Origin of the sequence: Mycolicibacillus trivialis (genome assembly GCF_002102395.1) — a bacterium.
GTDB classification, from domain to species: domain Bacteria; phylum Actinomycetota; class Actinomycetes; order Mycobacteriales; family Mycobacteriaceae; genus Mycobacterium; species Mycobacterium triviale.
Genome location: NZ_LQPZ01000050.1, coordinates 1 through 56,970, shown reverse-complemented (window position 1 = coordinate 56,970; position 56,970 = coordinate 1). Strand labels below are relative to the sequence as shown.

48 protein-coding genes, 1 pseudogene and 2 riboswitches are annotated in these 56,970 nt (G+C 70.6%); of the genes and pseudogenes, 24 read left to right on the top strand and 25 right to left on the bottom strand.

The window, feature by feature from the left end; translation table 11 throughout:
• Positions 1–1,174, bottom strand: a 1,174-nt coding sequence (locus AWC30_RS16915; protein ID WP_133053714.1) for a PPE family protein, incomplete at its 3' end; no start/stop codon positions are given.
• Between the two features lie 90 nt (positions 1,175–1,264).
• Positions 1,265–1,462: riboswitch (cobalamin riboswitch) on the bottom strand.
• A 55-nt stretch (positions 1,463–1,517) separates the two neighbouring features.
• Between AWC30_RS16915 and AWC30_RS16910 the strand changes: the two genes are divergently transcribed.
• A complete protein-coding gene (locus tag AWC30_RS16910) occupies positions 1,518–2,360 on the top strand; it encodes an epoxide hydrolase EphH (protein ID WP_234808139.1) in 843 nt (280 codons plus the stop codon).
• A gap of 105 nt (positions 2,361–2,465) precedes the next feature.
• On the opposite strand, the gene AWC30_RS16905 is transcribed toward AWC30_RS16910, so the two are convergent.
• Both AWC30_RS16905 and AWC30_RS16900 read right to left on the bottom strand, forming a co-directional pair.
• Positions 2,466–3,698 carry an NADP-dependent isocitrate dehydrogenase gene (locus AWC30_RS16905; RefSeq protein ID WP_085111403.1) on the bottom strand — a complete coding sequence of 411 codons (1,233 nt, stop codon included), beginning with the start codon at positions 3,696–3,698 and terminating at the stop codon, positions 2,466–2,468.
• Positions 3,699–3,786: 88 nt separating this feature from the next.
• Positions 3,787–6,027 (bottom strand): NADP-dependent isocitrate dehydrogenase, encoded by a 2,241-nt coding sequence (locus AWC30_RS16900; protein WP_085111402.1) that lies wholly within the window; start codon positions 6,025–6,027, stop codon positions 3,787–3,789.
• A 166-nt stretch (positions 6,028–6,193) separates the two neighbouring features.
• Positions 6,194–6,313, top strand: a riboswitch (SAM riboswitch).
• Positions 6,314–6,485: 172 nt separating this feature from the next.
• Here AWC30_RS16900 and AWC30_RS16895 point away from each other — a divergent pair.
• From AWC30_RS16895 to AWC30_RS16880, 4 genes are read left to right on the top strand one after another with little or no spacing between them, the layout of a single operon-like run.
• Positions 6,486–7,811 carry a bifunctional o-acetylhomoserine/o-acetylserine sulfhydrylase gene (locus AWC30_RS16895; RefSeq protein WP_085111401.1) on the top strand — a complete coding sequence of 442 codons (1,326 nt, stop codon included), beginning with the start codon at positions 6,486–6,488 and terminating at the stop codon, positions 7,809–7,811.
• Positions 7,812–7,822: 11 nt separating this feature from the next.
• Positions 7,823–8,962, top strand: coding sequence for a homoserine O-acetyltransferase MetX (gene metX / locus AWC30_RS16890; RefSeq protein WP_085111400.1), 1,140 nt, complete (start codon positions 7,823–7,825; stop codon positions 8,960–8,962).
• Positions 8,959–9,711, top strand: coding sequence for a class I SAM-dependent methyltransferase (locus AWC30_RS16885; protein WP_085111399.1), 753 nt, complete (start codon positions 8,959–8,961; stop codon positions 9,709–9,711). The genes metX and AWC30_RS16885 overlap by 4 nt, the downstream gene beginning before the upstream one ends.
• Positions 9,712–9,757: 46 nt before the next feature.
• Positions 9,758–10,147, top strand: coding sequence for a DUF732 domain-containing protein (locus AWC30_RS16880; RefSeq protein ID WP_085111398.1), 390 nt, complete (start codon positions 9,758–9,760; stop codon positions 10,145–10,147).
• Here AWC30_RS16880 and AWC30_RS16875 read toward each other — a convergent pair.
• Together AWC30_RS16875 and AWC30_RS16870 are read right to left on the bottom strand one after the other, a co-directional pair.
• On the bottom strand, positions 10,144–10,419 hold the full coding sequence (locus AWC30_RS16875; RefSeq protein WP_085111397.1) for a DUF3017 domain-containing protein: 276 nt from the start codon (positions 10,417–10,419) through the stop codon (positions 10,144–10,146). The genes AWC30_RS16880 and AWC30_RS16875 overlap by 4 nt on opposite strands.
• Positions 10,420–10,421: 2 nt before the next feature.
• The gene (locus tag AWC30_RS16870) at positions 10,422–11,270 is read right to left on the bottom strand and encodes a bifunctional methylenetetrahydrofolate dehydrogenase/methenyltetrahydrofolate cyclohydrolase (protein WP_085111396.1); all 849 of its coding nucleotides are present in this window, start codon (positions 11,268–11,270) and stop codon (positions 10,422–10,424) included.
• Positions 11,271–11,317: 47 nt separating this feature from the next.
• Between AWC30_RS16870 and AWC30_RS16865 the strand changes: the two genes are divergently transcribed.
• From AWC30_RS16865 to AWC30_RS16855, 3 genes are read left to right on the top strand one after another with little or no spacing between them, the layout of a single operon-like run.
• A complete protein-coding gene (locus AWC30_RS16865) occupies positions 11,318–12,499 on the top strand; it encodes an NADH:flavin oxidoreductase (protein ID WP_085111395.1) in 1,182 nt (393 codons plus the stop codon).
• A 39-nt stretch (positions 12,500–12,538) separates the two neighbouring features.
• The gene (locus tag AWC30_RS16860; RefSeq protein WP_085111394.1) at positions 12,539–15,202 is read left to right on the top strand and encodes an ATP-binding cassette domain-containing protein; all 2,664 of its coding nucleotides are present in this window, start codon (positions 12,539–12,541) and stop codon (positions 15,200–15,202) included.
• On the top strand, positions 15,178–15,714 hold the full coding sequence (locus tag AWC30_RS16855; protein WP_085111393.1) for a hypothetical protein: 537 nt from the start codon (positions 15,178–15,180) through the stop codon (positions 15,712–15,714). The genes AWC30_RS16860 and AWC30_RS16855 overlap by 25 nt, the downstream gene beginning before the upstream one ends.
• Before the next feature lie 8 nt (positions 15,715–15,722).
• On the opposite strand, the gene AWC30_RS16850 is transcribed toward AWC30_RS16855, so the two are convergent.
• A complete protein-coding gene (locus AWC30_RS16850) occupies positions 15,723–16,328 on the bottom strand; it encodes a class I SAM-dependent methyltransferase (protein WP_085111392.1) in 606 nt (201 codons plus the stop codon).
• Positions 16,329–16,429: 101 nt separating this feature from the next.
• Here AWC30_RS16850 and AWC30_RS16845 point away from each other — a divergent pair, with 101 nt between their 5' ends.
• Positions 16,430–16,906 (top strand): tRNA (cytidine(34)-2'-O)-methyltransferase, encoded by a 477-nt coding sequence (locus AWC30_RS16845; protein WP_085111391.1) that lies wholly within the window; start codon positions 16,430–16,432, stop codon positions 16,904–16,906.
• A gap of 4 nt (positions 16,907–16,910) precedes the next feature.
• Here the strand turns inward: AWC30_RS16845 and AWC30_RS16840 are convergent, their stop codons facing one another.
• The 3 genes and pseudogenes from AWC30_RS16840 to AWC30_RS16830 all read right to left on the bottom strand — a co-directional run bounded on the left by AWC30_RS16840 (position 16,911) and on the right by AWC30_RS16830 (position 21,657).
• Entirely contained in the window at positions 16,911–17,558 is a 648-nt protein-coding gene (locus AWC30_RS16840; RefSeq protein WP_085111411.1) for a nitroreductase family protein, read from the bottom strand.
• A gap of 153 nt (positions 17,559–17,711) precedes the next feature.
• A pseudogene (locus AWC30_RS16835) lies at positions 17,712–18,152 on the bottom strand (Mesocentin); the annotation flags it as partial.
• A 238-nt stretch (positions 18,153–18,390) separates the two neighbouring features.
• Positions 18,391–21,657 (bottom strand): error-prone DNA polymerase, encoded by a 3,267-nt coding sequence (locus tag AWC30_RS16830; RefSeq protein WP_085111389.1) that lies wholly within the window; start codon positions 21,655–21,657, stop codon positions 18,391–18,393.
• 69 nt (positions 21,658–21,726) lie between these two features.
• Between AWC30_RS16830 and AWC30_RS16825 the strand changes: the two genes are divergently transcribed.
• Both AWC30_RS16825 and AWC30_RS16820 read left to right on the top strand, forming a co-directional pair.
• Positions 21,727–22,947 (top strand): amino acid deaminase/aldolase, encoded by a 1,221-nt coding sequence (locus AWC30_RS16825; RefSeq protein ID WP_109562112.1) that lies wholly within the window; start codon positions 21,727–21,729, stop codon positions 22,945–22,947.
• Positions 22,944–24,233: an FAD-linked oxidoreductase, L-gulonolactone oxidase family gene (locus AWC30_RS16820; protein WP_085111388.1), complete on the top strand. Its 1,290-nt coding sequence runs from the start codon at positions 22,944–22,946 to the stop codon at positions 24,231–24,233. The genes AWC30_RS16825 and AWC30_RS16820 overlap by 4 nt, the downstream gene beginning before the upstream one ends.
• Positions 24,234–24,246: 13 nt before the next feature.
• Here the strand turns inward: AWC30_RS16820 and AWC30_RS16815 are convergent, their stop codons facing one another.
• On the bottom strand, positions 24,247–25,134 hold the full coding sequence (locus AWC30_RS16815; protein WP_085111387.1) for a universal stress protein: 888 nt from the start codon (positions 25,132–25,134) through the stop codon (positions 24,247–24,249).
• 141 nt (positions 25,135–25,275) lie between these two features.
• Between AWC30_RS16815 and otsB the strand changes: the two genes are divergently transcribed.
• Positions 25,276–26,472, top strand: a complete 1,197-nt coding sequence (otsB, locus tag AWC30_RS16810; RefSeq protein ID WP_085111386.1) for a trehalose-phosphatase — start codon at positions 25,276–25,278, stop codon at positions 26,470–26,472.
• Between the two features lie 81 nt (positions 26,473–26,553).
• Positions 26,554–26,760 (top strand): hypothetical protein, encoded by a 207-nt coding sequence (locus AWC30_RS16805; RefSeq protein WP_085111385.1) that lies wholly within the window; start codon positions 26,554–26,556, stop codon positions 26,758–26,760.
• 8 nt (positions 26,761–26,768) lie between these two features.
• On the opposite strand, the gene AWC30_RS16800 is transcribed toward AWC30_RS16805, so the two are convergent.
• Complete coding sequence (locus AWC30_RS16800; RefSeq protein ID WP_165756500.1) at positions 26,769–27,677, bottom strand: alpha/beta hydrolase fold domain-containing protein; 909 nt, start codon at positions 27,675–27,677, stop codon at positions 26,769–26,771.
• Between the two features lie 79 nt (positions 27,678–27,756).
• Here AWC30_RS16800 and AWC30_RS16795 point away from each other — a divergent pair, with 79 nt between their 5' ends.
• Positions 27,757–29,061, top strand: coding sequence for an ATP-grasp domain-containing protein (locus AWC30_RS16795; RefSeq protein ID WP_085111384.1), 1,305 nt, complete (start codon positions 27,757–27,759; stop codon positions 29,059–29,061).
• Positions 29,062–29,093: 32 nt separating this feature from the next.
• Positions 29,094–31,142, top strand: a complete 2,049-nt coding sequence (locus AWC30_RS16790) for a CocE/NonD family hydrolase (RefSeq protein WP_085111383.1) — start codon at positions 29,094–29,096, stop codon at positions 31,140–31,142.
• Positions 31,143–31,152: 10 nt separating this feature from the next.
• Here the strand turns inward: AWC30_RS16790 and AWC30_RS16785 are convergent, their stop codons facing one another.
• Positions 31,153–32,022, bottom strand: coding sequence for a MaoC/PaaZ C-terminal domain-containing protein (locus AWC30_RS16785; RefSeq protein ID WP_085111382.1), 870 nt, complete (start codon positions 32,020–32,022; stop codon positions 31,153–31,155).
• A gap of 86 nt (positions 32,023–32,108) precedes the next feature.
• On the opposite strand from AWC30_RS16785, the gene AWC30_RS16780 reads away from it, so the two are divergent.
• Genes AWC30_RS16780 through AWC30_RS16765 form a run of 4 tightly spaced genes read left to right on the top strand, consistent with a single transcriptional unit; the run spans position 32,109 to position 36,630 of the window.
• Positions 32,109–32,816 carry a histidine phosphatase family protein gene (locus tag AWC30_RS16780; protein WP_085111381.1) on the top strand — a complete coding sequence of 236 codons (708 nt, stop codon included), beginning with the start codon at positions 32,109–32,111 and terminating at the stop codon, positions 32,814–32,816.
• 53 nt (positions 32,817–32,869) lie between these two features.
• Positions 32,870–34,900 carry an SDR family oxidoreductase gene (locus AWC30_RS16775; RefSeq protein ID WP_085111380.1) on the top strand — a complete coding sequence of 677 codons (2,031 nt, stop codon included), beginning with the start codon at positions 32,870–32,872 and terminating at the stop codon, positions 34,898–34,900.
• A gap of 16 nt (positions 34,901–34,916) precedes the next feature.
• On the top strand, positions 34,917–35,672 hold the full coding sequence (locus AWC30_RS16770) for a YggS family pyridoxal phosphate-dependent enzyme (protein WP_085111379.1): 756 nt from the start codon (positions 34,917–34,919) through the stop codon (positions 35,670–35,672).
• The gene (locus AWC30_RS16765) at positions 35,659–36,630 is read left to right on the top strand and encodes a nucleoside hydrolase (protein ID WP_264000466.1); all 972 of its coding nucleotides are present in this window, start codon (positions 35,659–35,661) and stop codon (positions 36,628–36,630) included. The genes AWC30_RS16770 and AWC30_RS16765 overlap by 14 nt, the downstream gene beginning before the upstream one ends.
• On the opposite strand, the gene AWC30_RS16760 is transcribed toward AWC30_RS16765, so the two are convergent.
• The 3 genes from AWC30_RS16760 to guaA form a co-directional block, all read right to left on the bottom strand.
• Positions 36,621–38,147 carry a DNA polymerase Y family protein gene (locus AWC30_RS16760; protein ID WP_085111407.1) on the bottom strand — a complete coding sequence of 509 codons (1,527 nt, stop codon included), beginning with the start codon at positions 38,145–38,147 and terminating at the stop codon, positions 36,621–36,623. The genes AWC30_RS16765 and AWC30_RS16760 overlap by 10 nt on opposite strands.
• Before the next feature lie 44 nt (positions 38,148–38,191).
• Positions 38,192–38,902: a DnaE2-dependent mutagenesis accessory factor ImuA' gene (locus AWC30_RS16755; RefSeq protein WP_109562115.1), complete on the bottom strand. Its 711-nt coding sequence runs from the start codon at positions 38,900–38,902 to the stop codon at positions 38,192–38,194.
• A gap of 303 nt (positions 38,903–39,205) precedes the next feature.
• The gene (gene guaA / locus AWC30_RS16750; protein ID WP_085111405.1) at positions 39,206–40,762 is read right to left on the bottom strand and encodes a glutamine-hydrolyzing GMP synthase; all 1,557 of its coding nucleotides are present in this window, start codon (positions 40,760–40,762) and stop codon (positions 39,206–39,208) included.
• A 27-nt stretch (positions 40,763–40,789) separates the two neighbouring features.
• Between guaA and AWC30_RS16745 the strand changes: the two genes are divergently transcribed.
• Positions 40,790–41,608 carry a beta-phosphoglucomutase family hydrolase gene (locus AWC30_RS16745; RefSeq protein WP_085111378.1) on the top strand — a complete coding sequence of 273 codons (819 nt, stop codon included), beginning with the start codon at positions 40,790–40,792 and terminating at the stop codon, positions 41,606–41,608.
• The gene (locus AWC30_RS16740; RefSeq protein WP_085111377.1) at positions 41,605–43,986 is read left to right on the top strand and encodes a glycoside hydrolase family 65 protein; all 2,382 of its coding nucleotides are present in this window, start codon (positions 41,605–41,607) and stop codon (positions 43,984–43,986) included. Before AWC30_RS16745 ends, AWC30_RS16740 begins: the two co-directional genes overlap by 4 nt.
• On the opposite strand, the gene AWC30_RS16735 is transcribed toward AWC30_RS16740, so the two are convergent.
• From AWC30_RS16735 to guaB, 3 genes are all read right to left on the bottom strand, one after another.
• The gene (locus AWC30_RS16735) at positions 43,970–45,697 is read right to left on the bottom strand and encodes a GMC family oxidoreductase (RefSeq protein ID WP_085111376.1); all 1,728 of its coding nucleotides are present in this window, start codon (positions 45,695–45,697) and stop codon (positions 43,970–43,972) included. The genes AWC30_RS16740 and AWC30_RS16735 overlap by 17 nt on opposite strands.
• Positions 45,698–45,872: 175 nt before the next feature.
• Positions 45,873–47,009, bottom strand: coding sequence for a GuaB3 family IMP dehydrogenase-related protein (locus AWC30_RS16730; protein WP_085111375.1), 1,137 nt, complete (start codon positions 47,007–47,009; stop codon positions 45,873–45,875).
• Between the two features lie 53 nt (positions 47,010–47,062).
• Positions 47,063–48,619, bottom strand: coding sequence for an IMP dehydrogenase (guaB, locus tag AWC30_RS16725; RefSeq protein ID WP_085111374.1), 1,557 nt, complete (start codon positions 48,617–48,619; stop codon positions 47,063–47,065).
• A 134-nt stretch (positions 48,620–48,753) separates the two neighbouring features.
• Here guaB and AWC30_RS16720 point away from each other — a divergent pair, with 134 nt between their 5' ends.
• Positions 48,754–49,158 (top strand): DUF5319 domain-containing protein, encoded by a 405-nt coding sequence (locus AWC30_RS16720; protein WP_085111373.1) that lies wholly within the window; start codon positions 48,754–48,756, stop codon positions 49,156–49,158.
• Here AWC30_RS16720 and AWC30_RS16715 read toward each other — a convergent pair whose 3' ends face one another.
• The 3 genes from AWC30_RS16715 to AWC30_RS16705 all read right to left on the bottom strand — a co-directional run bounded on the left by AWC30_RS16715 (position 49,159) and on the right by AWC30_RS16705 (position 51,693).
• Complete coding sequence (locus tag AWC30_RS16715; RefSeq protein WP_085111372.1) at positions 49,159–50,256, bottom strand: anti-sigma-D factor RsdA; 1,098 nt, start codon at positions 50,254–50,256, stop codon at positions 49,159–49,161.
• Positions 50,249–50,827 carry a sigma-70 family RNA polymerase sigma factor gene (locus AWC30_RS16710; RefSeq protein ID WP_085111404.1) on the bottom strand — a complete coding sequence of 193 codons (579 nt, stop codon included), beginning with the start codon at positions 50,825–50,827 and terminating at the stop codon, positions 50,249–50,251. The genes AWC30_RS16715 and AWC30_RS16710 overlap by 8 nt, the downstream gene beginning before the upstream one ends.
• Before the next feature lie 83 nt (positions 50,828–50,910).
• Positions 50,911–51,693 (bottom strand): hypothetical protein, encoded by a 783-nt coding sequence (locus tag AWC30_RS16705; RefSeq protein ID WP_085111371.1) that lies wholly within the window; start codon positions 51,691–51,693, stop codon positions 50,911–50,913.
• 293 nt (positions 51,694–51,986) lie between these two features.
• Between AWC30_RS16705 and AWC30_RS16700 the strand changes: the two genes are divergently transcribed.
• Both AWC30_RS16700 and AWC30_RS16695 read left to right on the top strand, forming a co-directional pair.
• On the top strand, positions 51,987–52,283 hold the full coding sequence (locus AWC30_RS16700; protein ID WP_085111370.1) for a WhiB family transcriptional regulator: 297 nt from the start codon (positions 51,987–51,989) through the stop codon (positions 52,281–52,283).
• Between the two features lie 59 nt (positions 52,284–52,342).
• Positions 52,343–52,699 carry a hypothetical protein gene (locus AWC30_RS16695; RefSeq protein ID WP_085111369.1) on the top strand — a complete coding sequence of 119 codons (357 nt, stop codon included), beginning with the start codon at positions 52,343–52,345 and terminating at the stop codon, positions 52,697–52,699.
• A gap of 85 nt (positions 52,700–52,784) precedes the next feature.
• On the opposite strand, the gene AWC30_RS16690 is transcribed toward AWC30_RS16695, so the two are convergent.
• The 4 genes from AWC30_RS16690 to AWC30_RS17870 form a co-directional block, all read right to left on the bottom strand.
• Complete coding sequence (locus AWC30_RS16690) at positions 52,785–53,885, bottom strand: ferritin-like domain-containing protein (protein ID WP_085111368.1); 1,101 nt, start codon at positions 53,883–53,885, stop codon at positions 52,785–52,787.
• Between the two features lie 269 nt (positions 53,886–54,154).
• Positions 54,155–55,768 carry a chaperonin GroEL gene (groL, locus tag AWC30_RS16685; protein WP_085111367.1) on the bottom strand — a complete coding sequence of 538 codons (1,614 nt, stop codon included), beginning with the start codon at positions 55,766–55,768 and terminating at the stop codon, positions 54,155–54,157.
• 78 nt (positions 55,769–55,846) lie between these two features.
• Positions 55,847–56,149 carry a co-chaperone GroES gene (groES, locus tag AWC30_RS16680; RefSeq protein ID WP_066852167.1) on the bottom strand — a complete coding sequence of 101 codons (303 nt, stop codon included), beginning with the start codon at positions 56,147–56,149 and terminating at the stop codon, positions 55,847–55,849.
• A 309-nt stretch (positions 56,150–56,458) separates the two neighbouring features.
• The coding region (locus AWC30_RS17870; RefSeq protein ID WP_234808137.1) for an HNH endonuclease signature motif containing protein at positions 56,459–56,970 on the bottom strand (512 nt) is incomplete at its 5' end.

Genomic DNA, 56,970 nt, shown 5'->3' with positions numbered 1-56,970 from the left:
CGACGACGGCCGGGGCGAGTTTCGCCACGGCCGCGCCGATCCCGAGCCCGCCGAGCACCGCCGGCGGCGCCAGCAGCATCGGGCTGGCAAGCAGCGGCACCAGCGCGGGCAGCAGCGCGGTCTGGGTGACCAGGTAGTTCAGCACCTGAACGACGTTGCCGAACGTGGAGCCGACCATCTCCACCATGGCCAGCGGCGCCACGTAGATGAGGGCGGCGGGGTTGGTCACGGCGGTGTAGAGGATCAGCAGCAGGTCGTCGATGATCACCTTGGTGGTGAACGCGATGAACGATCCCGGGTCCAGCGGCACCGACAGGATGTAGGCGAAGAAGCCCGGGTTGAGGTAGCTGAACGGGTTGCCGGTCATCCACAGCCACTCCCCGTGCAGCGGCAGCCACGGCAACAGCCCGTTGAGGCCGGCGAAGAAGTCGCCGAACGGGTCGGTGACGTTGCCCAAGCCGATGGAGTTGAAGAACTCCATGATCGAGTTGTAGAGCGGGACGTTCTGCTCCGGCGAACCGGGTTGGCCCAGAAAGCCGTACAAAAAGTTCTGCAGGTCGGTGAACCAGGACGGCGGCTGCTGCGGAGCCGGTTCGGCCGCCGCCTCGGCGGGGGCCGCCGAGGCCGTCATGATCGTCGGTGCCGGCTCCGCGGGCGGGCTCGCGCTCACCGCCGCCGCGGCGGTCGTGTCATAAACGGCCATCATCGTCGCCGCCTGCACCCACATCCGCGCGTAGTCGGCTTCGTTGAGCGCGATCGGGATGGTGTTGATCCCGAAGAAGTTGGTGCCCACCAGCACCGCATGGGTGGCGTGGTTGGCGGCCAGTTCACCCAGCGTCGGCATCCCGGCCAAAGCGGTGCTGTACGCCAGGGCGACGCCCTGCTGCTCGGCGGCCAGCGCGGCGCTGTTGAGACTCTGCTGGTTGAGCCAGGCCAGATACGGCCCGTGCGCTGCGACGTAGGACAGCGCGCTCGGCCCCTGCCAGGCACCGGACTCGACCGCGGCGAGCACCGCCGACAATTCGGCGGCGGTCTCGGCGTACTCCACGCTAAGGGACGTCCAGGCGGCCGAAGCGCTCAGCAGCGGCCCTGGGCCGGGACCGGCGGACAGTTGGGCCGAATGCACTTCGGGCGGGAACGCAAACCACATCGGGGCGGCGGTCGCGGAGATCATCGTCGATCACCTCGGCCGCCGGCCGGTGCGGACGTCCATGATGGGCGCGACATGGATGTTCGCCAGCTCTCTCGGGGTACACCGCCCCGGGTCGCAGGATGCGATGACGTGAGTATCCTGGCTCTCGGATCAACGCTTCCCTCGCCTTCCAGCTCCTGAACCAGCGAGCCGTGGCCGATGAGGGTTACTCCCCGATGACAGTGGCGGGACCGCGCCGGATTCACACCGGCTTCCTGCATCATCATCGCCTTACCGCGCGATTATGGCACGCCACCGACACCGGAACCAGCCGTGACCGCGCCCAGGCTATGCGGTACCGGCGGTATGCCCTACTCTCGACACGGTGACGACGAAACGCGATCCGATTCACCTGGGCACCGGCGAACCGGTGCTGCTGCTGCACCCGTTTCTACTGTCGCAGTCGGTGTGGGCCGACGTCGCCCCCCGGCTGGCCGACACCGGCCGCTTCGAGGTGTTCGCCCCGACCATGGCCGGCCACAACGGCGGCCCCAAGCCGCACAGCTGGCTGCTGAGCTCGTCGGTGCTGGCCGACCACGTCGAGGAGCAGCTCGACGCCCTGGGTTGGGACACCGCCCACATCGTAGGCAACTCGCTGGGCGGCTGGGTGGCCTACGAACTGGCGGCCCGTGGCCGGGCCCGGACCGTCACCGGCATCGCCCCGGCCGGCGGCTGGACGCGGTGGACGCCCGCCAAATTCGAGGTGATCGCGAAGTTCCTCGGCGGGTTTCCGCTGTGGCTGCTGACGATGGCCCTCGGCCAGCGAGTGCTGCGGCTGCCGTTCAGCCGGCAGCTGGCCAGCCTGCCGTTGAGCGCGAACGCCGACGCCGTCACCGACGAGCAGCTGCACAACTGTGTCGACGACCTGGCGCACTGCCCGGCCTACGTCCAGCTGCTGGTCAAAACCCTGCTGCAGCCGGGACTGGCGAAACTGGCCGAGACCGCCGTCCCGGCGCACCTGGTCAACTGCGCCAAGGACCGGGTGGTGCCCTCGCCGCGATTCACCAAACTGTTCACCGGCCAGGTCCCCGGCCTGCGGGTGACCACCCTCGACGGCGTCGGGCACGTGCCGATGCTCGAGGCCCCCGAGCGGGTCACCGAGGTGATCACCGGCTTCCTCTACGAGCACATCCCGCCGCTGCGGGCGGTGGACTCCCCGACCGGCTGACCGCGCCCCGCACCGCCTGCCCGGCGCGCGCCCAACGTGTAATCACAGCGAACAAATCGTCGAACCATCGCAGCCTGTGCGCGCTCGGTGCCGGCACGGCCGGGATCAGCTCTCGGCGAGCGTCTTTTCCAGGTTCTCGGCGATGGCGTCGAGGAATTCCTCGCTGGTCTGCCATTTCTGGTCCGGGCCGATCAGCAACGCCAGGTCCTTGGTCATCCGGCCGCCCTCGACCGTGCCGATGACCGCCTGTTCGAGTTTCTTCGCGAACCCGATCACCTCGGGGGTGTCGTCCAGCTTGCCGCGGTGCTCGAGCCCGCGGGTCCAGGCGAAGATCGAGGCGATCGGGTTGGTGGAGGTCGGCTTGCCGGCCTGGTGCAGCCGGAAGTGGCGGGTCACGGTGCCGTGCGCGGCTTCGGACTCCACGGTCTTGCCGTCGGCGGTCATCAGCACCGAGGTCATCAGCCCGAGTGAGCCGTAGCCCTGGGCGACGATGTCGGACTGCACGTCCCCGTCGTAGTTCTTGGCCGCCCAGACGTAGCCGCCCTCCCACTTGAGGGACTGCGCGACCATGTCGTCGATGAGTCGGTGCTCGTAGTGCAGGCCGGCGGCGTCGAAGTCGGCTTTGAATTCGTCGTCGAAGATGTTCTGGAACTCGTCTTTGAACATGCCGTCGTAGGCCTGCAGGATGGTGTTCTTCGTCGACAGGTAGACCGGATATTTGACGTCGAGCGCATAGGTGAACACCGCGCGGGCGAAGTCCCGGATCGAGTCGGTGAAGTTGTACATGCCCATGATCACCCCGCCGTGCTCGGGCATCCGGACCACTTCGTGCACGATCGGCTCGCTGCCGTCGTCGGGGGTGAAGGTCAACGTGACGGTGCCGGGCCGGTCGATCTGGGCGTCGGTGGCCCGGTACTGGTCGCCGAACGCGTGCCGGGCGATGACGATCGGCTTGCTCCAGCCGGGCACCAACCGCGGAATGTTGTTGATGACGATCGGAGCGCGGAAGATGGTGCCGCCCAGGATGTTGCGGATCGTCCCGTTCGGGGACTTCCACATCTTCTTCAGCCCGAACTCCTCCACCCGCGCCCGATCCGGGGTGATGGTGGCGCATTTGACGCCGACGCCGTGCTCCTTGATCGCCCGGGCCGCGTCGACGGTCACCTGGTCGTCGGTCGCGTCGCGGTGCTCGATGCCCAGGTCGTAGTAGTCGAGGTCGATGTCCAGGTACGGGAAGATCAGCATGTCCTTGATGAACTTCCAGATGACCCGGGTCATCTCGTCCCCGTCGAGTTCGACGACCGTGCCCTGGACTTTGGTCTTGGCTTGGCGGGACATGCGACGCGCCTCCTCCGGGGCCGGCTCCTGGTGCCCTGCCGCCGCGGCGCGGCGCAAGGCGTCACGGGCGATCACCCGTGAGCCAACCCTATAAGAGGCGCGCGGAGCCCACGATCTCGTTGAGGGTCTTGCTGGGCCGCATCACCGCGGTGGTCTTCTCCCGGTCGGAGTAGTAATAGCCGTCGATGTCGACCGGGTTGCCCTGCACGCCATTGAGTTCGGCGACGATGGTCTCCTCCTGCGCACCCAACTTCTCGGCGATCTCGGCGAAGTGCTTGCGCAGGTCCTCGTCTTCGTCCTGCTCGGCGAGCTTGCGTGCCCAATACAGGGCCAGGTAGAACTGGCTGCCCCGGTTGTCGAGTTCACCGGTCTTGCGCGACGGGCTCTTGTCGTTGTCCAGCAACTCGCCGATCGCGTCGTCGAGGGTGGTGGCCAGGATCTTGGCCCGCTGGTTGCCGGTTTTGATACCCATGTCGTCGAGGCTGGCACCGAGTGCGAGGAACTCCCCGAGGGAATCCCAGCGCAGGTGGTTCTCTTCCACCAGCTGCTTGACGTGCTTGGGCGCCGAACCGCCTGCACCGGTTTCGTACAACCCGCCCCCGGCCATCAGTGGAACGATCGAGAGCATCTTGGCGCTGGTGCCCAACTCCAGGATCGGGAACAGGTCGGTGAGGTAGTCGCGCAGGATGTTTCCGGTCGCCGCGATGGTGTCGAGCCCACGGATCAGCCGCTCCAGCGTGTAACGCATGGAGCGCACCTGAGACATGATCTGGATGTCCAGGCCCTCGGTGTCGTGGTCCTTCAGGTAGGTGGTGACCTTCTTGATCAGCTCGTTCTCGTGCGGTCGGTAGGGGTCGAGCCAGAACAGCACCGGCATCCCCGACAGCCGGGCACGGGTGACCGCCAACTTGACCCAGTCGCGGATCGGGGCGTCGTGGACGATGCACATCCGCCAGATGTCCCCGGCCTCGACGTTCTGGGTCAGTAGCACCTCTCCGGTGTCGAGGTCGACGATGTTGGCGACACCGCCCTGCGGGATCTCGAAAGTCTTGTCGTGCGAGCCGTATTCCTCGGCTTGCTGAGCCATCAGCCCCACGTTGGGGACGGTGCCCATCGTGGCCGGGTCGAACTGCCCGTTGGTCTTACAGAAGTTGATGATCTCCTGGTAGATCCGGGCGAACGTTGACTCCGGGTTGACCGCCTTGGTGTCCTTCTGCCGCCCGTCGGCGCCGTACATCTTGCCGCCGGCGCGGATCATCGCCGGCATCGACGCGTCGACGATGACGTCGCTCGGGGAGTGGAAGTTGGTGATGCCCTGCGCGGAGTCAACCATCGCCAGCTCGGGCCGGTGCTCATGGCAGGCGTGCAGGTCCTCGATGATCTCGTCGCGCTGGGATCCGGGCAGCGACTCGATCTTGTCGTAGAGGTCGACCATGCCGTTGTTGACGTTGATGCCGAGTTCGTCGAAAAGCTTGCCGTGCTTGGCGAACGCGTCCTTGTAGAACACCCGCACCGCGTGACCGAACACGATCGGATGCGACACCTTCATCATGGTCGCCTTGACGTGCAGCGAGAACATCACGCCGGTCTTGCGAGCGTCCTCCATCTGCTCTTCGTAGAAGTCACGCAGCGCGTGGATGCTCATGAACATCGAGTCGATGACGTCACCTTCGAGCAGGGACACCTTCGGCTTGAGCACGATCGTCTCACCGCTCGCGGTCTGCAGCTCCATCTTCACGTCGCGGTCGCGATCCAGCGTCATCGACTTCTCGCTGTCGTAGAAATCACCGTGACGCATGTGTGCGACGTGGGTGCGCGACGCCATCGACCACTCACCCATGCTGTGCGGGTGCTTACGGGCGTATTCCTTGACCGCCTTGGGCGCCCGCCGGTCAGAGTTGCCCTGCCGCAGCACCGGGTTGACCGCGCTGCCCAGAACGTTGGCGTAGCGGTCGCGGATCTTGCGGTCCTCGTCGGTCTGCGGGTTGTCCGGGAAATCCGGGATCCGGTAGCCCTTGCCCTGCAGTTCGCGGATCGCGGCGTGCAGCTGCGGCATCGAGGCGCTGATGTTGGGCAGCTTGATGATGTTGGTGTCCGGCTCGTGGGTGAGCCGGCCGAGTTCGCTGAGGGTGTCGGGGACCTGCTGGTCTTTGGTCAGGTAGTCGGGGAACTGGGCCAGGATGCGCGCCGCCAGCGAGATGTCGGCGGTCTCGACCTTGATGCCGGCCGGGTCGGCGAACGCACGCACGATCGGCAGGAACGCGTGGGTCGCCAGCAGCGGCGCCTCGTCGGTCAGCGTGTAGATGATGGTTGGCTGCTCGGCGCTCATCGTCGTCTCCCAGCGTCGCGATCGGTCAATTCTGCGGGGGCCCGCATGTCACTGTGTGGTTGGCACTGCCCGTCAGTATCCCGCAACCGCACCGTGCCCTTCCGGCGGGTTCGCCTCCGCACGCGGCAGGTGGCGGAGCATTCGGGGGTGCGATAGGCTGGCGTCTGGTCATGAGCGCCAGCGTCAAGCCCCGGCTTGCTGGCCGGCAACCCTCCAACCGCGGTGGGGTGCCCCGGGTGATGACCAGGTTGAGTGGCCGAAACCGGCTACGCGGCAAGCGCGGGTCCGCAAACGACGGGCCCCCAGAGCAGACAGGGGAGCCTGATGCATGCCAATCGGGGCTGGTCCGCGATGTGTTGTAGCCACTGAACCGTGACCGCCGGTCTCCGCACCGTCAGTCGGTCGCAACCATCGGCCTACCGCACCCATCGCCACCCGAACAGAAAGCAGCCAGCGAGATGAGTTCCGAGACCCCCAACGATCCGGACCCCACCGCGCACTGGTCGTTCGAGACCAAGCAGGTCCACGCCGGACAGAGCCCCGACCCGGTCACCAACGCCCGCGCCCTGCCGATCTATCAGACCACCTCCTACACCTTCGACGACACCACCCACGCCGCGGCGCTGTTCGGCCTGGAGGTGCCCGGCAACATCTACACCCGGATCATGAACCCGACCACCGACGTGGTCGAGAAGCGCGTCGCCGCCCTCGAGGGCGGGGTGGCCGGGCTGATGCTGTCCGCCGGGCAGGCGGCCAGTAACTTCGCGATCCTCAACCTCGCCGGCGCCGGCGACCACATCGTGTCCAGCCCGCGCCTCTACGGCGGCACCCACAACCTGTTCCACCACACGCTGCAGAAGGTGGGCATCGAGTTCACCTTCGTCGAGGACCCCGACGACCTGGAGTCCTGGCGCGCCGCGATCCGGCCCAACACCAAGGCACTGTTCGCCGAGACGATCTCCAACCCGAAGATCGACGTGCTCGACATCCCGGGTGTCTCAGCGGTGGCCCACGACAACGGCGTGCCGCTGATCGTCGACAACACCATCGCCACCCCGTACCTGCTGCGCCCGATCGAGCACGGCGCCGACATCGTGGTGCACTCGGCCACCAAGTACCTCGGCGGGCACGGCACCACCATCGCCGGGATCCTCGTCGACGGCGGCAACTTCGACTGGACGCAGGGCCGCCACCCCGGGTTCACCACCCCCGACCCCAGCTACAACGGCGTGGTCTACGCCGACCTGGGTGCCCCGGCGTTCGCGTTGAAGGCCCGCGTGCAACTGCTGCGCGACTACGGCTCGGCGCCGTCGCCGTTCAACGCCTTCCTCATCGCGCAGGGCGTCGAGACGCTGAGCCTGCGGATGGAACGTCACGTCAGCAACGCCCAGCAGGTCGCGGAGTTCCTGTCCGCCCGCGAGGACGTGCTGGCGGTCAACTACGCCGGGCTTCCCGACTCCCCATGGTACGACCTGGGCCGCAAACTGGCGCCCAAGGGCACCGGCGCGGTGCTCTCCTTCGAGCTGGCCGGCGGGGTCGAGGCCGGCAGCGCCTTCGTCAACGCGCTCACCCTGCACAGCCACGTCGCCAACATCGGTGACGTGCGCTCGCTGGTGATCCACCCCGCGTCGACCACCCACGCCCAGCTCACCCCCGAGGAGCGGCTGGCCAGCGGGGTCAGCCCCGGCCTGGTGCGGTTGGCCGTGGGCATCGAGGGCATCGACGACATCCTGGCCGACCTGGAGCGCGGATTCGCCGCGGCCGCCGCGGTGGCCGCCCGTTGAGGAGACCGCGGGTGACGATCTCCGAAGTACCCACCCAGACCCTGCCGCCGCAGGGCGAGCTGGGCGTGGTCGACATCGGCTCGCTGCGGCTGGAGAGCGGTGCCGTGCTCGACGACGTCAGCATCGCCGTGCAGCGGTGGGGCGAGCTCTCCCCCGCCCGCGACAACGTGGTGATGGTGCTGCACGCCCTCACCGGGGACTCCCACGTCACCGGCCCGGCCGGCCCGGGCCACCCCACCGCCGGCTGGTGGGACGACGTGGTCGGCAGCGGCGCACCGATCGACACCGACCGCTGGTGTGTGGTGGCGACCAACGCGTTGGGCGGCTGCCGCGGCTCCACCGGCCCGGCCTCACTGGCCCGCGACGGCGAACCGTGGGGCGCCCGGTTCCCGGCCACCACCATCCGCGACCAGGTGGCCGCCGACCTCGCGGCGCTGGCCGCACTGGGCATCACCGAGGTCGCCGCGGTCATCGGCGGGTCGATGGGTGGTGCGCGCGCACTGGAGTGGATGGTCGGGCATCCGGACACGGTGTCGGCCGGGCTGCTGCTGGCGGTCGGCGCCCGCGCCACCGCCGACCAGATCGGCACCCAGAGCACCCAGGTCGCGGCGATCAAGGCCGACCCGAACTGGCAGGGCGGCGACTATCACGGCACCGGCCGCACCCCCGACGCCGGGCTGGACATCGCCCGGCGCATCGCGCACCTGACCTACCGCGGCGAAGCCGAACTCGACGAGCGGTTCGGCAACGACCGGCAGGGCAACGAGGATCCCGCCCACGGCGGCCGCTACGCGGTGCAAAGCTACCTGGAACACCAGGGCGGCAAGCTGGTGGCCCGCTTCGACGCCGGCAGCTATGTCGCGTTGACCGACGCGCTGTCCAGCCACGACATCGGCCGCGGCCGGGGCGGGGTGGCCGCGGCGCTGCGCGGCTGTCCGGTGCCCGCGGTGGTCGGCGGCATCACCTCCGACCGGCTCTACCCGCTGCGGCTGCAGCAGGAGTTGGCCGATCTGCTGCCCGGCTGTGACGGGCTGGACGTGCTGGACTCCGACCGCGGTCATGACAGCTTCCTGCTGGAGACCGAGGCGGTCGGCGGCCTGATCCGCCGGACCCTGGCGTTGGCCGAGCGGCGGGGTGTGCGGCAGCGGTGACCGGGACCCGCCACGATCGTTCGCTGTCGTTCGGCGCGCAGGCCGCCGCCTACGAGCGGGGCCGGCCGTCGTACCCGCCGGAGGCGATCGACTGGCTACTGCCCGCCGGGGCCCGCACCGTGCTCGACCTGGGCGCCGGAACCGGAAAACTCACCACCCGGCTCGTCGAACGCGGACTGGACGTGGTGGCCGTTGACCCGATCGCCGAGATGCTGGAGGTGCTCAGCGGCGCCCTGCCCGACACCCCGGCGCTGCTCGGTACCGCCGAGCAGATCCCGTTGCCGGACAACAGCGTCGACGCGGTGCTGGTGGCGCAGGCCTGGCATTGGTTCGATGCGCAGCGGGCGACCGCGGAGGTCGTTCGGGTGCTGCGGCCGGGTGGCCGGCTCGGCCTGGTGTGGAATACCCGCGACGAACGACTGGGCTGGGTCAAGGAACTCGGCGCCATCATCGGCCGGGAGGACGCCCGCGACGTCGTCGACGCCGGGGTGGCGCTGCCCGCGCCGTTCGGTGCGATCGAGCGCCACGAGGTGGAGTGGACCAACTACCTCACCCCACAGGCGCTGATCGACCTGGTGGCCTCCCGCAGTTACTGCATCACCTCGCCCAGCGAGGTGCGCACCCGCACCCTCGACCGGGTGCGCGAACTCCTGGCGAGCCATCCCGCACTGGCCAACGCGGCCGGGCTGGCCTTGCCCTACATCACCGTCGCAGTGCGAGCGACACTCCGACCCGAGTCAGGATCGTGACCGGACCGTTGTGCGACCGTCACCGCGGTAAGTCACTGTGGCACCCATGACTCTTCGCGCGCCGGTGTCGGCTGCCGCCCTGATCGCCGCGGCGGCGCTGTCGTCGACCGTGTTGGCCGCCCCCGCGCAGGCCGACCCGCTCGACGACACCTTCCTCAACGCCCTGGACAACGCCGGGCTCGGCTACGACGACCCGGCCGAGGCCGTGCGGCTGGGCCAGTCCGTCTGCCCGATGATGCAGAAACCCGGCGCCACCGCCGCGTCCACCGCGGCCACCATCGCCGGGCGCGGCGGCATCCAGGCGGCGCTGGCCGGGATGTTCACCGGCATCGCGATCTCGATGTACTGCCCGTCGACGATGGCGTCGCTGGCCGACGGCTCGATGCCCGATCTGCCGTTCCTGCCGCTGATCCCGGGGATGCCGCCACCCCGCTAGCTGGTGCCCAGCGGGTCGATCGTGAAGGCGATGTAGACCATCGCGGTGGCGACCAGCGCGGTCGTGGCGAAATCGCGGCCCTTGTCGCGCACCACCAGCAGCCCCGCCCGTTCGTCGGAGAGCAGCAGGCGCAGCGCCGCCGCGACCGCCACCCCGATACCGATGAGCAGCGCGCCGCGGCGCCAGTAGTTCGCCCCGGCCAGCACCAGACCGGCGACGAACACCAGCCCGACCGACAGGATCGGCCACTGCGCCGCGAGCACCCGGCGCATCGTCACGGCGCGGCCTCGGCCAGTTCCACCACGTTGGTGAGCAGGAACGCCCGGGTCAGCGGGCCCACCCCGCCGGGGTTGGGTGAGACGTGCCCGGCCACCTCCCACACGTCGGGGTGGACGTCGCCGACCAGGCCGTCGTCGGTGCGACTGACCCCGACGTCGACGACCGCCGCGCCCGGACGCACCATGTCCGCGGTGAGCATGTGCGGCACCCCGACCCCGGCCACCACGATGTCGGCCTGGCGGGTCAGCGCGGCCAGGTCACGGGTTCCGGTGTGGCACAACGTAACCGTGGCGTTCTCCGAGCGACGGGTCAGCAGCAGGCCCAGCGGCCGGCCCACCGTCACACCGCGGCCGATGACCACCACGTGGGCGCCGGCGATCTCGATGTCGTAGCGGCGCAGCAGGTGCACGATGCCGCGCGGCGTGCACGGCAGCGGCGCCGGGGTGCCCAACACCAGCCGGCCCAGGTTGGTCGGGTGCAGCCCGTCGGCGTCCTTGGCCGGGTCGACGCGCTCCAGGGCGGCGTTCTCGTCGAGGTGCTTGGGCAGCGGCAGCTGGACGATGTAGCCGGTGCACTCCGGGTTGGCGTTGAGTTCGTCGATGGTGTCGTTGAGTTCGGCGGCGCTGACGTCGGCGGGCAGGTCGCGGCGGATCGAGGTGATTCCGACCTTGGCGCAGTCGTTGTGCTTGCCGCGGACGTAGGCGTGCGAGCCGGGATCGTCGCCGACCAGCACCGTGCCCAGGCCCGGGGTGCGGCCCGCCGCGGTCAGCGCCGCGACCCGCTTCTCCAGGTCGGTGAAGATCTCCGCGCGTGTCGCCTTACCGTCCAGCGTGATCGCACCCATGGACACATTCTGGCATCGCACCTCGGGGGCTGTGGCAGGCTAGCCCCATGACTGCGGCCCCGGAGGTTTTCAGTCCCGCTCGGCTGGGTCCGGTGACGCTGCGCAACCGCACCATCAAGGCGGCCACCTTCGAAGGCCGCACCCCCGACGCGCTGGTCACCGACGACCTGATCGAGTTCCATCGCGTGCACGCCGCCGGCGGGGTCGGCATGACCACGGTGGCCTATTGCGCGGTCTCCCCCGGCGGACGCACCGAGGGCCGCCAGTTGTGGATGCGCCCGGAGGCCCTGCCCGGCCTGCGCCGGCTGACCGACGCCGTCCACGCCGAGGGCGCCGCGGTCAGCGCCCAGATCGGGCATGCAGGCCCGGTCGCCGACTCCCGGTCCAACAAGGCGCCCGCGCTCGCCCCGATCCGGTTCTTCAACCCGATCGCGATGAAATTCGCCCGCCGCGCCACCCGCGACGACATCGACGCCGTCCTGGCCGCCCACGCCGACGCCGCCCGGCTGGCCGTCGACGCCGGATTCGACGCCGTGGAGATCCACCTGGGCCACAATTACCTGGCCAGCGCGTTTCTGAGCCCGCTGATCAACCGGCGTACCGACGAGTTCGGCGGTTCACTGGAGAACCGCGCCAAGGTCGCCCGCGGGGTGGTGCTGGCGGTGCGCCGCGCGGTCGGCGACGCCATCGCGGTGACCGCGAAACTCAACATGTCCGACGGGGTCCGCGGCGGCATCAACACCGACGAGGCACTGACCACGGCCCGGTGGCTGCAGGACGACGGCGGACTGGACGCCATCGAACTCACCGCGGGCAGCTCGCTGGTCAACCCGATGTACCTGTTCCGCGGGGACGCCCCGGTCAAGGAGTTCGCGAAGGTGTTCAAACCGCCGATGCGCTGGGGCATGCGGATGATGGGCGGCAGATTCCTGCGCTCCTATCCCTACCGGGACGCCTACCTGCTGCGCGAGGCGCGGCTGTTCCGGGCCGAGTTGTCGCTGCCACTGATCCTGCTCGGCGGGATCACCGGCAAGGCGACCATGGACCGGGCGATGGCGGAGGGGTTCGACTTCGTGGCGATGGGCCGGGCCCTGCTGGCGGAACCGGATCTGGTCAACCGGATCGCCGCCGAGGGAACCGCCGTGCACTCCGCGTGTACGCACTGCAATCTGTGCATGCCCAGCATCTATACCCGGACCTACTGCGTGGTGACCGGCGCGCCCGACTGATGCGTCGGACGGGCCCGCCGACCCGATACAGTTGGTCCGATGAACCAACCAGGCGCGCCGGCCCTGACCGTCCGGCACGAGGGAACCCAGCGCACGTTCTCGCCCGGCCACGACGTGGTCGTCGGCCGCGACCTGCGCGCCGATGTACGCATCGCCCACCCGCTGGTCTCCCGCACCCACCTGCTGTTGCGGTTCGACGGTGGCCGCTGGCTGGCCGTCGACAACGACTCGCTCAACGGGATCTTCGTCAACGGACACCGCGTTCCGGTCGCCACCCTCGGTGACGGCCAGAGCATCAACCTGGGCAACCCGGACGGTCCGCGGCTCTCCTTCGAGGTGGGCCGCCACCAGGGCGCGGCCGGCCGCCCGCCGGCGACCGCGATGATGCGCGCCGCCGCGCAACCCGGCCCGCCCGCGGCGCCGCCGCAGTCGTGGCCGCCGCACCAGGGCGCCCCGCACCCAGGCCCGCCGTACCCCGGCCCTCCGCCGAGTGCGCCGCGCCCGCAGATCTACCCTCAGCACGGAGCCCCGCACCCGCCGCCCCCGCCGGTGGCAGCGCCGCGACCGGCCGCCCCGGCACCGGATCTTGCACCGCAGACCCACCGCGCCCCGGTCGCGGCGACTCCCCCGGAGGAGTCGAACGTCGCCACCCGGATGGTCGACATCCTGGGGTTGCGGCACACGCCGGAGACGCCGTCGAACGCGCTGACGATCGGGCGGGCCACCGACAACGACGTCGTCATCCCCGACGTGCTGGCCTCCCGCCACCACGCGATGCTGGTCCCGACGCCGATCGGCACCGAGATCCGGGACAACCGCAGCATCAACGGCACCTTCGTCAACCGGGTCCGCATCGGGTCGGCGGTGCTCACCGAGGGCGACGTGGTCACCATCGGCAACGTCGACCTGGTGTTCACCAACGGCACCCTGGTGCGCAGCTCGGAGGCGGCCACCAAGACCGGCGGGCTGGAGGTCAACAGCGTCAACTTCACCGTCGAGGGCGGCAAGCAGCTGATCTCCAATGTGTCGATGACCTGCCGGCCGGGCACGCTGACCGCGATCATCGGCGGCTCCGGGGCGGGCAAGACGACGCTGTCGCGGCTGATCGCCGGCTACACCACCCCCAGCAGCGGCTCGGTGACGTTCGAGGGCCACAACATCCACACCGACTACGCGGTGCTGCGCTCCCGGATCGGGATGGTGCCCCAGGACGACGTGGTGCACCGCCAGCTCACCGTCAACCAGGCGCTGGGTTACGCCGCCGAGCTGCGGCTGCCGCCGGACAGCACCAAAGCCGACCGGGACCAGGCGGTCGCGCAGGTGCTCGAGGAGCTGGAGCTGACCAAACACGCCGACACCCGGGTGGACAAGCTCTCCGGCGGGCAGCGCAAACGCGCCTCGGTGGCCCTCGAACTGCTCACCGGACCGTCCCTGCTGATCCTCGACGAACCCACTTCGGGTCTGGACCCGGCGCTGGACCGGCAGGTCATGTTGATGCTGCGCCAGCTGGCCGACGCCGGCCGTGTGGTGCTGGTGGTCACCCACTCGGTGTCGTTCCTGGACGTCTGCGACCAGATCATGCTGCTGGCCCCGGGCGGGAAGACCGCCTACTGCGGTCCGCCGTCGCAGATCGGTGCGGCGATGGGCTCGACCAACTACGCCGACATCTTCGCCAAGGTCGGTGCGGACCCGGATGCGGCCAACCAGCGCTTCATGGAGAGCAGCCACCGGCCCAACCCCACGCCGGACGCCCAGAGCCCGGCGGACCTGGGCGACCCGCCGCGCACCGACGTGTTGCGCCAGCTGTCGACGATCGCGCGAAGACAGATCCGCCTGGTGATCTCCGACCGCGGATACACGGTGTTCCTGGCGTTGCTGCCGTTTTTGATCGGCGCATTGTCGCTGACCGTGAAGGGTAAGGGCGGGCTCGGGATGCCGGGAATGGACGCCCCGACCGAGCCGCAGTACGTGATGGTCCTGCTCAACATCGGTGCGGTGTTCATGGGCACCGCGCTGACGATCCGCGACCTCATCGGTGAGCGTCCCATCTTCAAACGCGAACAGGCCGTGGGTCTTTCGACCACCGCCTACCTGATGGCCAAGGTCGCGGTGTTCTGCGTGTTCGCCACCGTGCAAGCCGCGATCGCGACCACGATCGTCATCCTCGGCAAGGGCGGGCCCACCCAGGGCGCGCTGCTGTTCGGGCACTCCAACGCCGCCGCCAACGTCGAGTTGTTCCTCGCGGTGGCGGGCACCTGTGTCGCCTCGGCGATTCTGGGGCTGGCGCTGTCGTCGTTCGCCCAGTCCAGCGAGCAGATCATGCCGATGCTGGTGGTGGCGATCATGGGTCAGCTGGTGCTCTCCGGCGGGATGATCCCGGTGACCGGCCGGCTCGGGCTCGACCAGGTGTCCTGGCTGACCCCGGCGCGCTGGGGCTATGCCGCCAGCGCCTCGACGATCGACTTCAACCATCTGCTGCACCACGACGCGTCCCCGCCGAACTGCATGCCACTGCCGACCGCGGAGGTGCCCGAACCGGCGGTGCCGGAGGGGTGCACCCCGGCACTGGACGTCAAGCAGATCCCGCAGGACTCGCTGTGGAAGCACTCCACCGGAACGTGGCTGTTCGACATGGCGATGTTGGTGGCGCTGTCGGTGCTCTACAGCGGCGTGGTGCGGTGGAAGATCCGCCTGCATCGCTGAGCGGCTTCGGCCGGGTACTCATCGTGTTGGCGCCGCTGGTCGCCGGCGGGTCCGCCGCGTTCGCCGCCGTCTTCGGGGTGAGCGTCGCGGGTTTCGGCGTGCCGCGTGCCGCCGTCCCGGCGGTCGCGGTGGCCGGCCTGTCGGCTGTCGCGTTGGCATTGTTCGCCGGGGCGGTCACCGTCGGCGACCGCTGGTCGCGGGCGTACCTCTGCGCGCAGCGGTCCGGGCACCGGCCCGGTCTGGGTCGCGGCTACCTGAGTCGGCACCGCAACCTCGCCGACGTGGTGGAGATGGTCGCCGGCTCCGGACCGCCCTGGGTGGCCCTGGCGGTGTTGCTGGGTTCGGCCGCCTGGGGTGCCACCGCGGCCGGCTTGAACCTGGCCGCGGTGGGCTGGTTCGGCGGGACGTCGGTCGCCTTGCAGGCGCCGATCGGCCTCCTCGGCTTCACGGCGTTCTTCACCGTCGCGAGCTTCGTGATCAGCCGCCCTGCCCGAGCCGAAGCCGAGGATTAGGCGGGGTTTCAGGCCGGCTTCAGCACCGCGACCAGAAAGTCGTCGTCCTCGCCGAACGGTCGCAGATCCCACGTCGACAGCAGCAGATCGGTGGCGAAACCGGCCGCTGCGGCGTGTTCGAAGAACTCCGCGAACGGGTAGTCGCGGCCGGCGCCGAACCCGATCACCGCCCGGCCGTCGGCGGCGAGATGGGCCCGCAGCCGGTCCAGCACCCGAGCGCGGGTGCTGGGGGCCAGGAACGTCACGACGTTGCCGGCCGAGACGATCAGGTCGAACGGCTCGGAGACGCCGCGGGCGGGCAGGTCGAGTTCGGCGAGATCGCCGACCAGCCACTGCGGTCCGGGGTGGTCGGCTTCGGCGGCCTCGATGAGCGCGGGGTCGACGTCGACGCCGACGACCCGGTGGCCGAGTTCAGCGAGTCGGCCTCCCACCCGGCCGGGTCCGCACCCGGCGTCAAGGATACGGGCGCCGCGCGGCGCCATCGCGTCGATCATGCGGGCCTCGCCGTCGAGGTCGTCGCCGGCGCGTGCCATGGCACGGAACCGTTCGATGTACCACTCGGAGTGGCCCGGGTCTTCCTCGACCTTCTGCATCCAGATGCTCGGTTCGACCATGAGGCGATTATCGCAGGCCGGGTTCGGCGGCCCGGGTGGCCGTCCGCCCGGGTGGTGCGGCGTACTCTTCCAGACGCCCCACCACCGCAGGAGAGCGTGCCGTGTTCACCGTGATGTTCCACTCCCCGCGCATCGCCCCCAACACCGGCAACGCGATCCGGATGGTGGCGGGCACCGGCGCCGAACTGCACCTGGTGCAGCCGCTGGGTTTCGACCTCTCCGAGCCGAAGCTGCGCCGCGCCGGGCTGGACTACCACGATCTGGCCTCGGTCGTCGTGCACGAGTCGCTGCCCGCCGCATGGCGGGCGCTGACGGTCGGCGGGGTGCCGCCGCGGGTGTTCGCGTTCACCGCCGGCGCGCGAACGGTCTTCACCGACGTGGCCTACCGCCCCGGCGACGTCCTGCTGTTCGGGCCGGAGCCGACCGGGCTGGACGCCGCGACCCTGGCCGACCCGCACATCACCGAGCGGCTGCGGATCCCGATGCTGCCCGGACGCCGCTCGATGAACCTGTCGAACGCGGCGGCGGTGGCCGCCTACGAGGCGTGGCGCCAGCACCGGTTCGCCGGCGCGGTGTGAGCCGTCACCAGCGGTCCCAGTGGGTGACCTGGTCGGCCGGAAGGCGTTTGGCCGGCTTGAAGTCGGTGCCTTTGGTGTAGGCGATCGGGAACAATCCGCCCTGGCTGTATTCGGCGTGCGGGATGCCCAGCACGTCGGCGGCGCGCTTCTCACCGTCCCCGAGCAGGTGCAGGGTGGTCCAGCACGACCCCAGCCCACGCGAACGCAACGCCAGGCAGAAGCTCCACACCGCGGGGAACAGCGACGCCCAGAACGAGGCGCTCAACCCCAGCGGCGCATCCTCGACCCGGCCCTTCAGGCACGGGATCAGCAGCACCGGCGCCTCGTGCATCCGGTCGACCAGGTAGCGCGCCGAGTCGGTGACCAGGGCCTGGCGTTCGCCGCGCACGTCGCCGCTCTCGTACTGCGGCTTGGGCTGATCGAGGTAGGGGATCGCGTTGTCGCGGTAGATGTCGGCGATCGCCTTCTTCTTGTCCGGGTCGGTGACGAACACCCACTGCCAGCCCTGGGCGTTGGACCCGGTCGGCGCCTGCAACGCCAGCTCGAGGCATTCGGTGAGCACCTCACGCGGCACCGGCTTGTCGAAATCCAGCCGCTTGCGGACCGCGCGGGTGGTGGTCAGGACGTCGTCGACGGACAGGTTGAGGGTCATGATCGGCACCCTACCGCCGCCGCGAACCCGCGCGATCGGTGTCAGACCTGTCTCAGGTTCTCGTCACGCCCGCCGACGTGTAATCCCGGCGAGAATTCGGCGATTTTTTCGCAGGGAAGGCACGTTCGGCGCCGGTCTTGAGCCTTTCGGGGCTCAGGCGGCGTCGGAATCGTCGTCAGTGGAATCCCAGGTGCCCGAGTCGTCCTCATCGCCGGCACCGTGGTTGGGGTTGGTGCAGATCGTCCCCTCACACTCCGGATCCTCCCCCGCACCGTGATTGGGGTTGGTGCAGATCGTCCCCTCACACTCCGGATCCTCGCCCGCACCGTGGTTGGGGTTGGTGCAGATCGTCCCCTCACACTCCGGGTCCTCACCCGCACCGTGGTTGGGGTTGGTGCAGATTGTGCCCTCACACGGGACGTAGTCGTTGCCGCCCGCCGGGTCCAGGATCGCGTCCGGGCCGACGTAGCTGCCGACCGGGCAGCCGGGGTCCTCGTTCTGGGCGCAGTACTCCTTGGTCAGGTCGTTGCCGAAAGAGCCATTCGCGCCGCGCGGGCCACCGTCGACGGGGTTGCCCTGCTCGTCCCAGTAGCCGTCACCGGGGTTGGCCGGGGTGTGCCAGTTCTCGTAGCCGGGTGCGGTCTGCTGGGAGTGGTGCTTGCCCTGCTTATGCGATGGGGAGCCCGGGTGCTCGGCGTCCGAACCACAGGCGGTGATCAGCAGCGGCGCGATGCCCAGACCGATGACCGCTGTCATCAGCCGTCGCATGCTTCCCATCAAGTCTTCCTCTCCTCGGTGCGCGGTTAGCCGGCGATGTTACCCGACTCCGCCGTCAGCGGAAGTCCCGGGATTTGCTGGTGATCGCCAGCGGGACGTGGCCCATCCGGTCGGCGAGGACCGTGACCGCCCCGCTGGCGTTCTGCACCCGCCCGCGGATCAGCAGCGCGGTGGCGGTGGCCGCCAGTTTGCGGTGTCGCGCCCACACGCCGGGGGTGCACAGCACGTTGACCATCCCGGTCTCGTCCTCCAGGTTGAGAAACGTCACCCCCTGCGCGGTGGCCGGACGCTGCCGGTGGGTGACCGCGCCGGCGACCAGGATCCGGGTGCCGTCGGGCACGCTCAGCAGCCGCTCGGCGGGCACCACCCCCAGCTCGTCGAGGTCGGCGCGCAGGAACTGGGTGGGGAAACTGTCCGGGGAGACGCCGGTGGCCCAGACGTCGGCGGCGGCCAGCTCGGATTCGCTCATCCCGGGCAGCACCGGGGTGTGGGTCGGGGCGCCCACCCCGGGCAGCCGGTCGGGTCGCTGCGCGGCCGCCGCCCCGGCCGACCACAGCGCCTCCCGGCGGGAGATCCCGAAGCAGTCGAGGGCACCGGCGGTGGCCAGGGCCTCGACCTGCGGGGTGGACAGCTGCACCCGGAAGGTCAGGTCGGTCAGCGAGGTGAACGGTCCGCCGGCGGTGCGCTCGGCGACCAGGGTCTCGGCCTGATCGGCGCCGAGGTGGCGGATGGCGCCCAGGCCCAGCCGCACCGCGGTGCCGGCGTCCTGGCAGGTGGCGTGCACTTCGCTGACGTTGACGCAGGCGCGGTGCACCGCCACGCCGTGCCTGCGGGCGTCGGCCACCAGCGACTGCGGGGAGTAGAAGCCCATCGGCTGGGCCCGCAGCAGGGCGGCGCAGAACGCCGCCGGGTGGTGCAGTTTGAACCACGCCGAGTAGAACACCAGCGAGGCGAAGGACAGCGCGTGGCTCTCCGGGAAGCCGTAGTTGGCGAAGGCCTCCATCTTCTCGTAGACCCGTTCGGCCACCTCGCCGGTGATGCCGTGCAGTTCCCGCATGCCGTCGTAGAAGCGGGTGCGCAACCGGCGCATCTTCTCGGTGGAGCGTTTGGAGCCCATCGCCCGGCGCAGCTGATCGGCTTCGGCGGCGGAGAACCCGGCGCAGTCGACGGCGAGTTGCATCAGCTGTTCCTGGAACAGCGGCACCCCCAGTGTCTTTCGCAGTGCCGGGATCATCGACGGGTGGTCGTAGACCACCGGGTCCAGGCCGTTGCGGCGTCGGATATAGGGGTGCACCGAGCCGCCCTGGATGGGGCCGGGCCGGATCAGCGCGACCTGCACCACCAGGTCGTAGAAGACCCGCGGCTTCAGCCGGGGCAAGGTCGCCATCTGGGCGCGGGACTCCACCTGGAACACCCCAACACTGTCGGCGCGGGCCAACATCTCATAGACCGCGGGATCGGAGAGGTCGATACGGGCGAGGTCGACGTCGATGCCCTCGTGTTCGGCGACCAGGTCGCGGGCGTAGTGCAGCGCGGAGAGCATGCCCAGCCCGAGCAGGTCGAATTTGACCAATCCGATTGCCGCGCAGTCGTCTTTGTCCCACTGCAACACGCTGCGGTTCGCCATCCGCGCCCACTCCACCGGGCAGACGTCGGCGATCGGGCGGTCGCAGATCACCATGCCGCCGGAGTGGATGCCCAGATGGCGTGGCAGCCCGACGATCTGGCCGGCGAGCTCGGCGACCTGCCGGGGAAGGCCGTCGATGTCGGCGAAGTCGGAGTCCGACCAGCGGACGATCTGCTTGCTCCAGGCGTCCTGCTGGCCCGGTGAGAACCCCAGCGCCCGGGCCATGTCACGCACCGCACTGCGCCGCCGGTAGGTGATGACGTTGGCGACCTGTGCGGCGTGGTCGCGTCCGTAGCGGTCGTAGACGTACTGGATGACCTCTTCGCGCCGGTCGGATTCGATGTCGATGTCGATGTCGGGCGGGCCGTCGCGGGCCGGGGAGAGGAACCGCTCGAACAGCAGCTCGTTGGCGATCGGGTCGACCGCGGTGATGCCCAGCGCGTAGCAGACCGCCGAGTTCGCCGCCGAGCCCCGGCCCTGGCACAAGATGTCGTGTCGACGGCAGAACCGGACGATGTCGTGCACCACCAGGAAGTAGCCCGGGAAGCCGAGTCCGGCGATGATGTCCAGCTCGTGGTCGATCTGTTCGTGGGCCCGGGCCGCCGTCGCCGGGGACGCCGGCCCGTACCGGTCGGCGGCGCCGGCCAGGGTCAGCTCACGCAGCCAGCTGTCCTCGGTGTGCCCGGGCGGGACGTCGAACGGCGGGAGCTGCGGGGCGATCAGCCGCAGCGGGAAGGCGCACTGCTCGCCGAGGTCGGCCGCACCGGTCACCGCCTGCGGGCACCAGGAGAACAGCCGCGCCATCTCCGCCCCGGAGCGCAGGTGGGCCCCGCCCAACGGGGCCAGCCAGCCGGCGGCGGCGTCCAGCGACCGGCGGGCCCGGATCGCGCCCATCGCCATCGCCAGCCGGCCCCGCTCCGGGGCGGCGAAGTGCGCCCCGGTGGTGGCCACCACCGGCACCCCGAAGTGCGGCGCCAGCGCGGCCAGCGCCCGGTTGCGCTCGTCGTCGCACGGCTGCCCGTGGTGGGTCAGCTCGACGCTGACCCGGTCGGCGCCGAACCGGTCCACCAGGTCGGCCAGCGCCGGCCCCGCCGCCTCGGGTCCGCCGTCGGCCAGCGCCCGGCGCACCTGCCCCTTGCGGCAGCCGGTCAGGATGTGCCAGTGCCCGCCGGCGGCCTCGGTGAGCGCATCCAGGTCGAAGCGCGGCTCGCCCTTCTGCCCGCCGGCCAGGTGCCCGGCCGCCAGTTGCCGCGACAGGCGCCGGTAGCCCTCGGGGCTGCGGGCCAGCACCAGCAGGTGCGGCCCGGGCGGGTCGGGGTCGTCGGTGCGCGGCACCGGGCCCAGGGTCAGCTCGGCGCCGAAGACGGTGGCCAGGCCGGTGTCGGCGGCCGCCTCGGCGAAGCGCACCACGCCGTAGAGGCCGTTGTGGTCGGTGAGCGCGAGGGCGCGCAACCCCAGCCGGTCGGCCTCGTCGACCAACTCCTCGGGGGTGTCGGCCCCGTCGAGGAAACTGAACGCCGAATGGGCGTGCAGTTCCGCGTAGGGGACCGAGCCGGGGCGCCCGGGCGGGTGGGCGCCGGCCCGGTTCGCCCGCGGCGGCTGTGGCCCCGGTCGGGCCGCGGCGGCAGGACGCGGCCTGCCGTCCAGGACCCGCTCCATCTCCGCCCAGCTCGGCGGCCCGGTGCCCCACCCCATCGCCCCATCATATCGAACAAACATTCGATTACGCTCGTCGCGGCCGGTCCGATTCAGTAGGGTGGCGACGTGCCCGACGTCACCGGTCCCCCACCGGGTCTGGATCCGGACCGCCGCCTGCAGCGCTACCGGGCCGCCTTCGCCGACCGGGACACGCCGTTCGCGTTCGTCGATCTCGACGCCCTGTGGAGCAACGCCGCGCAGCTGCTCGCCCTGGCCGGGACGAAACCGATCCGGGTGGCCTCCAAGTCGCTGCGATGCCGGGACCTGCAACGCCGGATCCTCGACGCCGACGACCGTTTCGACGGGCTGTTGACCTTCACCCTGGCCGAGACCCTCTGGCTGGCCGGCCGCGGCTTCACCAACCTCATGCTGGCCTACCCGACCACCGACCAGGCCGGGTTGCGCGAGTTGGGCGAGCGCACCGCCGACGATCCCGACGGTGCGCCGATCGTCATGGTCGACAGCGTCGAACACCTGGACCTGATCCAGGCCGCCACCGACCGGCCGGTGCGGTTGGGTCTGGACCTCGACGCCGGCTACCGGCGCGCCGGGCTGAAGATCGGCCCCAAACGCTCCCCGCTGCGCACCCCCGAGCAGGCCCGCGCCCTCGCCGAGGAGATCGCCCGGCGCCCGAACCTGACCCTGGCCGCGCTGATGTGCTACGAGGGTCACATCGCCGGGGTCGGCGACGACGTCGCCGGAAAACCCTTGCAGAACCGGGTGATCCGCTGGTTGCAGCGAGCCTCGTTCGCCGAACTCCGCGAGCGCCGCGCCCGCGCGGTGGAACTGGTGCGCGAGGTCGCCGATCTGCGCATCGTCAACGCCGGCGGCACCGGCGATCTGCAACTGGTCGCCGACGAGCCGGCCGTCACCGAGGCCACCGCGGGATCCGGGTTCTACGCTCCGGCACTGTTCGACTCCTACTCGGCGTTCACGCTGGAGCCGGCGGCGATGTTCGCCCTGCCGGTGGCGCGCCGGTTCGGCCCCACCTGCGTGACCGCACTCGGCGGCGGGTACCTGGCCAGCGGGGTCGGTGGCAAGGACCGGATGCCGGTCCCCTACCTGCCGCCCGGGTTGCGGCTCGACGCGATGGAGGGCGCCGGGGAGGTGCAGACCCCGTTGCACGGGGAGCCGGCGCGGCGACTACGGGTCGGCGACACCGTCTATCTCCGGCACGCCAAGGCCGGCGAGCTGTGCGAACGGTTCGACCGGCTCTACCTGGTCAGCGGCTCGGAGATCGTCGACTGCGTGCCGACCTACCGCGGTGAGGGACAGACGTTCCTGTGACACCCACGAGCTGGCGGAACTGGACCGGTGAGCAGCGCTGCACACCGGCCGCGCTGGTGCGCCCGTCCGCCGAGGACGAGTTGGTCGACGTCATCGCCCGCGCCGCGCAGGCCGGCCGCACCGTCCGTGCGGTGGGCAGCGGGCATTCGTTCACCGACTGCGCCTGCACCGACGGCGTGATGATCGACATGACCGGACTGCAACGGGTGCTCGACGCCGATCCGGCCAGCGGGCTGGTGACCATCCAGGGCGGTGCGACGCTGCACGCGCTGGGGGCACAACTGGCCGCCTGCGGTCTCGGCCTGGCCAACCAGGGCGACATCGATGCCCAGTCGATCACCGGGGCGACCGCGACCGCCACCCACGGCACCGGGATCGGGTTCCCCAACCTGTCCGCGCAGATCGTCTCGCTGCGGCTGATCACCGCCACCGGACAGGTCGTCGATGTCGCCGACGGCGACGATTATCTGGCGGCGCGGGTGTCCCTCGGGGCGCTCGGGGTGATCTCCCAGGTCACCGTGCAGACGGTGCCGCTGTACACCCTGCACCGTCGTGACGAACCGCGCGCCCTGGCCGACACCCTCGAACGACTCGACGAATACGTCGACGGCAACGACCATTTCGAGTTCTTCGTCTTCCCCTACAGCAAGACCGCGCTGACCCGCACCACCCGGCGCAGCACCGAACCGCCCACCCCCACGCCGCATTGGCGACGCAGGCTCAACGAGATGGTCGAGAACGGCGGGTTGGCGGCGATCTGTCGGGCCGGTCGCCGGTTCCCCGTCGCCGCACCGCAGTTGAACCGGCTGATCACCGCGATGATGTCGTCGGCGAACACCTGCGATCACGCGTACAAGGTCTACGCCACCGAGCGGCGGGTGAAGTTCACCGAGATGGAGTACGCCATCGGCCGCGAACACGCCACCGCGGCGATCCGTGACGTCATCGATTTGGTGCACCGGCAGCGGCTGCCGATCATGTTCCCGATCGAGGTGCGGTTCGCCGCGGGCGACGAGGCCTTACTATCCACCGCGCACGGCCGCGACACCTGCTACATCGCGGTGCATCAGTATCGCGGAATGGAATTCGAGCGGTTCTTCCGCGGCGTGGAGGAGATCATGGCCGGCTATGCCGGCCGCCCGCACTGGGGCAAACGCCACTACCTGACCGCCGAAACCCTTCGTGAGCGCTACCCGCAGTGGGAGCGCTTCGCCGCGGTGCGCGACCGACTCGACCCCGACCGGGTCTTCGCCAACGAGCACACCCGCCGGGTGCTGGGACCATGAAGCGCCGAAATCGTCAGCGACGCACCACGACAACCGGTGTCTGTGCCGACTGGACCACCGCCGCGCTCACCGAACCCAGCAGCATCCCGGTGAACCCGCCGCGGCCGTGGCTGCCCAACACCAGCAGCTGCGCCGACTCAGCCTGCTCGAGCAGCCGGTCGGCAGGCCGGCCGGGCACCACCACGCGGCGCACCTCGACGTCGGGGTAACTCTCCTGCCAACCGGCGAGCTGCTCGGCCAACACCCGCTCGGCCTCCGCGGCCATCGCCGGAAAGTCCAGGCCCGGAACCAGATCCGGGGTCATCTCGGTCCACGCATTGACCGCCACCAGCGGTACCCGCCGGAACGATGCTTCCTCGAACGCCAGCGCGACGGCCGCATCCGAGACCGGGGAGCCGTCGACCCCGACCACCACCGGGGCGGTCGCCGGATTGGGCGCCGGCATGTCCTCGTCGTGGATGACCGCCACCGGGCACTGCGCGTGGTGCAGCAACCCGGAGCTGACCGACCCGAGCAGCCGCCTGCGCAACCACCCGTGCCCGCGCGACCCGGCCACCAGCATGGTGGCCTTCTTACTCATCTCGACCAGCGTGGGGATGACCGAGCCGGTCACGATCTCACCGCGCACCCGGGTGGGCCGGGCGTCGGCCTCGATTTCGTCGACCAGGTCCACCCCGGACTGCACGAACTCGCGGCCCTGCTCCTCCTGCCACTGGGCGTAGCCGGGCGGCATCGGGGTCTCCGGGAACGTCATCGCCACCGGCGAGGCGAGCACGTGCACCAGCGTGAGGTCCACCCCGCGCAGCCCGGCGGTGCGGGCGGCCCAGTCGACCGCCACCCGCGCCGACGGCGACCCGTCGACCGCGACGACGATCCCTCGGTGTTCGTCCGGTGCGGCCATGACGGTCTCCTCTCGCCGGGCCACCGTGGCCCGGCCTGCTGTCACCCCAAGACATACCACGCCGTGGCGGGCCGGACGCGGCTACCGACGGGTTGTGGCATCGTCGGAGGCGCGCGTCGCACGCGCCGAGGAGGTGGACAGGTGCCGGTGATCATCGACCCGCGTCGCCACGACGCGGTGGTGTTCGACTCCACGGCCACGGCGACGGACCCGTCCGCCCTCGCCACGCTGCTCGAGGCCAGCGGGGTGGGCACCGCCGCCCTCGCGTCGCTTGCCGGCGGCGGGTTCGACGTCCACGCCGCCGGCGGTGCCGAAGACGCCGCCCGGCGACTACGGGTGCGCCCGGATCGCGCGGTGGTGATCGCCGGCACCGAAGACGGCGTCACCGCCGCCCGCCGCGCCGGGTTCGCGCTGGTGATCGGGTTCGGCGACGACAAAGACGGGTTGCGCCGCGGCGGCGCCGACGCGGTGGTCGCCGACCTCGCCGAGATCACCGTCCGCGGCGGCGACCGGCGGATGTCCGCCCTGCCCGACGCGATGACCGCCCTGGACCTCGGGCAGCTGCTCGCCGACCGGTCGGCGGCGGTGTTCTTCGATTTCGACGGCACCCTCTCCGACATCGTCGACGACCCCGACGCCGCCGCGCTCACACCGGGCGCCGATGCAGCGTTGCGCGCGCTCGCCCGGGTCTGCCCGGTGGCGATCCTCAGCGGCCGCGACCTCGCCGACGTCACCGACCGGGTGGGTGTTCCCGGGCTGTGGTACGCCGGCAGCCACGGTTTCGAGCTGACCGCACCCGACGGGTCCCGGCACCGCAACGACACCGCCGCACAGGCGATCCCGGTGCTGCAGCGCGTCGCCGACGCGTTGCGCGAGCGGCTCGCCGACGTCGCAGGCGCCGCAGTCGAACACAAGACGTTCGCGGTGGCGGTGCACTACCGCAACGCCGCCCGGGACCGGGTCGCGGAGGTGACCTCGGCGGTGCGCGCCGCCGGACGGGACAGCGGACTGCGGGTGACCACCGGACGCGAGGTGATCGAGCTGCGTCCCGACATCGACTGGGACAAGGGCCGCACCCTGCGCTGGGTGACCGACCGGATGACCGCCGGCGGCGCCGCCGAGCGGCTGCTGCCCATTTTTCTCGGTGACGACATCACCGACGAGGACGCGTTCGACGCGGTCGACGCCGACGGTGTGGGAATCATCGTGCGGCACAGCGACGACGGGGACCGCGCCACCGCGGCGCGGTTCGCGCTCGACAGTCCGCAGCAGGCTCGCGCGTTCACCGAGCGGCTCGCCGAGGCGATCACCGCGGCCGGCTCGTCCGGGCGGAGCTGACCAGCCCGGAGCGGCCGCGGAAACAACTTCGTCGCTGCCGGGGTTGCACGCGGCACGGGCGCGAGGAAGGAAGGGTCGGCGATGAGTGTCGAGAACGCGGCGGTCGGCAGCGAGTACGACGAATTCCCCGAGTTGGAGGACCCCGACTTCCAGAAACTGGCTCGCGCACGGGTCCACAAGCTGATGAAGACGTTCATGCCGGCCGATCACCCGCCGGCGACCGAATACATGCTCGAGGTCTGGATCGACGGCATGGCGACCGCTCTGCGCATGGCCCGCGACGACTGAGCTTCCGGCTAACCGTCGCGGGCTCGGTCCAGGAAGCGGGCCACCTCGGTGCGGGCCCGAGCGCCTTCGGGGATCTTCTGCATCACCCAGTTGTGGAACATCCCGTCGTACTCGTGCAGGTCGACCCGGACACCGCGGCGGGTGCCGGCTTCGGCGACGCGATGGGCGTCGGGGTTGAGGATGTCGCTGGTACCGGTGAATACCGCGATCGGCGGGAACCCGGCGAGATCCTGGTAGATCGGGCTGATGCCCGGGTCGTCGAGCGGTTCTGGCCCGGCGTACCAGTGTCCGGCCTGCCGCAGCCCGGCGACGCCCAGTTCGGGATCGGCCGCGTCGATCTCCTCGGAGCGCGGGTCGCTGACGCCCAGGTCCAGCCACGGCGAGAACAGCCCCAGCCCGGTCGGCAGCCGCTGGCGATCGGTGCGCAGCGTGTCGACCAGGTCGAGGGTCAGCGCCCCGCCGGCGGAATCCCCGAACACGAAGTGCGGGCCGTCGAAGTCGGCGAGGAACCGGTCGTAGACGGCGTGCACACACGCCCGGATGCGCTGGTGCCCGGCGGTGGGGCACAGCGGGTAGATCGGGAAGATGACCGTGGCGCCGGTGTGGCGCACCAGCCACCGCATGAACCGCCAGTGGTGGGCTTCGGGCTCCTCGACGAAGCCGCCGCCGTGGAAGTGCAGGATGCGGTGGGTTTCCAGGCCGGCTTGCGGGCGCGGCGCGAAGATGTAGCAGCGCACCCCGCCGACCAGTTCGGCGGCAAACCGCACCCCGCGCCGCGCCCACCGCGGCGGACGGGTCTTGCTGGGGTGCTGGTGCTTCGCCAGCTTGGCCCGCATCGTGGACGGATCGGCGTAGAACCGTTTGCTGTGGCTGGCGCGTAGCGACGCCATCTCCCGACGGGCGGCAAAAGACACCATGAAACGGCGGGTACCCGGTTTCCCAGGCGCTTCAACATCGGCCCGTTTGTCGGGATCCAAACCGGGCACCCCTGCCGGCATGCCCCGAAACATTTTCGTCCTCGGTCTCAGTGACCGGCAGCGAGGCGAACTCGACACCGTGGCCGGTGCCCGCGACCTGTGCTTCCACGGCCTGCTCGACCATGACCGGCTCGTCGACACCGAGTTCTACGAACTGGCCCCGCTGCTGGATGACGCCCGCGCCGAACTCGCCGATTTCGACGGCAGTGTCGACGCGATCATCGCGCACTGGGATTTCCCCACCAGCGTGCTCGGTCCCCTGCTCGCCGCGGAACACGACATCCCCTCACCGAGCCTGCGCAGCGTGTTGGCCTGCGAACACAAGTACTGGTCCCGGCTGATGCAGCGGGAGGCGGCACCGGAATGCGTTCCCGGCTTCGCCGCCTTCGATCCGTTCGACGACGACGCGTTGGACGCCGTCTTGGACTCCGGCGATCTGGCCTTCCCGTTCTGGATCAAACCGATCAAATCGCATTCCTCTCAGCTCGGTTTCGAGATCCACAACGCCGACGAGTTCGCCCGGGCGCTCGGTGAGATCAGGGAGGACATCGGCCGGTACGGTGAGGCCTTCGACGAGGCGCTGGCGATGATCGACCTGCCCGAGGAAGTCGGCGAGGTGACCGGAACGTGGTGTCTGGCCGAGGAGATCATCGACGGCATCCAGGCCGCGCCGGAAGGTTCGATGTACCACGGCGAATTCATCGTCCACGGCCTGGTCGACATGCACAAAACCGACGACGGGCACAGCTTCGACCGCCTCGACTATCCGGCCGCTTCGGTGAGTGAGCCGGTGCAGCAGCGGATGATCGACGCCACCGAACGGCTCATGCGCCACACCGGGTTCGACAACGGTTGCTTCAACGTCGAGTTCATGTGGGATGCCGAAACCGACAAGCTGTGGCTGATCGAGATCAATACCCGCATCTCCCAATCCCACAGCAACCTGTTCGCCAAGGTCGACGGGATGTCCAACCACGAGTACGCGATCGACATCGCGCTGGGCAACCGGCCCCGCCCCGGCGCGCGCGCAGGCCGGTTCGGCGCCGCCGCCAAATGCACGATGGGGCACCGAGGCGACGGCGTGGTCGACGCCGTGCCCTCCCAGGCCGACATCGCCAAGGTGGCCGAGCACTATCCCGACACCATCGTTGAACTGTCGGTGGCGCCCGGTGACCGGCTCTCCGAACTGCCCAACCAGGATCCCTACCGATACGCGCTGGCCACCCTGTATCTGGGCGCGGAGAACTCCGACGCATTGGCCGAGAATTTCGCGACCGCACAGGAGATGTTGCCGTTCGCCATCACCGAACCGGAGGACATCTGAGCGGCCCACCCGCGTACCGAGAAGGAGGCCCGATGCCGAACGTGGTGTCATCGTTTCCGCACGAGGTACACACGATCGAGAACGTCTTCATCACCGTCTCCGACGGCTGTCGGCTGGCGGCGCGCATCTGGCTGCCGGCCGACGCCGAAAAGCGCCCGGTGCCAGCCGTGCTGGAGTATCTGCCGTACCGCAAACGTGACGGTACCCGCGAGCGCGACACCCTCAACCACCCCTACCTGGCCGGGCACGGCTACGCCTGCGTTCGGGTGGACATGCGCGGCAGCGGCGACTCCGACGGACTGCTGACCGACGAATATCTTCCCGCCGAACAAGACGATGGCTGCGACGTCATCGCCTGGATCGCCGAACAGCCCTGGTGTGACGGCAACGTCGGAATGATGGGCATCTCCTGGGGCGGATTCAACAGCCTGCATGTTGCGGCCCGCCGGCCACCCGCGCTCAAGGCGATCATCAGCGCCTCGGCCACCGACGACCTCTACGTCGACAACATGCACTACATGGGCGGCTGCCTGCTCTCGGACAACCTGTCGGAGGCGACGGTGATGTTCGCCAACAACAGTCTGCCGCCGGACCCCGAGATCGTCGGTGACCGCTGGCGCGACATGTGGCTGGAGCGGTTGGACGGCAGCGGGTTATGGGTCGAGAAGTGGCTGGAGCACCAACATCGCGACGAGTACTGGAAACGCGCATCGGTCGATGAGGACTACTCGTCGTTGCAGTGCCCGGTGCTGGCGGTCGGCGGCTGGGCCGACGGCTACACCAACGCGATCTTCCGACTGTTGCAGCATCTCGACGTGCCGAGAAAGGGGCTGATCGGCCCGTGGGGCCACAAGTATCCGCACCTGGGTGTGCCGGGGCCGGCGATCGGCTTCCTACAGGAGGCGGTGCGCTGGTGGGATCACTGGCTCAAGGGTGTCGACAACGGGGTCATGGACGAGCCGATGCTGCGGGCCTGGATGCAGGACAGTGTCCCGCCTAACCCCGCTTACGACGAGCGCCCGGGCCGATGGGTCGGGGTCCCCGGTTGGCCGAGCCCGCGCACCGTCGATACCCGTTACACGTTGACCCCCCGCGGACTTGAGGACCAGCCGGGCGCCGAAGAGTGCCCGGAGCGCCCGCTGACCATCAATTCGCCGCTGAGCGTGGGCCTTTCCGGCGGCAAGTGGGCGTCATACGCAGCCACCCCGGACCTGCCGACCGATCAACGCGACAGTGACGGCGGCGCGCTGGTCTTCGACACCGAACCGCTCACCGAGCCGTTGGAGGTGCTGGGTCTGCCGAAACTTGACCTGGAGGTCACCGCCGACAAGCCGGTCGCCATGGTCGCCGCGCGGCTCTCCGACGTCGCGCCCGACGGGGAGGCCACCCGGCTCACCTACGGCCTGCTCAACCTGACCCACCGGGACGGCAGCGCCCACCCGCAGCCGTTGAGCCCCGGGCAGCGATACCGGGTGCAGGTCCCGCTGAACGGGATGGCGCAGGTGTTTCCGGCCGGTCACCGGTTGCGGCTGTCGGTGTCGAGCTCGTACTTTCCGCTGGTGTGGCCCGCCCCGCAGGCCCCGACCCTGACGTTGTTCACCGGCCGCTGCAGCATCAACGTGCCGGTGCGGCCACGGCGCGACGACGCCGACGCGGCGTTGCCCGCATTCGGCCCGCCCGAGACGGCACCGCCGCTGGCGACGACACCACTGGAGACCGGCAAGCATCACTGGCGGATCACCCGGGATCTGGCAAGCAGCATGACGACCCTGGAGATCGCCGACGACCACGGCGAATTCGTCATCGACGAGACCGACACGGCGGTGCGATCCAACACCACCGAGTGGTTCAGCTTCTGCGGAAACGACCCGACCTCGGTACGCGGCGAGACCCGGACGCTGCGCGGCCTGCGGCGCGACGGCTGGGATGTGGAGGTCGCCACCGCGACGGCATTGACATGTACCGAAACCGATTTCGTGGTCACCGCACAGCTCGACGCCTACCAGAGCGACGCCCGGCACGGCCGGCGTCGGGTGTACGCACAGAGTTGGACACGCGAGATCCCGCGCGATCTGGTCTGAGGAGGCGGCGCTACCCCGTGTACTCCGTGGCCCCGTCGTCGAGGACCACGCGTGCTTCGCCGCCGTCGGCGCCGGAGGCTTCGGTGCGGAACACCGCCCGGCCGGCCTCGGTGCGCCAGATCGACGTGGTCAGCGTCTCACCCGGGAACACCGGTGAGCTGAACCGCGCGTCGATCGCGGTGACCTTCGTCGCGTCGCCGCCGCCGAGTTCGGCGATCAGGGCGCGACCGGCGAAACCGTAGGTGCACAGCCCGTGCAGGATCGGTTTGGGGAATCCCGCCAGCGTCTGGGCGAACCACGGGTCGCTGTGCAACGGGTTGCGGTCCCCGGAGAGCCGGTAGAGCAGCGCCTGGTCCTCCCGGGTGGGGTAGGCGATCCGGGCGTCGGGCTCGCGGTCGGGGAACTCCGGCGCGGCCGGGCGCTGGCCGGGCTGGCCGCCGAACCCGCCGGCGCCGCGGATGACCGCGGTGGACAGCGTCTCCACCAGCACCTCGCCGGTGTCGGGATCGCTGCCGCGGGCCCGCATCACCACGATCGCGTTCTTGCCCTCCCCCTTGTCCTGGATGTCGGCGACCTCGGAGACCACGCTGAGCCGGCCGGACGGCGGCAACGGCGCGAACAGCCGGATCTGCTGTGAGCCGTGCAGCAACTTGCTGAAATCGAACTCCCCGATCTTGCCGACCGCGCCGAACCCGATGCAGCAGATGACCGCGTAGGTCGGCAGCACCTGCTGGGGGATGCCGTGGCTGTTCTCGGTGGTGAACGCCAGATCCTCGGTGCCCGCGCCGACCCCGAGCGCGTACAGCATCGTGTCGCGTTCGGACCAGGTCGTCTGCATCGGTTCGGCGGTGGCACCGATGGCGTCGGGATTGATCGGCATGGGGAAACCTCCCGGTCAAAAGCTGTTCATAGCGGTGTCGCGCTGGGTAGCGTGTCAACCGAACGCTACCCGGGAGGTCGAATCAGATGCGTCAACCCAGCCGTCGGAGCCTCCGCGGGATCGCCGCGCTGCTCGTCGCGGTGGGGTTGCTCAGTGGCTGCTCGTCGGGCAACCACCCCCGCAACATCACCTTGACCTTCATCCGGCACGCCGAGTCGGAGGCCAACGCCGCCCAGATCATCGACACCACCGTGCCGGGACCGCCGCTGTCGGAGAAGGGCATGACGGAGGCGCTGGAGGGGGCTCGCCGGCTGGCCGGCAACCAGTACGACGGCATCTACGCCTCGGCGATGCTGCGCTCCCAGCAGACCGCCGATCCGCTCTCGGCGGCACTGGGCCGCCAGGTCGAGATCCTGCCCGGGCTCAACGAGATCAACGCCGGATGGTTCGAAGGCCGGTCGGACACGGTCTCGCAGGCGACGTATCTGCTGGCGCCGCTGGCCTGGCTCGACAGCGACCGTGACGCCACGATCCCGGGCTCGGTGAACGGCAACGAATTCGACGACGCGTTCCGCGCCGCGGTGCGCAAGATCTACGTGCGCGGCGACGCCAAACCGGTCGCGTTCTCGCACGGAATCGCGATCGCGGTCTGGACGGCGATGAACGTCAGCAATCCGGCCGGCGACCTGGTGGCCCGCCATCCGCTGCCCAACATGGGCCGGGTGGTGATCACCGGTAACCCGATCACCGGTTGGAAGCTGGTGGACTGGGACGGTATCCGCGACTTCAGCTGAGCTGATCGCGGCTGGGTGTTGACCTTCGCCGCGACGGGGACCACTATGTCCCCATGCACTATGTCGTTACCGGCGGTACCGGGTTTATTGGCCGGCGGATCGTGTCCCGGTTGCTCGAGGCCGACCCGCAGGCGCGGGTCTCGGTGTTGGTGCGCCGCGCGTCGCTGAGCCGCTTCGAACGACTCGCCCGGGAGGACTGGGACGACCGGGTCGGCGCGCTGGTCGGCGACCTCACCGGCGATGCCCTCGACCTGACCGACGCCGCCGTCGGCGAACTGGGCGCCGTCGACCACGTCGTGCACTGCGCGGCGATCTACGACATCACCGCAGCCGCCGCCGATCAGCAGCGCGCCAACGTCGCGGGCACCGAAGCGGTGATCGCCCTGGCCCGCCGCCTGGACGCCACCTTGCATCACGTCTCCTCGATCGCGGTGGCGGGCACGTTCCGCGGCGAGTTCACCGAGGACGACCTCGACGTCGGCCAGGAGTTGCCGACGCCGTATCACCAGACCAAGTTCCAGGCCGAGTTGGCGGTGCGCTCGGCCACCGGACTGCGTTATCGGATCTATCGGCCGGCGGTCGTGGTGGGCGACTCGCGCACCGGCGCGATCGACAAAGTCGACGGGCCCTACTACTTCTTCCCGATGCTGGCCCGGCTGGCGGCACTGCCCACGTTCACCCCGGTGATGCTGCCCGATGTCGGGCGCACCAACATCGTGCCGGTCGACTATGTCGTCGACGCGCTGGTGGCGCTGCTGCTCGACGGCCCGGACTCCTGGGACGGCCGGACCTTCCACCTGACCTCGCCGGAGACGGTCGGCCTGCGCGACATCTACCGCGGGGTGGCGCGGGCGGCGGGGCTGCCGCCGCTGCGCGGCCGGCTGCCAGCGGTGGCGGCCGCGCCGGTGCTGCAGGTGCGCGGTCGGGCCAAGGTGTGGCGCAACATGATCGCCACCCAGCTGGGGATCCCGGCCGAGGTGCTCGACGTGGTCAGTCTGCGGCCCACGTTCGTCGCCGACGCCACCCGGGCGGCGCTGCGCGAGGCCGGGCACGCCGATCTGACCGTCCCGGCGTTCGGCGACTACGCCCCCGCGCTGTGGCGGTACTGGGCCGCCCACCTCAACCCCGACCGGGCCCGCCGCGACGACCCCCGCGGGCCGCTGGTCGGCCGCCACGTGATCATCACCGGCGCCTCCAGCGGCATCGGCAGGGCCTCGGCGATCGCGGTCGCCGACCGGGGCGCCACCGTCTTCGCGCTGGCCCGCGACGGTGCCGCCCTCGACGAGCTCGTCGCCGAGATCCGCGCGGCCGGCGGCCGGGCGTACGCGTTCAGCTGCGACGTCACCGATTCGGCGTCGGTGGAGACCACGATCAAGGACATCCTGGGCCGCTTCGACCACGTGGACTACCTGGTCAACAACGCCGGGCGGTCGATCCGCCGGTCGGTGGTCAACGCCACCGACCGCATGCACGACTACGAGCGGGTGATGGCGGTCAACTACTTCGGCGCGGTGCGCATGACGTTGGCGCTGCTGCCGCACTGGCGGGAGCGCCGATTCGGCCACGTGGTCAACATCTCCAGCGCCGGGGTGCAGGCGCGCAGCCCCAAATACAGTGCCTACCTGCCGAGCAAGGCGGCGCTGGACGCCTTCGCCGAGGTGGTGTCCACCGAGACCCTCTCCGACCACATCACGTTCACCAACGTCCACATGCCGCTGGTGGCCACCCCGATGATCGCGCCGTCGCGGCGGCTCAACCCGGTGCCCCCGATCAGCGCCGAGCATGCGGCGGCGATGGTGGTGCGCGCCCTGGTCGAGAAGCCGGCCCGGATCGACACCCCGTCGGGCACGCTCGCCGAGATCGGCCACTACTTCACCCCACGCCTCACCCGGCGGGTCCTCCATCAGCTCTACCTGGGGTACCCCGATTCGCCGGCGGCCCTCGGCGAGGAGACGCCCCCCGCCGAGGCGCCCCACCCGCCGGTGCGCCGCCGCCCGAAACGGCCGGTGCGGGCGGTCTCCCGGATGCGCGCACCCCGACCGGTCAAGCGCGCAGTGCGGATGGTGCCCGGCGTACATTGGTGAGCCGGGAGGCGATCGAATGGCGCGGTCGGCGGCTGACGGCACCGACGAGACACTGGAACACCGCTGGAACCGGGTACGCGAGCGGGTCGCACAGGTCTGCCACGCTGCGGGCCGGGACCCGGCCGAGGTGCGGATCCTGCCGGTGACCAAGACCTTCGGGCCGCCGGTGGTCCGCGAGGCGGTGGCCCTGGGGCTGCACCGCTTCGGCGAGAACAAGGTTCAGGAGATCCGCGAGAAGGCCGAGCCGCTGGCCGACTGCGGGATCGACTGGGTGATGATCGGGCATCTGCAGACCAACAAGGCCAACCTGGTGGCCCGGCTCGCCGCCGAGGTGCAATCCCTGGACCGGCCGAAACTGGCTGCGGCGCTGGACCGTCGGCTGCTGCGGGAGGGGCGGGTCATCGACGTCCTGGTGCAGGTGAAGACCTCCGACGAGCCCAGCAAGTACGGGCTGCCGCCCGAACAGTTGCCCGGGTTCCTCGAGCAGCTCAGCGAGTACTCCAGCATGCGGGTGCGCGGGCTGATGACGCTGGCCGTGCACACCACCGACCCCGACACCGTGCGGGGCTGCTTCCGGCGGCTGCGCGAACTGCGTGACCGCTCCGCCGCCGACGGTCACGACCTGCCCGAGTTGTCGATGGGCATGAGCGGGGACTTCCCGCTCGCGATCGCCGAGGGCGCGACCCAGGTGCGCATCGGCACCGCGATCTTCGGGCCGCGGCCCTACCCGGACTCCTATTACTGGCCGGAACGCGGCGGTGCCCGCGGGTAGCCGGCCGGTCCTCCTCGACGCCGACACCGGTGTGGACGACGCGATGGCGCTGGTGTACCTGCTGGCCGGCGCGGACGCCGACCTGGTCGGTGTGGCCTGCACCGCGGGCAACGTCGCGGTGGATCAGGTGTGCCGCAACAACCTCGACCTGCTGGCGTTCTGCGGCGCGGGCGTTCCGGTGTCGCGGGGCGCCGACGGGCCGCTGGCCGGCCCGTCGCCGACCGGGTCCGCCCACGGCGCCGGCGGCCTGGGCTATGCGCGGTTGCCGACGGCCACGACGGCGCCCACCGGCTATGACGCCGCCACCGCCTGGATTCGTGCCGCGCACGCCCATCCGGGCCGGCTGGTCGGGGTGGTCACCGGTCCGCTGACCAATCTCGCGCTGGCGGTGCGCACCGACCCCGAACTGCCGACGCTGCTTGACCGCCTGGTCGTCATGGGCGGGGCCTACGGCCGGCCCGGCGAGCCTGCCACCGCCGCGGAATGGAACATCAGCGTGGACCCCGAGGCCGCCGCCGAGGTGCTCGCCGCGTGGCCGCCCGCCGCCCCGCCGATTCTGTGCGGACTGGAGTTGACCACCCAGATCGTCATGACGCCAGGACATTTCGACGAACTGGCGCGGGTGGCCGGCTCGGAGTCGAATCCGTTGTTGGCGGTGCTCGAGGACGCGATGCGGTACTACTTCCAAGCCCACCATGACCGCGGCTACGGCTACCTGGCCCACCTGCACGACCCGCTGGCGGCGGCGGTGGCACTGGATCCGGCACTGGTCGCCACCCGGTCGGCGACGGTGACCGTGGAACGGTCCGACCTCGAGTACCGCGGGCTGACGCGCACCGATTGGACCGGGCGGCGGGATGCCAACGCGCAGATCGGGGTGCAGGTCGACCCGGCGGCGTTCCTCGACCGGTTCGTGCAACGGGTCGGCGGGTTCGCCGCCCGGCTGGCCTACTCATAGATCCCCTCCAGGTACCAGCGGCGCTGCCGGTAGCAGAGCAGCATCGCCGGGCCCGGCTCCGAGCGGCGCTCCAGCAGCACCTGGGCGCGGGCGGTGCGCCCGGCGCTTCGGTCCGGGTCCCACCACCGCTCGTCCACCGGCCACGGCCCGGCCCACCAGCGCAGCGGGTCGTCGCGGCCGCGGGCGATCAGCCGGGCCGGATCGGCCGAGAACATCCCCCGGCCGGTCACCCGCACCGGGTTACCGTCACCGTCGACGAGGTCCACCGGGTCGTCGAGCAGCACGGTCGGTGACGGCTCGGGCAGCCGGCCGGGCCAGGGCTGGCGCGGATCGGCCTGCGGCACCGGCTCGTCGCCCAGCGGGGTGAGCGTGATGCGTTCGCCCGGTCCACGGCCGCCGGAGAGCACCGGCACCTGTACCGCCTCGGGGCCGAGCAGGCCCTGGACCCGCACCAGCGCCCGGCAGGCGCGCAGCCGGTCCTCCTCCCCGGCCCCGCCCCACAGCGGCAATTGCAGCGCCTCGGCGGAGATCACCTCGACCGGCTGCAGGCGCAGTTGGGTCACCGGGGCCACCCGGCGCCTGGTCAGCCAGCCGTCGAGCTGCCAGCGCACCCGGTCGGCGGTGGCGTCCTCGGTCAGCGGGTCGGCGCACCGCCAGACCCGGCTCAGTTCGTCGCCGTCGGCGGTGCGGGCGTGGATCGCCAGCCTGGTGCAGCCCACCCCGGCCCCGGCCAGCGTCCGGTGCAGCGTGACGGCCAGCGACCGCCCGGCGAAGGCGGCGGCGTCCACCCGGTCCACCGGTGGGTCACAGTCCAGTACGGCGTCGAGTTCCGGTGGCGGCTCCCGGCCCGCCGGGCCGCGCTGGGGCTCACCGCGGGCGAACCGGTGCGCGGTGATCGCATCGGTGCCGAACCGGGAGGCCACGTCGGTGCGCGACACCGCGGCGAACCGGCCGATGGTGCGAATCCCCATCCGCCACAGCAGATCCACCAGCTGGTCGCGCCCCGGCCCGGCCAGGCTGGGCTCGGCGCTCAGCTGCCGGATCGACAGGTCGGCCAGGAACTCGGCGTCGCCGCCCGGTTCCACCACGGCGCCGGCCCGGGCGGCGAAGACGGCGGTCGCCAACCGGTCGGCGATGCCGGCCTGACACTCCACCCCGGCGGCGGCCACCGCGTCGACCAGCCGCTCCGCGGCGCGCTGCTCGGAGCCGAAGAACCGGGCCGCACCGCGCACCGGCAGCACCAGCAGACCCGGCCGAAGCAGCTCGGCGCGGGGCACCAGCTCGTCGACCGCCGCGATCACCGCCTCGAAGTGGCGGGCGTCGCGGTCGGTATCGGCGGCCACCACGTGCAGTGCCGGGCATCGGGCCGAGGCCTCCCGGCGACGCAGGCCGCGGCGGACTCCGGCAGCGCGCGCCGCCGCCGAACAGACGATCACCCGGTTGGCCAGGGTGACCGCCACCGGAGCGGTCGCCGCCAGCCCCGCCGCGGTGGCCGCCGCCACCGCAGGCCAATCCATGCACCACAACGCCAGTACCCGCGAGTCCACGTCGCCCCCGGGCCTCAGACCGCTGCGGCGGTGGCCGCACCGATCCCGGCGCCGGCCCGGCCCCGACCGGCACCGCGCACGGCCAGCCGCACCGCGCCGATCCGGCCGCAACCGGGCCCGGCCCGCTCCCCCGCCCCCGCGGTGTCGTAGCCGCAGACCCGGGCGGCCAGCCGCAGCGTCGCCTCCGGCCAGTCCCCACCGGTGACCAGCAGGGTGCAGCCCCGACTCCGGGCCCGGGCGGCCACCACCCGCGCCCGGGCGGGCGGCACGGTGACACCGGCCAGCCCCAGCACCACCAGGTCCATGCCGTCGATGAGCACCGCGGCGATCTCCACCCGATCGGGGCCCGGGTCGGGGATCACCGCCAGCCGGCTCAGGTCGGCGCCCATCTCCGCGGCCGCCAGCAGCCCGATGTCCGGCTGGCCGACGATGGCCGCGTGCGCCCCGGCGGCCGTCGCCGCGGCCACCATGGCCACCGGCAGTGACCGCGCCCCGGACAGCACCGCCACCACCCCGCGCGGCAGCCCGGCGGGCAACGTCTCCGTCAGCAGATCCGGCACCGCCAGCACGCCCCCCGAGGCCGGCTCGGTCGGCAGCACCGCTGCCTGCGGTGCGGCGCCGACCCGGCCGCCCGCCCCCTTCCCGGTGATCGCGGCCATCCGTTGCCGCAGCTGTGCGAGCTGGTCGGCCCTGGTCGGCGGGGGGTCGGCGGCAGCCGCCGTCATCGCCGTCATCACCGTCACCGCCACCTCCGGAAGCCACTCGGGAACACCCGGGGAAACCCCGTTCGGGAACCCACCAAGCATTCGAATACCTGTTCGATACAGGCGAGTAAACACCCGGGCTCCGACACGGTCAACCCGATGTCTGCGCTACCGCATCACCCGACTCAACGGCCTCATCCGCCTCGGAAAAAGACGGAAAAATACGGGTTCGTCGCCACCCGAGTGCGGCCGGCCCGCACTCCCCACGCGCGCCACATCGCGGTGGTCAGGCTCCCGGCGCAGCCCCCGCCGGCGAGCCGGCGCTCATTCCCATTCGATGGTGCCGGGCGGCTTGCTGGTGACGTCCAGCACCACCCGGTTGACCTCGGGCACCTCGTTGGTGATCCGGGTGGAGATCCGCTCGAGCACCTCGAAGGGCACCCGCGCCCAGTCGGCGGTCATCGCGTCCTCGCTGGAGACCGGCCGCAACACGATCGGGTGCCCGTAGGTGCGGCTGTCGCCCTGCACCCCCACCGAGCGCACGTCGGCCAGCAGCACCACCGGGCACTGCCAGATCTGGTGGTCCAACCCGGCCGCGGTCAGCTCCTCCCGGGCGATCGCATCGGCCCGCCGCAGGGTGTCCAGCCGCTCCGCGGTGACCTCCCCGACGATCCGGATGCCCAGGCCCGGCCCCGGGAACGGCTGGCGGGCGACGATCTCCTCGGGCAGGCCCAACTCCCGCCCGACCGCGCGCACCTCGTCTTTGAACAGCAGCCGCAGCGGCTCGACGAGGGTGAACTTCAGGTCGTCGGGCAGCCCACCGACGTTGTGGTGGCTCTTGATGTTGGCGGCGCCCGCGCCGCCACCGGACTCCACCACGTCGGGGTACAGCGTGCCCTGCACCAGGAACTCGATCTCGGCGTCACCGGCGAGCGCCTCGCGCACCGCCCGCTCGAACGCCCGGATGAACTGGCGGCCGATGATCTTGCGCTTGCCCTCCGGATCGGTCACCCCGGTCAGCGCGGTCAGGAACGTCTCCGCCGCGTCGAGGGTGACCAGCCGCGCGCCGGTGGCGGCGACGAAGTCGCGCTGCACCTGGTCGCGCTCCCCGGACCGCAACAGCCCGTGGTCGATGAACACGCAGGTCAGCCGGTCGCCGATGGCCCGCTGCACCAGCGCGGCCGCCACCGCGGAGTCCACCCCGCCGGAGAGCCCGCAGATCGCGTGGCCGTCCCCGATCTGAGCGCGCACCTGCTCGACCAGCCCGTCGACGATGTTGGCGGTCGTCCACTCCGCGCCGAGCCCGGCGAAATCGTGCAGGAACCGGCTGAGCACCTGCTGGCCGTGCGGGGTGTGCAGCACCTCCGGGTGGTACTGCACCCCGGCCAGTCGGCGGGTGCGATCCTCGAAGGCCGCCACCGGGGCACCCGCGGTGCGGGCCACCACCTCGAATCCGGCCGGGGCGGCGGTGACCGCGTCGCCGTGGCTCATCCACACCTGCTGGATGTCGCTGAGCCCGGAGTGCAGTTCGCCGCCGAGCACCGTCATCTCGGTGCGCCCGTACTCACTGCTGCCGGTGCGTTCGACGGTGCCGCCCAGGGCGCGCGCCATCGCCTGGAACCCGTAGCAGATGCCGAACACCGGCACCCCGAGGTCGAACAGGGCCGGGTCCAGTTGCGGCGCGCCGTCGGAGTAGACGCTGGCGGGCCCGCCGGAGAGCACGATCGCCAGCGGGTCGCGGGCCTTGATCTCCTCGACCGTGGTGGTGTGGGCGACCACCTCGGAGAACACCCGTGCCTCGCGGATCCGCCGGGCGATCAACTGGGCGTATTGGGCACCGAAGTCGACAACCAGAACCGGGCGCGGCGAGGATGCTGTCACGGACACGAAGTCTAACGGCGCGCGTCGATGTGGTTCGAGCGCCGTCCGGATGGCTACCCGGTGAAGACGAGCCGAAACCCGAGGAGGTCTCCTGTGCTCGGTCTACCCGATGCGGTGCGTGCCGCATTGTTCGATCTCGACGGCGTGCTGACCGACACCGCCAGCGTGCACACCAAGGCCTGGGCCGCGATGTTCGACGCCTACCTGCGGCAACGCGCCGCCGAGCGCGGTGAGAAGTTCGTGCCGTTCGACCCGGTCGAGGACTACCTGCGCTACGTCGACGGCAAGCGCCGCCACGACGGGGTGGCGTCCTTTCTGGCCAGCCGCGGCATCACCCTGCCCGACGGCGACCCCGACGACCCGCCGGGTGCCGAGACCGTCTACGGGCTGGGCAACCGCAAGAACGAGGCGTTCCAGCAGACCCTGCACGCCGAGGGCGTGACGGTGTTCGAGGGCTCGCGACGGTACCTGCAGGCCGTCGCCGACGCCGGGCTCGCCGTGGCGGTGGTCTCCTCCAGCGCCAACACCCGCGAGGTGCTCGCGCTCACCGGCCTGGACCGGTTCGTCGCGGCCCGCGTCGACGGGGTGACCCTGCGCGAGGAGCACCTGGCCGGCAAGCCCGCCCCGGACTCGTTCCTGCGGGCGGCCGAACTGCTCGACGTCGCCCCGGCCGCCGCCGCGGTGTTCGAGGATGCGCTCTCCGGGGTGGCGGCCGGCCGCGCCGGGCGCTTCGGCTATGTGGTCGGGGTCAACCGGGGCGGTGCCGCCCACGCCGAGGACCTGCTGCACAACGGCGCCGACACCGTCGTCAGCGACCTCGCGCAACTCTGCGAGGACCGCCGATGATCACCGAGAAGACGTTCCCGATCGAGCCGTGGCAGGTGCGCGAGACCTCCCTGGACCTGAACCTGCTGGCCCAATCCGAGTCGTTGTTCGCACTGTCCAACGGCCATATCGGGTTGCGCGGCAACCTCGATGAGGGTGAGCCGCACGGCCTGCCCGGCACCTATCTGAACTCCTTCTACGAGGTGCGTCCACTGCCCTACGCCGAGGCCGGCTACGGCTACCCCGAGGCCGGCCAGACCGTCGTGGACGTCACCAACGGAAAACTGATGCGGCTGACCGTCGACGACGAACCGTTCGACGTCCGCTACGGCACCCTGCTCGAACACGAGCGGGTGCTGGACCTGCACGCCGGGACGCTGACCCGTCACGCGCACTGGCGGTCCCCGGCGGGCAGGCAGATCAAGCTCACCTCCACCCGGCTGGTGTCGCTGGTGCAGCGCAGCATCGCCGCGATCGAGTACGTGGTCGAGGCCGTCGATGAATTCGCCCGGGTCACCGTGCAATCCGAACTCGTCGCCAACGAGGACCAGCCGCAGACCTCCGACGATCCGCGGGTCTCGGCGATCCTGGACAAGCCGCTGGAGGCGGTCGAATGGGAGGCCGAAGACCACCGGGCGCTGCTGATGCACCGCACCCGTGCCAGCGGATTGATGATGGCCGCCGAAATGGACCACGACGTGGAGGTGCCCGGCCGGGTCGAGGTCGAGACCGTCGCCCGCGAGGACCTGGCCCGCACCAGCATCGTCTGCGGTCTGCGCCCCGGCCAGCGGTTGCGCATCGTCAAATACATCGCCTACGGCTGGTCGAGTCTGCGGTCCCGGCCCGCCCTGCGCGACCAGGTCGCCGCCGCACTGACCGGTGCCCGCTACTGCGGGTGGGGTGGACTGCTGTCCTCCCAGCGCGACTTCCTCGACGACTACTGGGATTGCGCGGACGTCGAGGTCGACGGCGACTCGGCCATCCAGCAGGCGGTGCGGTTCGGGCTGTTCCATGTGCTGCAGGCCAGCGCCCGCGCCGAGCGTCGCGCGATCCCCAGCAAGGGGCTGACCGGAACCGGCTATGACGGTCACACCTTCTGGGACACCGAGGGTTTCGTGCTTCCGGTGTTGACCTACACCGCCCCGCACGCGGCCGCCGACGCCTTGCGCTGGCGGGCCGCCACGCTGGAGCCGGCGCGCCAACGTGCCCGCGAGTTGGGGTTGCGGGGTGCGGCGTTCCCGTGGCGCACCATCCGCGGCCAGGAATGTTCGGCCTACTGGCCGGCCGGCACCGCCGCCTGGCACATCAACGCCGACATCGCCGCCGCCTTCGAGCGCTACCGGGTGGTCACCGGCGACGAGTCCCTGGAGGCCGAATGCGGCCTGACGGTGCTGGTGGAGACCGCCCGGCTGTGGCTGTCGCTGGGCCACCACGACCGGCACGGGGTGTGGCATCTCAACGGGGTGACCGGACCCGACGAATACACCGCGGTGGTGCGCGACAACATCTTCACCAACCTGATGGCGGCCCACGGGCTGCGGACCGCCGCCGAGGCGTGCAACCGCCACCCGCAGGCCGCCCGCGAAATGGGGGTCGGCACCGAGGAACTGGCCGCCTGGCGCAACGCCGCCGACGCCGTCCACCTGCCCTACGACGAGGAACTCGGTGTCCACCAGCAATCCGAGGGCTTCACCACCCTGGCGGAGTGGGATTTCGAGACCTACCACCGTTATCCGCTGCTGTTGCATGCGCCCTACGTCCGGCTGTATCCGGCGCAGGTGGTCAAGCAGGCCGATCTGGTGCTGGCGATGCAGTGGCAGAGCCACGCGTTCACCGACGAGCAGATCGCCCGCAACGTCGACTACTACGAGCGGCGCACGGTGCGCGACTCGTCGTTGTCGGCGGCGACCCAGGCGGTGATGTGCGCCCACGTCGGGCATCTGGAGTTGGCGCACGACTACGCCTTCGAAGCCGCGCTGATCGACTTGCGGGACCTGCACGCCAACACCCGCGACGGGTTGCACATGGCGTCGCTGGCCGGGGCGTGGACGGCGCTGGTGGCCGGCTTCGGCGGCCTACGCGACGACGAGGGTGTGCTGGCGCTCAACCCGCACCTGCCCGACGGTATCGCCGGCCTACGGTTCGGTCTGCGCTGGCGCAATTTTCGGCTCGCGGTGGCGATCACCCACGACGAGGTGACCTACACGCTGCGCGACGGCTCCGACGGTCCGCTGACGATCCGGCATGCCGGCACCGACATCGAACTGTCGACCGCCGAGCCGACGACGTTGCCGATCGAGGCCTGCGAGCCGCTCCTGCCCCCACCGACGCAACCGCCCGGCCGTCAACCGCTGCACCGCCACATCCGGTCGGGCAGGCAGGTCAGCCCGTCGGAGTGATCGGCAGCCAGCGCAGCGCGCCGGGCGCCGACGTCGGCACCACCGGGTGGTTCGGCGCGACCGGGTTCAGCCGCCGGTAGCCCTCGCCCTGCGCGGGCCGCAGATCGGCCTCGCCCTTGTTCGGCCATAGCGACGCGGCCCGCTCGGCCTGGGCGGTGATCGACAGCGACGGGTTCACCCCGAGGTTCGCCGAGATCGACGTGCCGTCCACGACATGCATCGTCGGGTAGTTGTACACCCGGTGATAGGGGTCGATCACACCGTGGTCGGCGTCCTTCCCGATCACCGCCCCGCCCAGGAAGTGCGCGGTCAGCGGGATGTTGAACAGCTCGCCCCAGGTGCCGCCGGCCACCCCGTCGATCTTGGCGGCGATCCGACGGGTGACCTCGTTGCCCACCGGGATCCAGCTGGGGTTCGGTTCGCCGTGGCCCTGCTTGCTGGAGTAGCGGCGCCCGCCGAGCCGACCGCGCCTGGTGAAGGTGGTGATCGAGTTGTCCAGGTGCTGCATGACCAACGCGATCACGGTCCGCTCGCTCCACTGTTTCGGGTTGAGCAGTCGCAGGATGTGGCGCGGGTCCTCGCGGGCCTGGTCGATCAGCTGACGCCAGCGCGGCACGTCGGTGCCCTGCGGGCCGGCGCCGTCGGTCATCAACGTCTGCAACAGGCCCATCGCGTTGGACCCCTTGCCGTAGCGGACCGGCTCGACGTGGGTGTCGCCGGTGGGGTGGATCGACGAGGTGATCGCCACCCCGTGGGTCAGGTCCAGCTCCGGGTTGACGTTCAACGTCGCCGCCCCAACGATGGATTCGGAGTTGGTGCGGGTCAGCACGCCGAGTTTGTCGGACAGCTTGGCCAACTTCCCGGTGTCGCGCATCTTGAACAGCAGCCGCTGGGTGTTGTAGGTGCCGGCCGCCAGGATCAGGTGGGTGGCGGTGAAGGTGCGCCGGCGCCGCCGCAGCCACGACCCGGTGCGCACCGTGGTGACCTCCCACAGCCCGTCGGGGCGCTGCTCGAACCCGGTCACCGTGGTCATCGGGTGGACCTGCGCACCGGCCGATTCGGCCAGCCCCAGGTAGTTCTTCACCAGGGTGTTCTTGGCGCCGTGGCGGCATCCGGTCATGCATTCGCCGCATTCGATGCAGCCGGTGCGGGCCGGGCCTGCGCCGCCGAAGTAGGGGTCGGGCACCGTCTTGCCCGGTGTCTTCTCGCCGTCCGGGCCGAAGAAGACCCCGACCGGGGTGGGCACGAAGGTGTCGCCGACACCCATGTCGTCGGCGACCTCCTTCACGATGCGGTCGGCGTCGGTGAAGGTCGGGTTCTTGACCACCCCGAGCATCCGCTGCGCCTGCTCGTAGTGCGGGGTCAACTCCGCGCGCCAGTCGGTGATGTCGCGCCACTGCGGGTCGGCGAAGAACGGCTCCGGCGGGACGTAGAGCGTGTTGGCGTAGTTCAGCGACCCGCCACCGACCCCGGCTCCGGCGAGCACCATGACGTTGTCGAGCAGATGGATGCGCTGGATGCCGTAACAGCCGAGTTTGGGTGCCCAGAGGAATTCGCGCAGGTGCCAGGAGTTCTTGGCGAACTCGTGGTCGGCGAAGCGGCGGCCGGCCTCCAGAACCCCGACCCGGTAACCCTTCTCGGTGAGCCGCAGTGCGCTGACACTGCCACCGAAACCCGAGCCGATGATGAGCACGTCGTAATCAGGCTGCATCGCCTCAGCTTACTGACCGGTAGCGCGAATCTCTGCCGGTTGGCCGGGCGGGACGGCCGGCCACCGGGGGTGGTCCCTGAAATCGACGTCCAAACGGCCGAACAGCCCGATTTTTCGCCCTATAGAGCCGCCAGGACGTCGATTTCAGGGAAGCGTGCCGCGGGCGGCGCCGAAATCAGGCCCCGACGGTCAAACCGACCTTCTGGAATTCCTTCAGATCGCAGTAGCCGGCCTTGGCCATCGCCCGGCGCAGCCCGCCGACCAGGTTCAGCGAGCCGAACGGGTCGTCGGACGGCCCGGAGAGCACCTGGTCGAGGGTGGGGCGCTCACCGAGCGCGATCTGCAGCAGCGCCCCACGCGGCAGTGACGGGTGGGCGGCCGCGGACGGCCAGTACCAGCCGCCGCCGAGGGCCTCCTGGGAGGCCGCCAGCGGGGTGCCGAGCATCACCGCGTCGGCGCCGCAGGCGATCGCCTTGGCCAGGTCACCGGAGGTGTGGATGTCGCCGTCGGCGATCACGTGCACGTACCGGCCGCCGGTCTCGTCGAGGTATTCGCGGCGCGCGGCAGCGGCGTCGGCGATCGCGGTGGCCATCGGCACGCTGATCCCCAGCACCTCATCGGAGGTTGTCGCCCCGGCGGTAGAGCCGTAGCCGACGATGACCCCGGCCGCGCCGGTGCGCATCAGGTGCAGCGCGGTGCGGTGGTCGAGCACGCCGCCGGCCACCACCGGGATGTCCAACTCGGAGATGAAGGTCTTGAGGTTGAGCGGCTCGCCGTTGTTGGCCACCCGCTCCGCGGAGATGAGCGTGCCCTGGATGACCAGCAGTTCCACCCCGGCCGCCACCAGCGCCGGGGTGAGCGCGGCCGCGCTCTGCGGGCTGACCCGCACCGCGGTGGTCACCCCGGCCTCCCGGATCCGGGCGACAGCGGCGCCGAGCAGGTCGGGGTTCAGCGGGGCGGCGTGCAACTGCTGCAGCAGCCCGACCGCGGCGGTCGGCTCGGGTTCTTTGGCAGCGACCTCCAGCAGTTGTGCGACCCTGGCCTCGACGTCGGCGTGCCTGCCGATCAGCCCCTCCCCGTTGAGGACCCCCAGCCCGCCCCGCCGGCCCAGTTCGATGGCGAACTCCGGGGAGACCAGCGCGTCGGTGGGGTGGGTGAGCACCGGGATCTCGAAGCGGTAGGCGTCGAGCTGCCAGGCGGTCGACACGTCCTGGGAGGAGCGGGTGCGCCGCGAGGGCACGATGTTGACGTCGGCGAGTTCGTAGGTGCGCCGCGCGGTGCGGCCCAGGCCGATTTCAACAAGGTCACGCATGCGAGGTCCCCTTTATACGGATCGGCTGGACGGATCGGACGGTGCCGCACCCATCAGCGGGCGTAGTAGTTCGGCGCTTCGACGGTCATGGTGATGTCGTGCGGGTGGCTCTCCTTGAGCCCGGCCGCGGTGATCTGGACGAACTGCGCGCGCTGCAGTTGCTCGATCGTCGACGCCCCGGTGTAGCCCATCGCGGCCCGCAGACCGCCGGTGAGCTGGTGGACGACGGTGGACAGCGGCCCACGGTAGGGCACCCGGCCCTCGATGCCCTCCGGGACCAGCTTGTCCTCGGAGAGCACGTCGTCCTGGAAGTAGCGGTCCTTGGAGTAGGACTTGGCTGCCGCGCCGCCGGAGCCGCGGCCCTGCATGGCACCGAGCGAGCCCATGCCGCGGTAGCTCTTGAACTGCTTGCCGTTGACCAGGATCAGCTCGCCGGGCGATTCGGAGGTCCCGGCCAGCAGCGAGCCGAGCATCGCGGTGGAGGCGCCCGCGGCCAGCGCCTTGGCGACGTCGCCGGAGTACTGCAGCCCGCCGTCGGCGATTACCGGCACCCCGGCCGGGCCGCACGCGGCGACGGCTTCCAGGATCGCGGTGATCTGCGGGGCGCCCACCCCGGCGACCACCCGGGTGGTGCAGATCGAGCCCGGGCCCACCCCGACCTTCACCGCGTCGGCGCCGGCCTCGACCAGGGCGGCCGCCGCGGCGCGGGTGGCGATGTTGCCGCCGACCACCTCGACACGGTCGCCGACCTCGGCCTTGAGCTTGCCGACCATGTCCAGCACCCGGCGGTTGTGCGCGTGGGCGGTGTCGACCACCAGCACGTCGACGCCCGCGTCGACCAGGGTCATCGCCCGCACCCAGGCGTCGTCGCCGACGCCGATGGCCGCACCGACCAGCAGCCGACCGTCACTGTCCTTGGTGGCATCCGGGTGCTGCTCGGTCTTGACGAAGTCCTTCACCGTGATCAGCCCGGTGAGCTTGCCGTGGCCGTCGACGATCGGCAGCTTCTCGATCTTGTGGCGGCGCAGCAGCCCCAGCGCCGCGTCGGCGGTGACGCCTTCCTGCGCGGTGATCAGCGGCGCCTTGGTCATCACCTCGGCGACCGGCTTGTTCTGGTCGACCTCGAAGCGCATGTCGCGGTTGGTGATGATGCCGACCAGCGCGCCCTGATCGTCGACCACCGGCAGCCCGGAGATGTGGAAGCGGGCGCACATCGCGTCGACCTCGGCCAGCGTGTTGTGCGGGCGGCAGGTCACCGGGTCGGTGACCATGCCGGCCTCCGACCGTTTCACGGTCTCGACCTGGCCCGCCTGGGCGTCGACCGGCAGGTTGCGGTGCAGCACGCCCATGCCGCCGGCGCGCGCCATCGCGATCGCCATGCGGGACTCGGTGACGGTGTCCATCGCCGAGCTGACCAGCGGGACCTTCAGCCGGATCTTGCGGGTGACCTGGCTGGAGGTGTCGGCGGTCGCCGGGATGACGTCGGATGCCGCGGGTAGCAGCAGCACGTCGTCGAAGGTGAGCCCGAGGGTCGCGACCTTGTTCGGATCGTCGCCGCCGGTGGGCACCGGTGTGCCGGCATCGGTGCGTGGGGACGAGCCACTGGTCATCGACGGGCCTCCATAACCGTGCGGGGTGAGACCGCCATCCTAATGCGCCCCGGCGGCGTTTTCCGCAGGCCCGTCGCCGGGCCGCGATTCGGTGGCCGCTGGCTTCCGGTGTGCGCCCTGCGTAGGGTGTAGGCGTGCGTGACCATCTGCCTCCGGGTCTGCCGCCGGACCCGTTTGCTGACGACCCGTACGACCCGTCGGCCGCATTGGACGACATCGAGCCGGGCCAGCCGCTGGACCCGCATGAGCGGACCGCGGTGGAGGCCGACCTCGCCGATCTGGCGGTGTACGAGGCGTTGCTGGCCCCCCGGGGGATCCGTGGTCTGGTGGTCTGCTGCGACGACTGCCACGAGGACCACTACCACGACTGGGACATGCTGCGCGCCAACCTGCTGCAGCTGCTGGTCGACGGCACGGTGCGCCCGCACGAGCCGGCGTACGACCCGGAGCCGGACTCCTATGTCACCTGGGACTACTGCCGCGGTTACGCCGACGCCTCGCTCAACGAGGCCGCCTCGGAGACCGAGGGCTACCGCTAACTAGTTTTCCGCGCCGGAATCGGCCGGCTCGGCCGGGTTCGGGGCGTGCTCGGCAGGGTTCGTGGCGTGCTCGCCCGGCTCCGCCGGCGCCTTCCGCTCCTCGTTCTCTGCCGCCGGCACGGTCGTCGCCGGGCTTTCCGCGCGGGGCGCCTCGGCCGGCGTGGTCTCGCCGGTGTGCTTGGCGGGCGGCTGCGCGGGCGTCGTGGTGGCCGGCGGCGCCGTGGTCTTCCCGGTCTCCGTCGGCGCGGTCGTCTTCCCGGGCTCCGGCGGCGCGGTCGTCGTCTCGGTCTCCGTCTCCTCGTCAGTCGACTGCTCGGTTTCCGACGGCGCTGCGCCCTCCGAGGTCTTGCCCGGCTCGGACGGCTCCGACGTCGCCGACGTGTCCGAGGGACCCGTCGTCTCCGCCGGCGAGGTGGACTCCGCGTCGGGATCGGTCGACAGCGTCACCGACGTGCTGCCCTCCACCGGCGGCACGGCCGGATCCGATTCCGGGGCCGGCGGCACGGTCGCCTCGGGGTCGCGGTGCTCGACCTTGACGTTGAGTTCGTTCCACTGCTCAAGCAGTTCCTGCTTGCGGTCGGCGTTGTTGACGTTCTGGACGGTGTCACTGACCTCGGCGAGTTTGTCCTTGGCCTGGTCCCACTGGCCGTCGTGGATCATCTGCTGGACCTTGGCGAACTCGGTCTGCGCGACCAGCGCCACCCGGTCGTCGCGCACCTCCGGCGGCTCACCGAACAGCGTGCTGCGCAACCCGTAGAGCGCGTCACCCGGCTGGGCGGTCGCCAGCACGGCGCCGAAGCCACCCAACCCGAGCACGGTCGCGGCCACCGTTCCGACCAGCGCGAGTCCGCGCCGGGAGTGCGGGACGTGCGGGGTGCGCCTGCGGCCGCGTTCCAGCGCGGCCACGGCCTGGTTCTCGGCGACCAGCCCGGTCGCCGGTGGCCAGCGGGTCTCGTCGCGCCAACCCGCCAGCAGGTCGACGAGGGCCCGGTCGGCGGGGTCGCCGGGCGGCGGCGGCTGGCCGGCGGCGAGGGCGTCGAGCAGCCGGTCGCTGCGGGCCACCGCATCCAGGTCGGGGGTGCGGCCGTTGTCAGCCATGGGCACCTCCGGTGGCCACGATCTCCGAGCGCAGCCGGGTCAGCGCCCGATGCTGAGCCACCCGGACCGCGCCCGGCGTGCTGCCGACCGCGGCGGCGGTCTCCTCGGCGCTCAACCCGACGACGACCCGCAGGATCAGGATCTCGCGTTGCTTGTCCGGCAGCACCTGCAGCAGCCGGTTCATCCGGGCGGACGCGTCGGCGTCGATGGCCCGCTGTTCGGGGCCGGTGTCCGGCGCCGCCCTCTCCGGCACCGATTCGGTGGCGTACGCGCGGTTGCGCGCTCCGGCGCGATGCGCGTCGGCGACCTTGTGCGCCGCGATCCCGTAGACGAAGGCCAGGAAGGGCCGTCCCTGGTCCCGGTATCGGGGCAGCGCGGTTATGGTGGCCAAGCAGACCTCCTGTGCCACGTCGTCAGCCGACTGACCGCTCCGCTCCCCGGCCCCGACCCGGGCCCGGCAGTACCGCACCACCAGGGGGCGGATGGTCTCCAATACCTCACGGAGCGCATCGCGATCGCCGGCCACGGCCGCAGCCACGGCAGCGTCGAGATGGTCTCCATGAAGAGTCATCGACCGCGGCATCTCCAACGTTACGGACCGGGCGGATCCCGGGCGTGTGGCAACTGTCCACGATAACGAGCGAGTGCCAGCGGTCAGGGGTTGCGCCACACCCCGCCGCGTTGCCGTATCCGCTCGGCGGCGTCGTCGCGCAGGTCAACGACCTGCCGGGCGGCGCGTGACCCGCTGCCGATCCCGTCCAGCAGGCAGCCCGCCGCCCACCGCAGCGGCATCAGCCCGAGCTCCTCGGCGGCGGCCAGCGCGGTGTCGGCGGCCCGGCGGGCCGCGTCGACTCGCCCGGCGGTGCACAGCGCGGCCGCGGCCACCAGATCGCTTTTGACCCGGTGGCGGGCCAGATCGGTGTTCGCGACGAGTTCCTGGGCGCGGCGGGCCAGGCGGATCGCCTCGGCGCCGTCGCCGGTGGCCATCGCGAGTTCGGCGCCCACCCAGGCTCGGCGTACCGGCTGGCGCGCCGCCGACGGGGTGGGCAGTCGGTCGGCGCGGGCCAGCAGCGCCGCCGAGGCGGCGAAGCGCCCGACGCCGAGGGCGTCGGCGGCCAGCCCGACCAACGCGTCGGCGGCCGCTTCGGTGTCTTCACCGGCGAGCAGCAGGGCGCGGCCGTCGTAGCCGCGGGCGCGGGTGTGCCAACCGAGTTGGCGCCACAAGGAGGCCGTGGTGCTGAGAGCGAGCGACGCCAGCGGCCCGGCCGGGACGGTGCGGCGCAGCATCGCCAGTTCGGCGTGCGCACTGGCGTACCGGCCCTGCCCGCCGGCGGCGACCGCGCGCAGCCACCGCTGCCGGTGCGTCGTGGCGGCTGGCAGCGGCCAGCATCCCGGGTCCGGCCCGAATGCGACGGCACTCAATGTGTCCAAAGTCATTGCCGACCTATTTTAGTAAATTATTTGTGGTTGCTACGTTACGGGCACGTTACGCACCCGTGGAGGCATTTCTTCCCGCGTTTCCCGCGCCGACACATGGCGAGAAACATCCTGGGAGAACACCGATCTGGATCGCGGTCGCGTCCGCGCCGAGGTTGTTCGAAATGAACAGACGGTAAATACTTTCGCTCTCGCAATTTTCGCCGCGCGGTCGACGGAAATTGACTCGATTCCGACGCGCTGTCTACGTTGAATTCGACGATCGTTGAATTCAACGAGCGAAAGGGGTTTTCATGGCTGTGCCGGAATCGCATCTCAACCCCTACACCGATCTGTGGGACTGGCAACTCCACGGCGCGTGCCGTGGCGCCGACTCGTCGGTGTTCTTCCATCCCGACGGCGAGCGGGGTACCGAGCGTCTGCTGCGCGAGCAGCGTGCCAAGGCGCTGTGCCGGACCTGCCCGGTGCTGGCCGAATGCCGCGCGCACGCGTTGCGCGTCGCCGAGCCCTACGGCATCTGGGGCGGGCTCTCCGAATCCGAACGTGCCCGGCTACTGCGGCGCGGGGACCGTCGGCGCCGCAGCGCCTGAGCGATCGGAACCGGCGAACCACGCCGGTAGCCGAGACAACCGCCCTGCACCGGGGCAAGATGAGCGCCGTGGCAACCACGGTGGTCGCATCTCATGCGACGGTGGCCAGCGCCGGCGTCGCCGGGTCGGTGGCCACATCGGCCAGCGCGGGGGTGGCCGGCTCGATCGTCACCGCGGGCAGCGCAGGAGTCGCCGGCTCGATCGCCACCGCCGGCAGCGCAGGTGTCGCCGGCAGCATCCTCACCGCGGCCTCGGCGGTGATCGCCGGAGGCATCGGGTGCGTCGGCTGTGCGCTCTGCCGACGCTGTGTGGCCTGCCTGGGCTGTTTCGGCTGCACCGGATGCCTGGGCTGTGTGGGCTGCTACAACTGCTCGGGCCTGCGGTTCGCGGTCGGTCTGCGCGACGTGCACGTCTGAGTCGGCGGGATGCTGCGGGCGCCTCCCCGTGGTGATCCCACGTCCACCCGTAGACGCGGTCCATGAGCGAGGCTCGACCCGCGGCTCAGTTCGCGCCCGCCGCGATCACCTGATCGACCTCTGCCGCGCGAGCGGCCATCTCCGACTGGTCGTTGTCCAGCGCCTCGGCCTGATCCTCATCGTCTTTCATCAGCGCCTCGATGTCGGCACCGGCCAGGTCGAGCACGCCCATGTCGGTGAAGGCCCGCCGGACCTTGTCGCCCCACAACCCGATGTCCTTGACGATCGGCACGATGCGGCTGAACAGGTGGGACCGGAACTGAGCCATCACCGGTGAGTTGTCGACCCACTCCGAGCACGTTTTCACGTCGAGGCCGAGGGTTTCGAATACCTCCTCGCCGCGGAACCGGTCGCGCATCAGATAGCAGGCGTCCACGACGAACTCTTCCCGCTCGTCGCGCTCGGTGTCGGTCAGCGCGGCGTAGTAATCCTTCAGCGAGATCCGACCGAACGCGACGTGGCGGGCCTCATCCTGCATGACGTAGGCCAGCACCTGCTTGGCCAGCGAACCCGGCGGCACCAGGTCACGCAACACTCCGAAGGCGGCCAACGCGAGGCCTTCGATGAGGACCTGCATGCCCAGATACGGCATGTCCCAGCGTGAGTCGCGCAGGGTGTCATCGAGCAGTGCGGTCAGGTTGGTGTTGATCGGGTAGACCAGCCCGACCTTCTCCTGCAGGAACCGCGAGAACGTTTCGACGTGCCGCGCCTCGTCCATCGTCTGGGTGGCCGCGTAGAACTTCGCATCGAGATCCGGCACCACCTCGACGATCTTGGCGGCGCAGACCATCGCCCCCTGTTCGCCGTGCAGGAACTGGGAGAACTGCCAGGCCTGGGAGTGCTGTCGCATCTCGGCGCGGCGGGCATCGTCGGCGGCCTCCCACATCGGGCTGCCGAACAGCGGATGGAACTCGTCGGGCAACCCGACCGGGTTCATCGGGTCGACGTCTTGGGCCCAGTCGATCCGCGACTGCGCATCCCACTGCTTGTCCTTGCCCTTTTGATACAGGCCGAGGAGTCGGGCGCGTCCCTCGTCGTACTCCCACGTGAAGCGAGCCTCGCCGGTGCAGGGAACCTGCCACGAGTACGGCGCGGGTACCTCGGTGTACCTATCCCTCGTGGTCATGGTGGCCGCCTCTCTGCCCCGCTGTGACCAGGTGGTCTGGTGTCAATCTGCGCTGTGTCAGCGGCACTGTCAACCCCGTGTTCGGGCGCGTCCGGTACCGGCCGCCGCAGACACCCGGCAGCCGCCAACGGGCACCGCCGCCCGCCGAGCGTGCGGCGTGTCGGCGTCGTTTGGACGTCAGCGCAACAACACGCCGCACACTCGACGGCGGGAGCGGACAAGAAGACACCCCCCGGCCGGAGGGCCGAGGGGTGTCTTCGACGAAACCGCTAGTGCATGTGACCGTGCCCGGCGTGCTCGTCCTCCTCGGCGGGCTTGTCCACCACCGCGGTCTCGGTGGTCAACACCATCCGAGCCACCGAGGCGGCGTTCTCCAGCGCCGACCGGGTCACCTTGACCGGGTCGATGATGCCGGCGCCGGCAAGGTCGCCGTACTCCAGCGTCGCGGCGTTGAAGCCCTGTCCGACCGGCAGTTCCACCACCTTGGCGGTCACCACCTGGCCGTCAAGACCGGCGTTGGTGGCGATCCAGTGCAGTGGGGCGGCCAACGCGGCGGAGACGATGTCGACACCGAGGGCCTCGTCGCCGGAGAGCTCGGACCGCAGCTTCTCCAGCGCCGACCGGGTCTGCAGCAGGGCCGCACCGCCACCGGCGATGATGCCCTCCTCGACCGCGGCCTTGGCAGCGGCGACCGCGTCGTCGACCGCCGCCTTCTTCGCCTTCAGCTCGGTCTCGGTCGCAGCACCGACCTTGATGACCGCGACGCCGCCGGCCAGCTTGGCCAGCCGCTCCTCGAGCTTCTCGCGGTCCCAGTCGGAGTCGCTGGCCTCGATCTCCGCGCGCAGCTGCTTGGCCCGGTCGGCGACCGCCTCATCGCTGCCGCCGCCGTCGACGATGACGGTGTCGTCCTTGCCGACCACGACGCGGCGGGCACTGCCGAGCACCTCCAGGCCGACTTCACGCAGCAGCAGCCCGACGTCCGGGTTGACCACCTGCGCGCCGGTGACCACCGCGAGGTCCTCCAGGAACGCCTTGCGCCGGTCCCCGAAGTACGGGGCCTTGACCGCAACCGCCTTGAGGGTCTTGCGGATGGAGTTGACGACCAGCGTCGAGAGCGCCTCCCCTTCGACGTCCTCAGCGATGATCAGCAGCGGCTTACCGGCTTCGGCGACCTTCTCCAGCAGCGGCAGCAGGTCGGGCAGCGAGCTGATCTTGTCGCGGTGCAGCAGGATCAGCGCGTCCTCCAGCACGGCTTCCTGCAGGTCGAAGTCGGTGACGAAGTAGGCCGACAGGTAGCCCTTGTCGAACCCGACCCCGTCGGTGATCTCCAACTCGGTCTGCAGCGTGGAGGACTCCTCCACGCTGACCACACCGTCGCCGCCGACCTTGCTCATCGCCTCGCCGACCAACCGGCCGACCTGCGCGTCCCGCGAGGAGACCGTGGCGACCTCGGCGATCCCGGCCTTCTCCGACACCGGGGTGGCCGCGGCCAGCAGCGCCTGGGAGACCGCTTCGGCGGCTTTGGCGATGCCGGTACCGAGCGCGATCGGGTTGGCGCCGGCTGCGACGTTGCGCAGCCCGGCCTTGACCAGCGCCTGCGCCAGCACCGTGGCAGTGGTGGTGCCGTCACCGGTGACGTCGTTGGTCTTGGTGGCCACCGACTTGAGCAGCTGGGCGCCCAAGTTCTCGAAGGGGTCCTCCAAGTCGATCTCGCGGGCGATGGTCACACCGTCGTTGGTGACCGTCGGGCCGCCGAACGCCTTGTCCAACACCACGAACCGACCGCGCGGACCGAGGGTGACCCGGACCGCGTCGGCGAGTTGGTCGACGCCGGCCTCCAGGGCACGGCGCGCGGTTTCGTCGTACTCAATTAGCTTGCTCATGGTCTTTTCCTTTAACGCGGTCCGCCCCGGAAATCACCCGCGCGGCATGCGCGAGGATCGCCGGGGCGGAACACGGTTTTACTTGGAGACGACAGCCAGCACGTCGCGGGCCGACAGGATCAGGTACTCCTCGTTGTTGTACTTGATCTCGGTGCCGCCGTACTTGCTGTAGATGACGACATCGCCCTCGGACACGTCCAGCGGGATTCGCTTGGCGCCGTTCTCGTCCCACCGGCCGGGGCCGACGGCGACGACGGTGCCTTCCTGCGGCTTCTCCTTGGCGGTGTCCGGGATGACCAGACCGGACGCGGTCGTGGTCTCGGCCTCGTTGGCCTGAACGAGGATCTTGTCCTCGAGTGGCTTGATGTTCACGCTCGCCACGATTGGAGCCCTCCACTTGATCAGCGTGTGGGTGCGGGGCTGATCCCCGCACCCGTCGGAATTAGGTGTTACGGCATTCGTCCGGGTTCCCACACCGTCGTCGCGGGTGCCGGCACGGAAACCGTTCGACTGCCACCTAGCACTCTATACATGAGAGTGCTAGCACTCAAGAGCGGGCCGTGCTTTATCGAGATTCGGTCGGGCCCGACGTCCGGGCCGCCGGCGCGGCGCTCCTCGCCCCCGCTGACACGTCGACCAGTGCGCCCGGCCGTTGCTCGGGTGCCGCGGGGTCATGAAGAGGTTTCGGCGTCAGGGTCCGTCGCCGTCGCCGTCGCTGTCGTTGTCGCTGTCTTCATTGGTGTCGGTGTTTCCTCCGCCGGTTTCGTGGAGGAGTTTTTCGGGGTGGTGGTAGTGGTTGGTGCGGGGTTGGCCGCGGTCGAGGTGGGGTGGGGGGATGGTTTCGGTTTCGTTGTTGTGGTTTTTGCGGGTGGTCCAGTTTTGGGTGTTGAGGAGTCGGTGGTGGGGGCCGCAGCGCAGGGTGAGTTCGTCGGCGTGGGTGCGGGGTTGTTGGGCGTAGGGGGTGATGTGGTGGACTTCGGTGCAGTTGGCCGCCACGGTGCAGCCGGGGTGGGTGCAGCCGCGTTCGGTGGCGTAGAGCAGCAGGCGTTGTGCGGGGTTGGCTAGGCGTTTGGCGTGGTAGAGGGCTAGGGGTTTGGCGCCGTCGAAGATGGCGAGGTAGTGGTGGGGACTGCTGCACGGATAGGTGACATCTGATCTGTGGTGCCGAGAGGGTGCCACTGGAAGGATGAGTCCCATGCCTA

Excerpts from the sequence above, each read along its gene's own strand:
- AWC30_RS16905 (WP_085111403.1), bottom strand. The coding sequence starts at position 3,698 with ATGTCCCGCCAAGCCAAGACCAAAGTCCAGGGCACGGTCGTCGAACTC.
- AWC30_RS16900 (WP_085111402.1), bottom strand. The coding sequence starts at position 6,027 with ATGAGCGCCGAGCAGCCAACCATCATCTACACGCTGACCGACGAGGCG.
- AWC30_RS16895 (WP_085111401.1), top strand. The coding sequence starts at position 6,486 with ATGAGTTCCGAGACCCCCAACGATCCGGACCCCACCGCGCACTGGTCG.
- AWC30_RS16880 (WP_085111398.1), top strand. The coding sequence starts at position 9,758 with ATGACTCTTCGCGCGCCGGTGTCGGCTGCCGCCCTGATCGCCGCGGCG.
- AWC30_RS16875 (WP_085111397.1), bottom strand. The coding sequence starts at position 10,419 with ATGCGCCGGGTGCTCGCGGCGCAGTGGCCGATCCTGTCGGTCGGGCTG.
- AWC30_RS16870 (WP_085111396.1), bottom strand. The coding sequence starts at position 11,270 with ATGGGTGCGATCACGCTGGACGGTAAGGCGACACGCGCGGAGATCTTC.
- AWC30_RS16865 (WP_085111395.1), top strand. The coding sequence starts at position 11,318 with ATGACTGCGGCCCCGGAGGTTTTCAGTCCCGCTCGGCTGGGTCCGGTG.
- AWC30_RS16860 (WP_085111394.1), top strand. The coding sequence starts at position 12,539 with ATGAACCAACCAGGCGCGCCGGCCCTGACCGTCCGGCACGAGGGAACC.
- AWC30_RS16850 (WP_085111392.1), bottom strand. The coding sequence starts at position 16,328 with ATGGTCGAACCGAGCATCTGGATGCAGAAGGTCGAGGAAGACCCGGGC.
- AWC30_RS16840 (WP_085111411.1), bottom strand. The coding sequence starts at position 17,558 with ATGACCCTCAACCTGTCCGTCGACGACGTCCTGACCACCACCCGCGCG.
- AWC30_RS16830 (WP_085111389.1), bottom strand. The coding sequence starts at position 21,657 with ATGGGGTGGGGCACCGGGCCGCCGAGCTGGGCGGAGATGGAGCGGGTC.
- AWC30_RS16815 (WP_085111387.1), bottom strand. The coding sequence starts at position 25,134 with ATGGCCGCACCGGACGAACACCGAGGGATCGTCGTCGCGGTCGACGGG.
- AWC30_RS16805 (WP_085111385.1), top strand. The coding sequence starts at position 26,554 with ATGAGTGTCGAGAACGCGGCGGTCGGCAGCGAGTACGACGAATTCCCC.
- AWC30_RS16800 (WP_165756500.1), bottom strand. The coding sequence starts at position 27,677 with ATGGTGTCTTTTGCCGCCCGTCGGGAGATGGCGTCGCTACGCGCCAGC.
- AWC30_RS16795 (WP_085111384.1), top strand. The coding sequence starts at position 27,757 with ATGCCCCGAAACATTTTCGTCCTCGGTCTCAGTGACCGGCAGCGAGGC.
- AWC30_RS16790 (WP_085111383.1), top strand. The coding sequence starts at position 29,094 with ATGCCGAACGTGGTGTCATCGTTTCCGCACGAGGTACACACGATCGAG.
- AWC30_RS16785 (WP_085111382.1), bottom strand. The coding sequence starts at position 32,022 with ATGCCGATCAATCCCGACGCCATCGGTGCCACCGCCGAACCGATGCAG.
- AWC30_RS16780 (WP_085111381.1), top strand. The coding sequence starts at position 32,109 with ATGCGTCAACCCAGCCGTCGGAGCCTCCGCGGGATCGCCGCGCTGCTC.
- AWC30_RS16775 (WP_085111380.1), top strand. The coding sequence starts at position 32,870 with ATGCACTATGTCGTTACCGGCGGTACCGGGTTTATTGGCCGGCGGATC.
- AWC30_RS16770 (WP_085111379.1), top strand. The coding sequence starts at position 34,917 with ATGGCGCGGTCGGCGGCTGACGGCACCGACGAGACACTGGAACACCGC.
- AWC30_RS16760 (WP_085111407.1), bottom strand. The coding sequence starts at position 38,147 with ATGGATTGGCCTGCGGTGGCGGCGGCCACCGCGGCGGGGCTGGCGGCG.
- AWC30_RS16755 (WP_109562115.1), bottom strand. The coding sequence starts at position 38,902 with ATGACGGCGGCTGCCGCCGACCCCCCGCCGACCAGGGCCGACCAGCTC.
- AWC30_RS16745 (WP_085111378.1), top strand. The coding sequence starts at position 40,790 with ATGTGGTTCGAGCGCCGTCCGGATGGCTACCCGGTGAAGACGAGCCGA.
- AWC30_RS16740 (WP_085111377.1), top strand. The coding sequence starts at position 41,605 with ATGATCACCGAGAAGACGTTCCCGATCGAGCCGTGGCAGGTGCGCGAG.
- AWC30_RS16735 (WP_085111376.1), bottom strand. The coding sequence starts at position 45,697 with ATGCAGCCTGATTACGACGTGCTCATCATCGGCTCGGGTTTCGGTGGC.
- AWC30_RS16730 (WP_085111375.1), bottom strand. The coding sequence starts at position 47,009 with ATGCGTGACCTTGTTGAAATCGGCCTGGGCCGCACCGCGCGGCGCACC.
- guaB (WP_085111374.1), bottom strand. The coding sequence starts at position 48,619 with ATGACCAGTGGCTCGTCCCCACGCACCGATGCCGGCACACCGGTGCCC.
- AWC30_RS16715 (WP_085111372.1), bottom strand. The coding sequence starts at position 50,256 with ATGGCTGACAACGGCCGCACCCCCGACCTGGATGCGGTGGCCCGCAGC.
- AWC30_RS16710 (WP_085111404.1), bottom strand. The coding sequence starts at position 50,827 with ATGACTCTTCATGGAGACCATCTCGACGCTGCCGTGGCTGCGGCCGTG.
- AWC30_RS16705 (WP_085111371.1), bottom strand. The coding sequence starts at position 51,693 with ATGACTTTGGACACATTGAGTGCCGTCGCATTCGGGCCGGACCCGGGA.
- AWC30_RS16700 (WP_085111370.1), top strand. The coding sequence starts at position 51,987 with ATGGCTGTGCCGGAATCGCATCTCAACCCCTACACCGATCTGTGGGAC.
- AWC30_RS16695 (WP_085111369.1), top strand. The coding sequence starts at position 52,343 with ATGAGCGCCGTGGCAACCACGGTGGTCGCATCTCATGCGACGGTGGCC.
- AWC30_RS16690 (WP_085111368.1), bottom strand. The coding sequence starts at position 53,885 with ATGACCACGAGGGATAGGTACACCGAGGTACCCGCGCCGTACTCGTGG.
- groL (WP_085111367.1), bottom strand. The coding sequence starts at position 55,768 with ATGAGCAAGCTAATTGAGTACGACGAAACCGCGCGCCGTGCCCTGGAG.